The organism is Sphingobium sp. (assembly GCF_036170395.1).
In the GTDB taxonomy this organism is placed as follows: domain Bacteria; phylum Pseudomonadota; class Alphaproteobacteria; order Sphingomonadales; family Sphingomonadaceae; genus Sphingobium.
On record NZ_JAVHPD010000026.1, the window covers coordinates 1 to 56,753 of the forward strand.

General features: G+C 65.4%; 54 protein-coding genes, 1 tRNA gene and 1 other RNA gene (1 of these 56 running past the window's edge). 48 read left to right on the forward strand and 8 right to left on the reverse strand.

Annotated features, from left to right (window positions below):
* The first annotated feature begins 4 nt into the window (after positions 1-4).
* The 26 genes from efp to aac(6') all read left to right on the forward strand — a co-directional run bounded on the left by efp (position 5) and on the right by aac(6') (position 22,862).
* Positions 5-568: an elongation factor P gene (efp, locus tag V2B31_RS07555; protein ID WP_328277202.1), complete on the forward strand. Its 564-nt coding sequence runs from the start codon at positions 5-7 to the stop codon at positions 566-568.
* Entirely contained in the window at positions 568-936 is a 369-nt protein-coding gene (locus tag V2B31_RS07560) for a hypothetical protein (RefSeq protein WP_328277029.1), read from the forward strand. The genes efp and V2B31_RS07560 overlap by 1 nt, the downstream gene beginning before the upstream one ends.
* Positions 937-984: 48 nt before the next feature.
* On the forward strand, positions 985-1,800 hold the full coding sequence (locus V2B31_RS07565) for an inositol monophosphatase family protein (RefSeq protein ID WP_328277031.1): 816 nt from the start codon (positions 985-987) through the stop codon (positions 1,798-1,800).
* Positions 1,801-1,927: 127 nt separating this feature from the next.
* Positions 1,928-2,302 carry an NADH-quinone oxidoreductase subunit A gene (locus V2B31_RS07570; RefSeq protein ID WP_328277032.1) on the forward strand — a complete coding sequence of 125 codons (375 nt, stop codon included), beginning with the start codon at positions 1,928-1,930 and terminating at the stop codon, positions 2,300-2,302.
* Positions 2,293-2,847, forward strand: a complete 555-nt coding sequence (locus V2B31_RS07575) for a NuoB/complex I 20 kDa subunit family protein (RefSeq protein ID WP_328277034.1) — start codon at positions 2,293-2,295, stop codon at positions 2,845-2,847. Before V2B31_RS07570 ends, V2B31_RS07575 begins: the two co-directional genes overlap by 10 nt.
* Before the next feature lie 151 nt (positions 2,848-2,998).
* A complete protein-coding gene (locus V2B31_RS07580; protein WP_328277036.1) occupies positions 2,999-3,835 on the forward strand; it encodes an NADH-quinone oxidoreductase subunit C in 837 nt (278 codons plus the stop codon).
* On the forward strand, positions 3,835-5,070 hold the full coding sequence (locus V2B31_RS07585; RefSeq protein ID WP_328277038.1) for an NADH-quinone oxidoreductase subunit D: 1,236 nt from the start codon (positions 3,835-3,837) through the stop codon (positions 5,068-5,070). Before V2B31_RS07580 ends, V2B31_RS07585 begins: the two co-directional genes overlap by 1 nt.
* A gap of 478 nt (positions 5,071-5,548) precedes the next feature.
* Positions 5,549-6,217 (forward strand): complex I 24 kDa subunit family protein, encoded by a 669-nt coding sequence (locus V2B31_RS07590; RefSeq protein WP_328277040.1) that lies wholly within the window; start codon positions 5,549-5,551, stop codon positions 6,215-6,217.
* Positions 6,214-6,363: a hypothetical protein gene (locus tag V2B31_RS07595; protein ID WP_328277210.1), complete on the forward strand. Its 150-nt coding sequence runs from the start codon at positions 6,214-6,216 to the stop codon at positions 6,361-6,363. The genes V2B31_RS07590 and V2B31_RS07595 overlap by 4 nt, the downstream gene beginning before the upstream one ends.
* Positions 6,364-6,591, forward strand: coding sequence for a hypothetical protein (locus V2B31_RS07600; RefSeq protein ID WP_328277042.1), 228 nt, complete (start codon positions 6,364-6,366; stop codon positions 6,589-6,591).
* The gene (nuoF, locus tag V2B31_RS07605; protein ID WP_328277204.1) at positions 6,591-7,922 is read left to right on the forward strand and encodes an NADH-quinone oxidoreductase subunit NuoF; all 1,332 of its coding nucleotides are present in this window, start codon (positions 6,591-6,593) and stop codon (positions 7,920-7,922) included. Before V2B31_RS07600 ends, nuoF begins: the two co-directional genes overlap by 1 nt.
* Positions 7,922-8,338 (forward strand): clan AA aspartic protease, encoded by a 417-nt coding sequence (locus V2B31_RS07610; RefSeq protein ID WP_328277044.1) that lies wholly within the window; start codon positions 7,922-7,924, stop codon positions 8,336-8,338. The genes nuoF and V2B31_RS07610 overlap by 1 nt, the downstream gene beginning before the upstream one ends.
* Entirely contained in the window at positions 8,331-10,337 is a 2,007-nt protein-coding gene (gene nuoG, locus V2B31_RS07615; RefSeq protein WP_328277046.1) for an NADH-quinone oxidoreductase subunit NuoG, read from the forward strand. Before V2B31_RS07610 ends, nuoG begins: the two co-directional genes overlap by 8 nt.
* A gap of 148 nt (positions 10,338-10,485) precedes the next feature.
* Entirely contained in the window at positions 10,486-11,529 is a 1,044-nt protein-coding gene (gene nuoH, locus V2B31_RS07620) for an NADH-quinone oxidoreductase subunit NuoH (RefSeq protein ID WP_328277048.1), read from the forward strand.
* Positions 11,530-11,654: 125 nt separating this feature from the next.
* Positions 11,655-12,017 carry a hypothetical protein gene (locus V2B31_RS07625; protein ID WP_328277050.1) on the forward strand — a complete coding sequence of 121 codons (363 nt, stop codon included), beginning with the start codon at positions 11,655-11,657 and terminating at the stop codon, positions 12,015-12,017.
* Positions 12,014-12,499, forward strand: a complete 486-nt coding sequence (gene nuoI, locus V2B31_RS07630) for an NADH-quinone oxidoreductase subunit NuoI (RefSeq protein WP_328277052.1) — start codon at positions 12,014-12,016, stop codon at positions 12,497-12,499. The genes V2B31_RS07625 and nuoI overlap by 4 nt, the downstream gene beginning before the upstream one ends.
* Positions 12,500-12,641: 142 nt before the next feature.
* On the forward strand, positions 12,642-13,253 hold the full coding sequence (locus tag V2B31_RS07635) for an NADH-quinone oxidoreductase subunit J (RefSeq protein WP_328277054.1): 612 nt from the start codon (positions 12,642-12,644) through the stop codon (positions 13,251-13,253).
* Between the two features lie 139 nt (positions 13,254-13,392).
* Positions 13,393-13,698, forward strand: a complete 306-nt coding sequence (gene nuoK, locus V2B31_RS07640) for an NADH-quinone oxidoreductase subunit NuoK (RefSeq protein ID WP_328277056.1) — start codon at positions 13,393-13,395, stop codon at positions 13,696-13,698.
* Positions 13,699-13,813: 115 nt separating this feature from the next.
* The gene (nuoL, locus tag V2B31_RS07645; protein ID WP_328277058.1) at positions 13,814-15,907 is read left to right on the forward strand and encodes an NADH-quinone oxidoreductase subunit L; all 2,094 of its coding nucleotides are present in this window, start codon (positions 13,814-13,816) and stop codon (positions 15,905-15,907) included.
* Positions 15,907-17,454, forward strand: coding sequence for an NADH-quinone oxidoreductase subunit M (locus V2B31_RS07650; RefSeq protein WP_328277060.1), 1,548 nt, complete (start codon positions 15,907-15,909; stop codon positions 17,452-17,454). Before nuoL ends, V2B31_RS07650 begins: the two co-directional genes overlap by 1 nt.
* Positions 17,454-18,890 (forward strand): NADH-quinone oxidoreductase subunit NuoN, encoded by a 1,437-nt coding sequence (nuoN, locus tag V2B31_RS07655; protein ID WP_328277062.1) that lies wholly within the window; start codon positions 17,454-17,456, stop codon positions 18,888-18,890. The genes V2B31_RS07650 and nuoN overlap by 1 nt, the downstream gene beginning before the upstream one ends.
* 44 nt (positions 18,891-18,934) lie before the next feature.
* Positions 18,935-19,693, forward strand: coding sequence for a biotin--[acetyl-CoA-carboxylase] ligase (locus V2B31_RS07660; RefSeq protein ID WP_328277206.1), 759 nt, complete (start codon positions 18,935-18,937; stop codon positions 19,691-19,693).
* Between the two features lie 10 nt (positions 19,694-19,703).
* Positions 19,704-20,486, forward strand: a complete 783-nt coding sequence (locus tag V2B31_RS07665; RefSeq protein WP_328277064.1) for a type III pantothenate kinase — start codon at positions 19,704-19,706, stop codon at positions 20,484-20,486.
* Positions 20,483-22,120, forward strand: coding sequence for a ribonuclease J (locus tag V2B31_RS07670; protein WP_328277066.1), 1,638 nt, complete (start codon positions 20,483-20,485; stop codon positions 22,118-22,120). Before V2B31_RS07665 ends, V2B31_RS07670 begins: the two co-directional genes overlap by 4 nt.
* A gap of 11 nt (positions 22,121-22,131) precedes the next feature.
* Positions 22,132-22,401: a DUF1467 family protein gene (locus V2B31_RS07675; RefSeq protein WP_328277068.1), complete on the forward strand. Its 270-nt coding sequence runs from the start codon at positions 22,132-22,134 to the stop codon at positions 22,399-22,401.
* Positions 22,398-22,862, forward strand: a complete 465-nt coding sequence (gene aac(6') / locus V2B31_RS07680; RefSeq protein WP_328277070.1) for an aminoglycoside 6'-N-acetyltransferase — start codon at positions 22,398-22,400, stop codon at positions 22,860-22,862. The genes V2B31_RS07675 and aac(6') overlap by 4 nt, the downstream gene beginning before the upstream one ends.
* Before the next feature lie 7 nt (positions 22,863-22,869).
* Here the strand turns inward: aac(6') and V2B31_RS07685 are convergent, their stop codons facing one another.
* Positions 22,870-25,545: a hypothetical protein gene (locus tag V2B31_RS07685; RefSeq protein WP_328277075.1), complete on the reverse strand. Its 2,676-nt coding sequence runs from the start codon at positions 25,543-25,545 to the stop codon at positions 22,870-22,872.
* A gap of 79 nt (positions 25,546-25,624) precedes the next feature.
* Here V2B31_RS07685 and V2B31_RS07690 point away from each other — a divergent pair, with 79 nt between their 5' ends.
* The 4 genes from V2B31_RS07690 to V2B31_RS07705 all read left to right on the forward strand — a co-directional run bounded on the left by V2B31_RS07690 (position 25,625) and on the right by V2B31_RS07705 (position 29,698).
* A complete protein-coding gene (locus V2B31_RS07690) occupies positions 25,625-25,927 on the forward strand; it encodes an Hpt domain-containing protein (RefSeq protein WP_328277078.1) in 303 nt (100 codons plus the stop codon).
* An 87-nt stretch (positions 25,928-26,014) separates the two neighbouring features.
* Entirely contained in the window at positions 26,015-27,181 is a 1,167-nt protein-coding gene (locus tag V2B31_RS07695; RefSeq protein WP_328277082.1) for a hypothetical protein, read from the forward strand.
* 55 nt (positions 27,182-27,236) lie between these two features.
* The gene (locus V2B31_RS07700; RefSeq protein ID WP_328277084.1) at positions 27,237-28,325 is read left to right on the forward strand and encodes a hypothetical protein; all 1,089 of its coding nucleotides are present in this window, start codon (positions 27,237-27,239) and stop codon (positions 28,323-28,325) included.
* Positions 28,322-29,698: a sensor histidine kinase gene (locus tag V2B31_RS07705; RefSeq protein ID WP_328277088.1), complete on the forward strand. Its 1,377-nt coding sequence runs from the start codon at positions 28,322-28,324 to the stop codon at positions 29,696-29,698. Before V2B31_RS07700 ends, V2B31_RS07705 begins: the two co-directional genes overlap by 4 nt.
* Before the next feature lie 83 nt (positions 29,699-29,781).
* Here V2B31_RS07705 and V2B31_RS07710 read toward each other — a convergent pair whose 3' ends face one another.
* Positions 29,782-30,438: an alpha/beta hydrolase gene (locus V2B31_RS07710; RefSeq protein WP_021246639.1), complete on the reverse strand. Its 657-nt coding sequence runs from the start codon at positions 30,436-30,438 to the stop codon at positions 29,782-29,784.
* A 152-nt stretch (positions 30,439-30,590) separates the two neighbouring features.
* Between V2B31_RS07710 and V2B31_RS07715 the strand changes: the two genes are divergently transcribed.
* The 4 genes from V2B31_RS07715 to blaSGM all read left to right on the forward strand — a co-directional run bounded on the left by V2B31_RS07715 (position 30,591) and on the right by blaSGM (position 34,240).
* Complete coding sequence (locus tag V2B31_RS07715) at positions 30,591-31,712, forward strand: cysteine desulfurase family protein (RefSeq protein WP_328277207.1); 1,122 nt, start codon at positions 30,591-30,593, stop codon at positions 31,710-31,712.
* A gap of 112 nt (positions 31,713-31,824) precedes the next feature.
* On the forward strand, positions 31,825-32,919 hold the full coding sequence (locus V2B31_RS07720; protein WP_328277096.1) for a cysteine desulfurase family protein: 1,095 nt from the start codon (positions 31,825-31,827) through the stop codon (positions 32,917-32,919).
* A gap of 17 nt (positions 32,920-32,936) precedes the next feature.
* Entirely contained in the window at positions 32,937-33,272 is a 336-nt protein-coding gene (locus V2B31_RS07725) for a 2Fe-2S iron-sulfur cluster-binding protein (protein WP_328277098.1), read from the forward strand.
* 8 nt (positions 33,273-33,280) lie between these two features.
* A complete protein-coding gene (gene blaSGM / locus V2B31_RS07730) occupies positions 33,281-34,240 on the forward strand; it encodes an SGM family class A beta-lactamase (protein ID WP_328277100.1) in 960 nt (319 codons plus the stop codon).
* A gap of 37 nt (positions 34,241-34,277) precedes the next feature.
* On the opposite strand, the gene V2B31_RS07735 is transcribed toward blaSGM, so the two are convergent.
* Positions 34,278-35,237, reverse strand: coding sequence for a class I SAM-dependent methyltransferase (locus tag V2B31_RS07735; protein ID WP_328277102.1), 960 nt, complete (start codon positions 35,235-35,237; stop codon positions 34,278-34,280).
* 234 nt (positions 35,238-35,471) lie between these two features.
* Here V2B31_RS07735 and ffs point away from each other — a divergent pair.
* From ffs to V2B31_RS07780, 9 genes are all read left to right on the forward strand, one after another.
* Positions 35,472-35,567, forward strand: an RNA gene (gene ffs, locus V2B31_RS07740) — signal recognition particle sRNA small type.
* A gap of 66 nt (positions 35,568-35,633) precedes the next feature.
* Positions 35,634-37,247 (forward strand): DNA polymerase III subunit gamma/tau, encoded by a 1,614-nt coding sequence (locus V2B31_RS07745; protein WP_328277104.1) that lies wholly within the window; start codon positions 35,634-35,636, stop codon positions 37,245-37,247.
* Positions 37,244-37,567, forward strand: a complete 324-nt coding sequence (locus V2B31_RS07750) for a YbaB/EbfC family nucleoid-associated protein (RefSeq protein ID WP_328277106.1) — start codon at positions 37,244-37,246, stop codon at positions 37,565-37,567. The genes V2B31_RS07745 and V2B31_RS07750 overlap by 4 nt, the downstream gene beginning before the upstream one ends.
* Before the next feature lie 129 nt (positions 37,568-37,696).
* Positions 37,697-40,093 carry an endopeptidase La gene (gene lon, locus V2B31_RS07755; RefSeq protein WP_328277108.1) on the forward strand — a complete coding sequence of 799 codons (2,397 nt, stop codon included), beginning with the start codon at positions 37,697-37,699 and terminating at the stop codon, positions 40,091-40,093.
* 180 nt (positions 40,094-40,273) lie between these two features.
* Positions 40,274-40,546 carry an HU family DNA-binding protein gene (locus tag V2B31_RS07760; protein WP_009821372.1) on the forward strand — a complete coding sequence of 91 codons (273 nt, stop codon included), beginning with the start codon at positions 40,274-40,276 and terminating at the stop codon, positions 40,544-40,546.
* Positions 40,547-40,950: 404 nt separating this feature from the next.
* Positions 40,951-41,505 carry a septal ring lytic transglycosylase RlpA family protein gene (locus V2B31_RS07765; RefSeq protein ID WP_328277111.1) on the forward strand — a complete coding sequence of 185 codons (555 nt, stop codon included), beginning with the start codon at positions 40,951-40,953 and terminating at the stop codon, positions 41,503-41,505.
* An 88-nt stretch (positions 41,506-41,593) separates the two neighbouring features.
* Positions 41,594-41,670, forward strand: a tRNA-His gene (locus V2B31_RS07770).
* A gap of 55 nt (positions 41,671-41,725) precedes the next feature.
* On the forward strand, positions 41,726-42,097 hold the full coding sequence (gene hisI, locus V2B31_RS07775; RefSeq protein ID WP_328277113.1) for a phosphoribosyl-AMP cyclohydrolase: 372 nt from the start codon (positions 41,726-41,728) through the stop codon (positions 42,095-42,097).
* A complete protein-coding gene (locus V2B31_RS07780) occupies positions 42,084-42,608 on the forward strand; it encodes a hypothetical protein (protein WP_328277116.1) in 525 nt (174 codons plus the stop codon). Before hisI ends, V2B31_RS07780 begins: the two co-directional genes overlap by 14 nt.
* Before the next feature lie 3 nt (positions 42,609-42,611).
* On the opposite strand, the gene V2B31_RS07785 is transcribed toward V2B31_RS07780, so the two are convergent.
* From V2B31_RS07785 to V2B31_RS07800, 4 genes are all read right to left on the reverse strand, one after another.
* On the reverse strand, positions 42,612-43,808 hold the full coding sequence (locus tag V2B31_RS07785; protein WP_328277118.1) for an MFS transporter: 1,197 nt from the start codon (positions 43,806-43,808) through the stop codon (positions 42,612-42,614).
* A gap of 127 nt (positions 43,809-43,935) precedes the next feature.
* Positions 43,936-44,613 carry a L,D-transpeptidase family protein gene (locus V2B31_RS07790; protein ID WP_328277119.1) on the reverse strand — a complete coding sequence of 226 codons (678 nt, stop codon included), beginning with the start codon at positions 44,611-44,613 and terminating at the stop codon, positions 43,936-43,938.
* Between the two features lie 42 nt (positions 44,614-44,655).
* On the reverse strand, positions 44,656-46,929 hold the full coding sequence (locus V2B31_RS07795; RefSeq protein ID WP_328277121.1) for an NADP-dependent malic enzyme: 2,274 nt from the start codon (positions 46,927-46,929) through the stop codon (positions 44,656-44,658).
* Between the two features lie 27 nt (positions 46,930-46,956).
* Positions 46,957-47,862 carry a LysR family transcriptional regulator gene (locus V2B31_RS07800; protein WP_328277123.1) on the reverse strand — a complete coding sequence of 302 codons (906 nt, stop codon included), beginning with the start codon at positions 47,860-47,862 and terminating at the stop codon, positions 46,957-46,959.
* A gap of 193 nt (positions 47,863-48,055) precedes the next feature.
* Between V2B31_RS07800 and V2B31_RS07805 the strand changes: the two genes are divergently transcribed.
* The 5 genes from V2B31_RS07805 (at position 48,056) to V2B31_RS07825 (ending at position 55,953) form a co-directional block, all read left to right on the forward strand.
* Positions 48,056-50,170: a malate synthase G gene (locus V2B31_RS07805; protein ID WP_328277125.1), complete on the forward strand. Its 2,115-nt coding sequence runs from the start codon at positions 48,056-48,058 to the stop codon at positions 50,168-50,170.
* Positions 50,171-50,244: 74 nt separating this feature from the next.
* Positions 50,245-50,874, forward strand: coding sequence for a glutathione S-transferase family protein (locus V2B31_RS07810; RefSeq protein WP_328277128.1), 630 nt, complete (start codon positions 50,245-50,247; stop codon positions 50,872-50,874).
* Positions 50,861-52,120, forward strand: coding sequence for a M24 family metallopeptidase (locus tag V2B31_RS07815; protein WP_328277130.1), 1,260 nt, complete (start codon positions 50,861-50,863; stop codon positions 52,118-52,120). The genes V2B31_RS07810 and V2B31_RS07815 overlap by 14 nt, the downstream gene beginning before the upstream one ends.
* Before the next feature lie 211 nt (positions 52,121-52,331).
* The gene (gene alaS / locus V2B31_RS07820) at positions 52,332-54,998 is read left to right on the forward strand and encodes an alanine--tRNA ligase (protein ID WP_328277133.1); all 2,667 of its coding nucleotides are present in this window, start codon (positions 52,332-52,334) and stop codon (positions 54,996-54,998) included.
* A 10-nt stretch (positions 54,999-55,008) separates the two neighbouring features.
* A complete protein-coding gene (locus V2B31_RS07825; protein ID WP_328277135.1) occupies positions 55,009-55,953 on the forward strand; it encodes a glutaminase in 945 nt (314 codons plus the stop codon).
* On the opposite strand, the gene V2B31_RS07830 is transcribed toward V2B31_RS07825, so the two are convergent.
* Positions 55,950-56,753: the final stretch of a cation:proton antiporter domain-containing protein gene (locus V2B31_RS07830; RefSeq protein ID WP_328277137.1), read on the reverse strand. 981 nt of this gene lie beyond the right edge of the window; only the last 804 of its 1,785 coding nucleotides appear in the window; its start codon lies off the right edge, out of view — the gene reads right to left on this strand; it ends in the stop codon at positions 55,950-55,952. The genes V2B31_RS07825 and V2B31_RS07830 overlap by 4 nt on opposite strands.

A 56,753-nucleotide genomic window follows, 5' to 3' on the forward strand; every position in this document is an offset into this window, starting at 1 on the left:
TCCCATGAAGATCAGCGGCGTGGACATTCGTCCCGGCAACAATATCGAATATGAGGGCGGCCTGTGGCGCGCCGTCAAGATCCAGCACACCCAGCCCGGCAAGGGCGGCGCTTACATGCAGGTGGAGCTGAAGAACCTGATCGACGGGCGCAAGAATAATGTCCGCTTCCGCTCGGCCGAGACGGTCGAGCGCATCCGCCTGGACACCAAGGATTTCCAGTATCTCTACGCCGAAGGCGATATGCTGGTGTTCATGGACACCGAAACCTACGAGCAGATCAATCTGGCGGCCGACCTGATCGGCGATGCCGCCGCCTTCCTTCAGGACGGCATGATGGTGGTGCTCGAAATGTATGACGAGCGCCCGATCAGCGTGCAGCTGCCCGAAACCATCGAGGCGACGGTCGTGGAGGCCGACGCGGTGGTGAAGGGCCAGACCGCTTCGGCGAGCTACAAGCCTGCCATCCTCGACAATGGCGTGCGCGTGATGGTTCCGCCGCACATCGTCACCGGCACGCGCATCGTCGTCGATGTCTATGAACGCGAATATGTGAAGCGGGCCGACTGATGCGGCTGGCGCGCGGCAGGGCAGGGGCGGCGATCCTGGCGGTCGCGTTCATGCCGGCTGCGCTGCCCGCGCAGACCGCCGCGCCGGCCCGGCCGAGCCGCGCCCAGATCGACAATGCGGCGCAGGTGCTGCGCATCATCATGACCGCGCTGCAATCGAGCGAGGTCGGTCAGCCGGTCAAGAATGCGCTTTTCGACTGCGTCTATTCCAATTCGATCAGCATGGTGAGCGCCGAGACCGACAAGGTGATCGCCGCCAATGGGGGCAAGGTCGATCGCAAGGACGCATCGCAGATGCTGGCGGTGATCGCGGGCGTATGCGGCTATCGTCCCGCGGCGCCGGCGGCCAAGCCCGCCCCCAAGAGATAGCAAGCAGGCCGCTCGCGCGCGTGACGCCGAGCGGTGGAGATAGAGACAATGGTATCGCACTCCGGCCTTCTGACCGTCATGGAACGCGCCGCGCGCAAGGCGGGCGCACGGCTGCGCCGCGACTTCGGCGAGGTCGAGCATTTGCAGGTCAGCCGCAAGGGGCCGGCCGACTTCGTGTCGAAGGCCGACCAGCAGGCCGAGCGCACGCTCGTCGAGGAATTGCAGAAGGCGCGGCCCAATTGGGGTTTCCTGCTGGAAGAGGGCGGCGTGATCGAGGGCGATCCGACCAAGCCCCGCTGGATCATCGATCCATTGGACGGCACCACCAATTTCCTGCACGGCATCCCGCACTTCGCCATTTCGATCGCGGTCGAGGAGCCGCTTTATGGCGGCAACAAGCGCGAGATCACGACGGGGCTGATCTATCAGCCGGTGACCGACGAAAGCTATTGGGCGGAGAAGAGCCGGGGGGCGTGGCGGCACGACCAGCGCCTGCGCGTTTCGGCGCGGCGCGACCTGGCCGATTGCGTGATCGCGACCGGCATCCCGTTCCTGGGCCATGGCGACATGGCGCAATGGACCCGCATCTTCGGCGCGGTCGCGCCGTCGGTCGCGGGCATCCGCCGCTTCGGCGCGGCGGCGCTCGACCTCGCCCATGTCGCGTCGGGGCGGTATGACGGTTATTGGGAGAGTGGCCTCAAGCCCTGGGACGTTGCCGCCGGGCTGCTGCTCGTGCGCGAGGCGGGCGGCTTCACCAGCGATTTTCGCGGCGGCGAGCAGATGATCGACCGGCAGGAAGTGATCGCCGGAAACGACGCCATTCATTCCAAATTACATAAGTTGGTGGCCGGCGCGTTGCGCTGATGTAACAGAGGGCAAGCGCTTCGGGTGACTGGCCTTTTTGCGAGTCATTCTCACGGCGCCCGCCCCTTGCTTCGCATGTGCAGCGGGCCTAAAGCGCGCCCACAACCTTTTCGCCCAGGGGATACCGTTGGTCGATCTAAGCCAATATCTGCCGATCCTGATCTTTCTCGGGGTCGCGCTGCTGCTCTCCGGCACGTTCGTTTTCCTGCCGATGCTGGTCGGCCGCCTGACCGGGGCGCATAGCCCAGACCCGGCCAAACTCAGCGAATATGAATGCGGATTTCCGGCCTTTGAGGAGCCGCGCAGCCAGTTCGACGTGCGCTTCTACCTGGTCGCGATCCTCTTCATCATTTTCGACCTGGAAGCGGCGTTCCTGTTTCCGTGGGCGGTGAGCCTCGACCAGATCGGCTGGGCCGGCTGGACGACGATGATGATCTTCATAGCGGAGCTGGTGCTCGGCCTCGTCTATGCGTGGAAGAAGGGAGCACTCGATTGGGAGTAGAACTCACAACGCCAGCGCCCGGCACCCTGCCGCCGCTCGGCACCCAGCCCGATCAGGCCTTCTTTGATTCGCTGAACGGCGAAGTCGGCGACAAGGGCTTCCTCGTCACCTCGACCGAAGAGCTGTTCCAGTGGGCGCGCACCGGTTCTTTGTGGTGGATGACCTTCGGCCTCGCCTGCTGCGCGGTGGAGATGATCCACGTCAACATGCCGCGCTATGACATGGAGCGGTTCGGCGCCGCGCCTCGTGCTTCGCCGAGGCAATCGGACGTGATGATCGTGGCGGGCACGCTGTGCAACAAGATGGCCCCGGCGCTGCGCAAGGTCTATGACCAGATGTCCAACCCGAAATATGTGATTTCGATGGGCAGCTGCGCCAATGGCGGCGGCTATTATCACTACAGCTATTCGGTGGTGCGCGGGTGCGACCGCATCGTGCCGGTGGATATCTATGTCCCCGGCTGCCCGCCGACCGCCGAGGCTTTGCTCTACGGCGTGATGCAGTTGCAGCGGAAGATCCGCCGCATCGGAACGATCGAGCGGTGAGCGTGGTGATGGTTAATACTTGCAAATCCTCCCCTGAAAGGGGAGGTGGCAGGCGAAGCCTGACGGAGGGGTGTCCCCTTCTCGATAGGGCGACACCCCTCCACCACCGCTTCGCGGCGGTCCCCCTCCCCTTGCAGGGGAGGATTTGATCATGGGCCATTCCGCACCGAGGATCGCGACCATCGACGGCATCGCCGAGGAAATCGGCGGCCTGCTGGGGTCGATGCTGATCGAGACCGTCCACCATGCCGACGAATATAGCTTCACCGTCGTGCGCGAGGCGCTGGCCGACGCGCTGACTTTGCTGCGCGACCGGGCCGGCTATCAGCAGTTGATGGAGATCGCTGGGGTCGACTATCCCGACCGGCCTGAGCGGTTCGAGGTCTGCTACCATCTGCTGAGCGTCACGCGGAACCATCGCGTGCGCGTCAAGGTGACGACCGACGAGGGCACGCCTGTCCCCACCGTCACGCACATCTGGCCGGTCGCCGGCTGGCTGGAGCGCGAGGTGTTCGACATGTATGGCGTGGTGTTCGACGGCAATACCGACCTGCGCCGCATCCTCACTGACTATGGGTTCAAGGGGCATCCGTTCCGCAAGGACTTCCCGCTCACCGGCTATGTCGAGATGTGGTATAGCGAGGAGGACAAGCGGGTTGTCTACAAGCCGGTCAAGCTGGCCCAGGATTTCCGCCAGTTCGACTTCATGAGTCCCTGGGAAGGGGCGGAATATATATTGCCGGGCGATGAAAAGGCGCCGCAGGCTCCGGGCGCGCCGTCGCCTGTCGCCGCGCCGCCTCCGCCGCCGGCCGCGCCCAAGGGCGAGCCGGCCGGCGCGACTCCCAAGGTGACGGAGAAGAAGGACGATACCGGCGCTGGCGAGCCCGCCAATGCGAAGGCGGCGGAGAAATCCGCCGACGCGCCGGTCAAGCCGGAACACCATACCGACGAGGGCAAAGGCGTCGCCAAGCCCGAGGACAAGGGCTGATGGCAGACTATCTCGACGAACTGGACCATCGCACCGACGCCAGCGACCCGACGCTGGGCGATACGGACATCCAGAATTACACGATCAACTTCGGCCCGCAGCACCCGGCCGCGCATGGCGTGCTGCGCCTCGTCATGGAACTGGACGGCGAGATCGTGGAGCGCTGCGACCCCCACGTAGGCCTGCTGCATCGCGGCACCGAGAAGCTGATCGAGTACAAGACCTATCTGCAGGCGCTGCCCTATTTCGACCGGCTCGACTATTGCTCGCCGCTCGGCATGGAGCATAGCTATGTGCTGGCGATCGAGAAGCTGCTGAACCTGGAAGTGCCGCTGCGCGCGCAATATCTGCGCGTGTTCTTCGCGGAGCTGACGCGCATCTGCAATCATATGCTGAACTTGGGGTCGCATGTGATGGACGTGGGCGCGATGACGCCGAACCTGTGGCTGTTCGAGATTCGCGAGGATTGCCTCAATTTCTTCGAGCGGGCGTCGGGCGCGCGGATGCACAGCGCCTATTTCCGGCCGGGCGGCGTGCATCAGGATGTGCCGCTAAAGTTGCTGACCGACATTGCCGACTGGCTGGACACGCGCCTGCCGCGCCTGTTCGAGGACGCGATGAGCCTGGTGATTGACAACCGCATCTTCAAGCAGCGCAATGTCGACATCGCCGTCGTCTCCAAGGAAGACGCGCTGAAATGGGGCTTTTCCGGCCCGATGATCCGGGGCAGCGGCATCCCGTGGGATATCCGCAAGTCGCAGCCCTATGACGTCTATGACCGGATGGAGTTCGACGTGCCCGTCGGCACCGCGTTCGACTGCTACGATCGTTTCATGGTGCGCGTCGAGGAGGTCCGCCAGTCCGCGCGGATCATGAAGCAGTGCCTCAACGAAATGCCCGAGGGGCCGATCGCCAGCTTCGACCGCAAGGTGGTGCCGCCCAAGCGCGGCGAGATGAAGCGGTCGATGGAGGCGCTGATCCACCACTTCAAACTCTACACCGAGGGCTTCCATGTGCCCGCGGGCGAAGTCTATGTCGCGACGGAAAGCCCCAAGGGCGAATTCGGCGTCTATCTGGTCGCGGACGGGAGCAACAAGCCCTATCGCTGCAAGATCCGCCCGACCGCCTTCTCGCACCTTCAGGCGATGGACTTCATGATGAAGGGCCATATGCTCGCCGACACCACCGCCGTTCTGGGCGCGATGGACATCGTGTTCGGGGAGTGTGACCGGTGAGAACCCTTCTCATCGCTTCTGTCACTACGGCTCTTGCGTTCGGAATGGCGAATGCAAGCGTGTCGACTACTGACCCCGTCGATGAATTTGTCCGCGCTTTGGCCGAAGCTAAGTGGGACGTGGCGACGAAAATGGTCCGGGGTTCGATTTCGCAGCTGAATGGTACAGGGCCGGAGGTGGTCGGTGGTCCGCACCAAGGTGTGTGGCACGAGAGAATAGTGCAAGGACGAACCGCCGTATCTGCGAGCGATTTGGTTTCTTCCATTGGATCGTGTTCGTTCGGTGAAGCGCGGCTGTTGGACGGGTCTAAGGCGGAATCGTCTGATAAGGTGGTTCGCGTGTCTTACGCCTGCAATCCAGCATATGTGGTTCATTTCGTTGTTCGGCGGACCGAGGATTTCAAAGGAGTTTCCGTGTCGGATCTTGGTAAGAGCCTCTCGGTGGTTCGATCGGATGTATCAGCCGGAGGTAATCAGTAATGGCTGACGCACCCCATATCCCCGACGAAGCCGAAACCCGCGCGCGCTGGGGCGCGTTTGCGTGGACGGCGGAGAATGCCGCGCAGGCCGAGAAGGTCATCGCCCGCTATCCAGCCGGCCGCCAGCAGTCCGCCGTGATGCCGCTGCTCGACCTGGCGCAACGGCAGGTCGGCGCGGAAACGCAGACGCAGGGCTGGCTGCCCGTGCCGGTGATGGAATATATCGGGCGTCAACTCGATATGCCGTACATGCGCGTCTATGAGGTTGCGACCTTCTATACCATGTATAATCTGGCCCCGGTGGGCCGCTATCATGTGCAGGTGTGCGGCACGACGCCCTGCATGTTGCGCGGCTCCGACGACGTGTTCGCGGCCTGCAAGAACAAGGGGCTGGTCAAGGGCGCGACCACGCCCGACGGCCTCTTCACCCTGACCGAAGTCGAATGCCTGGGCGCCTGCGCCAATGCGCCGATGGTCCAGATCAACGACGATAATTACGAAGACCTGACCTATGACAGCATGAGCGCGGTGCTGGACACGCTCGCGGCCGGCGGTCAGCCCAAGATCGGGCCGCAGACCGAGCGCCAGACGAGCTGCCCCGAGGGCGGGCCGACCAGCCTTACCGCGATGGTCGGCGAAAATCACGATTATCGGGGGGAATGGGCGTGAACGCGCTGGTCGCCATCGTCCTCGGAATCATTGTCTTCGTGATCGCGCTCAAGATCATCGGCGCGGTGCTGGGCTTGGTCATCAGCCTTGGCCTCGCGCTGGCAGCCTATTTCGTCGCTGAAAAGCTGATCGGGAAGGGGCGCTAGATGACGGATAAGATCGAGCACCTTATCCTTGAACAGCTTCGCCGCCTCGATCAGAGGCTCGACAATATGGAATCCGATATGTCGGACATAAAACTGCGTATGACCGCAACCGAAGAGCATCTGGCGTCCATCATGATGTCAGTGGCAGGCATCAACGCCCGTATGGACAAGCTCGACAACCGGGTCGGGCGGATCGAGCGTCGGCTCGACCTGACGGAGACCAAATGATGGCGGAAGAAACGCCCGCTCCCGCGCCATTCGTCGGCCCGCTGGAGGACAAGGACCGCATCTTCACCAACGTCTATGGCTTCCAGGACTGGGGCATCGACGCTGCATGCAAGCGCGGCGATTGGGACAATACCAAGGCGCTGCTGGCGATCGGCCAGGACGAGATCATCAACCGCATCAAGGCGAGCGGCCTGCGCGGCCGTGGCGGCGCGGGCTTCCCGACCGGCATGAAGTGGAGCTTCATGCCCAAGGAAAGCAAGGATGGCCGTCCGAGCTTCCTGGTGATCAACGCCGACGAATCCGAGCCGGGTTCGTGCAAGGATCGCGAGATCATCCGCCACGATCCGCACAAGCTGATCGAGGGCGCGCTGGTCGCCGGCTTCGCGATGCGCGCGCGCGCGGCCTATATCTATATTCGCGGCGAGTTCATCTACGAGGCGAAGGTTCTCTTCGCCGCCGTTGAGCAAGCCTATGCCAAGGGCTTCCTCGGCAAGAATGCCTGCGGGTCGGGCTATGATTTCGATGTGTTCGTCCATCGCGGCGCGGGCGCTTATATCTGCGGCGAGGAAACCGCGCAGATCGAGAGCCTGGAAGGCAAGAAGGGCCAGCCGCGCCTGAAGCCGCCTTTCCCGGCGGGGGCCGGCCTCTATGGCTGCCCGACGACGGTCAACAATGTGGAATCGATCGCGGTCGCGCCGACCATCCTGCGGCGCGGGCCGGAATGGTTCACGCGCTTCGGGCGGGAGAATAACAAGGGTACCAAGCTATTCCAGATCAGCGGCCATGTGAACAAGCCGTGCGTGGTCGAGGAGAGCATGTCGATCCCGTTCCGCGAACTGATCGACCGGCATTGCGGCGGCATTCGGGGCGGCTGGGACAATCTGCTTGCCGTGATCCCCGGCGGCTCCTCGGTGCCTTTGGTGCCGGCCAAGGAGATCATGGACGCGCCGATGGATTTCGACGGTCTGCGCGCGCTCGGCTCGGGCCTTGGCACCGCCGCCGTCATCGTCATGGACAAGTCCACCGACATCATCCGCGCGATCAGCCGGTTGAGCTACTTCTACAAGCATGAAAGCTGCGGCCAGTGCACGCCCTGCCGCGAAGGCACCGGCTGGATGTGGCGCGTGATGGAGCGGCTGCGCACCGGCGACGCCGACCAGAGCGAGATCGACATGCTGTTCCAGGTGACCAAGCAGGTCGAGGGACACACCATCTGCGCGCTGGGCGACGCGGCGGCCTGGCCGATCCAGGGCCTGATCCGTCACTTCCGCCCGGAGATCGAGCGCCGGATCGCCGAACGCGGCGCGCCCGTGATGGAGGCGGCGGAATAATGGGCCTCGTCTATCAGCATATTCGTCTCTCCAATGCGGCCAGGCCCGAACTGGAAGAGATCGATGCGAATGCGCTGGTGGATTCAGGCGCGATCGATCTGTGCATCACTCCCCTGATCGCCAAGCAGTTGCGGCTGACCAAGCTCGAAGATCGCATGATAACAATGGCTGACGGTCGGTCCGAGATTGTCGAATATGTCGGCCCGGTGCTAGTCGAGGTCTTCGGACGGCGCACGTTCACCGGCGCTCTGGTAACTGGCAATCAGGTTCTGCTAGGCGCTATCCCGATGGAATCGATGGACGTGCTTATCGATCCGCGTCGTCAGCAACTGATTCCGAATCCGGCTCACCCGAACATCCCCGGCGCCATGGCCGTTGGCGTGCTCCCGGCGCGCAAGGAAGACGACAATGCCTAAAGTCAAAGTAGATGGCGTAGAAATAGACGTCCCGGCGGGCGCGACCGTGCTCCAGGCGTGCGAGCTAGCGGGCAAGGAAATCCCGCGCTTCTGCTATCATGAGCGCCTCAGCATCGCCGGCAATTGCCGCATGTGCCTGGTCGAGGTGAAGCCTGGGCCGCCCAAGCCGCAGGCGAGCTGTGCGCTGCCCGCCGCGGACAATCAGGAAATCTTCACGCAGACCGAAATGGTCAAGAAGGCGCGCGAAGGAGTGATGGAGTTTCTGCTCATCAACCACCCGCTCGATTGCCCGATCTGCGACCAGGGCGGCGAGTGCGATCTGCAGGATCAGTCCATGGCCTATGGCCGGGGCGGCAGCCGCTTCGACGAGAATAAGCGCGCCGTCACCGAGAAATATATGGGGCCGATCGTCAAGACGGTGATGACCCGCTGCATCCAGTGCACCCGCTGCGTGCGCTTTGCCGAGGAAGTCGCGGGCGTGCCGGAGATCGGCGCGATCTATCGCGGCGAGAATATGCAGATCACCACCTATCTGGAACATGCCGCCAAGAGCGAGCTGTCGGGCAATGTGGTGGACCTGTGCCCGGTGGGCGCGCTGACCAGCAAGCCCTATGCGTTCGAGGCGCGGCCGTGGGAACTGAAAAAGACCCATGCGATCGACGTGATGGACGCGGTGGGGACCAACATCCGCCTCGACAGCCGGGGCCGTCAGGTGCTGCGCGCCGTGCCGCGCATCAATGACGATGTGAACGAGGAGTGGGCGTCGGACAAGACCCGGCACAATGTCGATGGTCTGGTCCGCAAGCGGCTCGACAAGCCCTATGTCCGGCGCGACGGCAAGCTGGTTCCCGCGACCTGGGACGAGGCGTTCAAGGCGATCGCCGCCGTGCAGCATGGCGGCAGCGTCGCGGCGATCGCTGGCGATCTGCTCGATTGCGAGACGATGTTTGCGGGCAAGCTGCTGGTTCAAAAGCTGGGCGGCACGATGCTGGAAGGGCGGCAGACCGGGCTTGCCTATGACGTGTCGAGCCTGTCGGCGGTCGTGTTCAACACGCCACTCGCCGATCTGGAGACGGCGGACGTCATCCTGCTCATTGGCACCAATTTGCGCTGGGAAGCGCCGCTGGTGAACACGCGGATGCGCAAGGCGATCAAGCGCGGGGCCAAGGTGTTCGGGATCGGGCCGGAGTTCGACCTCACATATAAGGTCGAGTGGCTGGGCAATGACGCTTCGCTGCTCGGCAAGCTGCCGCAGGCGGTGCTGGACGCTTTCGGTGGCGCGGCGCGGCCTGTGGTGATCGTGGGCGGCGGCGTGCTGGCGAAGGATGGCGCGCATGGCGACACGCTGGGGCTGGTCGAGACGCTGGGCCTCATCAAGGACAGTTGGAACGGCTACAACCTGCTGCATTTCGCGGCGGCGCGCATGGGCGGGCTGATGCTCGGCTGGGCAATGGATGGCGGCGTCAAGGCGATGGCGGCGGCCAAGCCGAAGCTGCTCTTCTCGCTGGGTGCGGACGAGGTCGATTATTCGGCGTTTGGCGAGAGTTTCAAAGTCTATATCGGCCATCATGGCGACAAGGGCGCCCACGCCGCCGACGTGATCCTGCCGGGGGCGAGCTATGCCGAGAAGGCGGGCACTTACGTCAATCTGGAAGGCCGGGTGCAGCGCGGCGACAAGGCCGTGTTTGCGCCCGGCGACGCGCGCGAGGACTGGTCGATCCTGCGGGCGCTATCCGATGTGCTGGGCGCGCGGCTGCCGTTCGATAGCTTCGACCAGCTGCGCGCGCAGATGGCGGAAGCGGTTCCGGCGCTGGGCGTCGAGGGGCTGGCGGGCTATGGCTGGTCGATCCCGTCGTTGCCCACTGGCGCGACTGGCGAATTCGCCTCGCCGATCAAGGATTTCTACCTCACCAACGCGATCTGCCGCGCCAGCCCGACGATGCAGCAATGTTCGGCGGAACTGATCCACGGCGAGACGTTTGCGGAGGCCGCGGAGTGATGCTGTCGTCGATCAAAGCTCCCTCTCCCCGATGGGGAGAGGGCTGGGGTGAGGGGGCTCGACGCCAATGTCGGCCTCTGCCTTCGACCTCAGCACACCCTCACCCAACCCTCTCCCTTGAGGGAGAGGGCTTTAAGGGGCTGCTTAAGTGACCGCTTTCTTCCAAAATCTGGGCCTGCCGTTCGAGGGCGCGTGGTTCGTGTCCACCATCATCGGCATATTGCTGATCGCGCTGCCGGTCATGCTGGCGGTCGCGATGATTATCTATGCCGACCGGAAGATCTGGGCGGCCATGGCGTTGCGGCGCGGCCCCAACGTGGTCGGGCCGTTCGGCCTGCTCCAGTCCTTCGCGGACGGACTGAAGGTTTTCCTTCAGGAAACCATTATCCCGTCGGCGGCGAACAAGACCCTGTTCCTGATCGCGCCGATCATCACCTTCACCGTCGCGCTGATGGCCTGGGCGGTGGTGCCGTTTCAGGTGGGCGTGGTGCTGGCCAACATCAATGTCGGGCTGCTCTACATCCTCGCCATCTCGTCGCTCGGCGTCTATGGCGTGGTGCTGGCCGGCTGGGCGTCCAACTCCAAATATCCCTTCTATTCGGCGATCCGCGCGTCGGCGCAGATGATTTCCTATGAAGTCTCGATCGGCTTCATCCTGATCTGCGTCGTGCTGTGGGCGGGCAGCTTCAACCTGACCGCGATCGTGGAAAGCCAGAGGGGCTATTATGGCTTTCTGAACGGCAACGGCTTCAACCCGCTGCTCTTCCCGATGGCGATCATGTTCCTGATTTCCGCCATGGCCGAAACGGCGCGGGCGCCCTTCGACCTAACCGAAGCGGAAAGCGAGCTGGTCGCGGGCTATCAGACCGAATATTCGTCGATGGCCTTCGCGCTTTACTGGCTGGGCGAATATGCCAACGTGATCCTGATGTGCGCGCTCAACGCCATCCTGTTCTGGGGCGGATACCTGCCGCCGGTGGACTGGGCGCCGCTCTATTGGGTGCCCGGCATCCTTTGGCTGTTCGCCAAGATATTGTTCTTCTTCTTCGTCTTCTCCTGGGTGAAGGCGACGGTGCCCCGCTACCGCTATGACCAGCTGATGCGGCTGGGCTGGAAAATCTTCCTGCCGACCTCGCTGCTGTTCGTGTTCCTGGTGTCGGGCTTCCTCATGCTGACGAGGTATGGGGGATGAGAATAGTTACAGCCTGCGTTGGTAGCTGCCTTGTTGCGTTTGCGGCGGCAAGCATTGCGCAGACGCCGGATGACCCAACAAGGCGATCGGCCTATCTGTGCCAGATTTGGCCTCGTGGAGGACCAATGCCGGGTAACGATCCACCAAGGTTCAACTTTGGTTTTCTTCTACCGGCGGGACCGGAAGCCGGCGTGATGCAGGTCGATGAAACAATCGACAATGTCGGCGCGCTTGAGGGTGCAAAGCTCGTTAATGTGCGTTCAACGGCACCCGGCACGCTTGCTGCTTTGACCGGACCGATCAGAGATAAAAAGACGGTTCTTGTAAGCTTGACCGGCAGTAAACGTGGCCCTTGGCTGGATGCTGGAATTGGTCGAACAGATGGAACGAATAACGTGAAGTTTGTAGGTGCCTGCTTCGGCTTGCGTACTGCGACTACGGCTGACGATTTTCATTCAGCATTCGCTGAAGGGCGGAAAGCACAATGAGCCTCGGATACTACATCAAATCCTTCACCCTCTGGGAGTTCGTGAAGGCGCATTGGCTGACCTTGAAATATTTCTTCAAGCCCAAGGCGACGATCAACTATCCCTATGAGAAGAACCCGATAAGCCCGCGCTTCCGGGGTGAACATGCGCTGCGCCGCTACCCCAATGGCGAGGAGCGCTGCATCGCGTGCAAGCTGTGCGAGGCGATCTGTCCGGCGCAGGCGATCACCATCGAGGCGCAGCCGCGCGAGGATGGCAGCCGCCGCACCACGCGCTACGACATCGACATGACCAAGTGCATCTATTGCGGATTCTGCCAGGAAGCCTGCCCGGTGGACGCGGTCGTGGAAGGGCCGAATTTCGAGTTTTCGACCGAAACCCGCGAGGAGCTGATCTACGACAAGGCCAAGCTCCTCGAGAATGGCGACAAGTGGGAGCGCGCGATCGCCGCGAACCTTGCCGCCGATGCGCCCTATCGGTAATGCGCCCGATGTCTGATTCAAAGCCGTTCGGGCTGAGCCTGTCGAAGCCCTCCACTGAGCATGGCGAAGTGCCTTCGCTTCGCTCAGGTGAGCCCTTCGACTTCGCTCAGGGCGAACGGATGATGGGGGGTCGTCAGGACCAATGATCCATGTAATCGCCTTCTACCTGTTCGCGACGCTCGTCGTGTGCAGCGGCGCGCTGACGATCCTGTCGCGCAACCCGGTCCATTCGGTGCTGTGGCTGATCCTCGCTTTCTTCAACGCGGCGGGGCTGATGGTGCTGCTGGGGGCCGAGTTCATCGCGATGCTGCTGGTCATCGTCTATGTCGGCGCGGTCGCGGTGCTGTTCCTGTTCGTGGTCATGATGCTCGACATCGACTTTGCCGAACTGCGCGCGGGCTTCGTCGACTATCTGCCGTTCGGCCTGCTGCTCTCGCTGGTGCTGCTGGGGGAGATCGTGCTGGGCATTGGCCTCTGGAGCGCAGGCCCGATCGAACTGGCGCAGCGGGCGGCCCCGGCCAACCCTGAACTGAGCAATATCCAGGCGATCGGCGGGCTGCTCTATACGCGCTACATCTTCCTGTTTGAGGCGGCAGGCATCGTGCTTCTGGTGGCGATGATCGGCGCGATCGTGCTGACCCACCGCGCGCGCGGCGGGGTGAAGGGCCAGAATATCGCCCGACAGAACCGCCGCCGGCCGCAGGATGCGGTTCGCAATATCAATCAGCCCGTGGGGGAGGGGGTGGAGCTGTGATGCAGTCCATTCACTTGATCCCGTTCGGGCTGAGCCTGTCGAAGCCCTTCACTGAGCGGAGCGAAGTGCCTTCACTTCGTTCAGTTGGGCCCTTCGACTTCGCTCAGGGCGAACGGATGTTTTTCATGGGGGCAAAGGCATGATCGGCCTTCAGCACTATCTGGTCGTCAGCGCGATCCTGTTCGTGATGGGGGTGCTGGGCATCTTCATCAACCGCAAGAATGTCATCATCATCCTGATGGCGATCGAGCTGATCCTGCTGAGCGTCAACATCAACCTTGTCGCGTTCAGCGCCTTCCTGGGCGATCTGGTCGGGCAGGTGTTCAGCATGTTCGTGCTGACCGTCGCGGCGGGTGAGGCGGCCATCGGGCTTGCCATCCTCGTCATCTACTTCCGCGGTCGCGGCACGATCGCCGTCGATGACATCAACCGGATGAAGGGCTGATGCGGGCAATTAACATCCGTCATGCCAGCGGATGCTGGCATCTCTCTTCTTCGGGCGCTGCTGAAGAAAAGCGAGATCCCGGCCTCCGCCGGGATGACGAAGGGGGTGCGTTTCTGTGATCCAGCTTATCGTCCTTCTTCCGCTGCTGGCGGCCGCCATTGCGGGGCTTGGCAATAAGGCGCTGGGCAAGCTGCCGGCCAAGATCGTCACTACGGGCGCGCTGTTCGCCAGCTGCGCCATGAGCTGGCCGATCTTCATCGGTTTTCTGACCGGCCATAGCGAAGCCTATGTGCAGCCGCTGTTCACCTGGATCGAAAGCGGCAGCTTCGACGCGCAATGGGCGCTGCGCGTCGACACGATGACGGCGGTCATGCTGGTGGTCATCACTAGCGTCTCCAGCCTCGTCCACCTCTACAGCTGGGGCTATATGGAGGAGGAGCCGGATCAGCCGCGCTTCTTCGCCTATCTCTCGCTCTTCACTTTCGCGATGCTGATGCTGGTGACGTCGAACAATCTGCTCCAGATGTTCTTCGGCTGGGAAGGCGTCGGCCTCGCCTCCTATCTCCTCATCGGCTTCTGGTTCCGCAAGCCGAGCGCCAACGCCGCCGCGATCAAGGCGTTCGTGGTCAACCGCGTCGGCGATCTCGGCTTCATGATGGGGATTTTCGGCACCTATCTGGTGTTCAACACCATATCCATCCCCGAAATTCTGGAAGCCGCGCCATCGATGGCAGGATCGACCATCGGGTTCCTGGGTTACCGCTTCGACACGATGACCGTGCTCTGCCTGCTGCTGTTCATCGGCGCGATGGGCAAATCGGCGCAGCTTGGGCTGCACACCTGGTTGCCGGACGCGATGGAAGGCCCGACGCCGGTGTCGGCGCTGATCCACGCCGCGACCATGGTGACGGCGGGCGTGTTCATGGTGTGCCGCCTGTCGCCGATGTTCGAGACGTCGCCGACGGCGCTCGGTTTCGTGACCTTCATTGGCGCTGCGACCTGCCTGTTCGCGGCAACGGTCGGCACGGTGCAGAACGACATCAAGCGCGTTATCGCCTATTCGACCTGTTCGCAGCTCGGCTATATGTTCTTCGCGGCGGGCGTCGGCGCTTATGGCGCGGCGATGTTCCACCTCTTCACCCACGCTTTCTTCAAGGCTTTGCTATTCCTGGGCGCCGGCTCGGTCATCCATGCGATGCACCATGAGCAGGACATGCGCTATTATGGCGGCCTGCGGAAGGAGATTCCGATCACCTTCTGGACGATGACGCTGGGTACGCTCGCTATTACTGGCGTGGGTCTCCCGCTCATCGGCTATGGCTTTGCGGGCTTCTATTCCAAGGACGGCATTCTGGAGGCGGCGTTCGCGTCAGGCGGGTCGGGCGTGGGCGCTTATTATGTCGGCGTGTTCGCGGCGTTGCTGACCAGCTTCTACAGCTGGCGGCTGGTGTTCCTCACCTTCTTCGGCAAGCCGCGCTGGGCCGCGTCGGAGCATATCCAGCATGCGATCCATGACGCGCACGGGCATGACGATCATGCGACCCACGGCCATGGATCGGAGCACGACGATGCGCCGGCGCAGGAAAATGCCGGTCATGATCCTCACGGTCATGAGGCCGACGCGCACGCTCTGCCTAGCGGCACCGGCGGCTATCATCCGCACGAAAGCCCCTGGGTCATGCTGGTTCCGCTGATCGTGTTGAGCCTGGGCGCGGTGTTTGCCGGGTTCGTCTTCCACGATCAGTTCATTGGAGCCGAAGGCGGCGTCGAGTTCTGGAAGGGTTCGCTCGCCTTCGACAGCCACCTGATGCATGCGGCGCATGAAGTGCCGACCTGGGTCAAGTTCGGGCCGTTCACGGTGATGGCGCTGGGCTTCATCATCGCCTGGCTGAGCTACATCAAGAACACCGACTGGCCGCAGCGCTTCGTTTCGCAGTTCGGCGCGCTCTACCAGTTCCTGCTCAACAAATGGTATTTCGACGAGCTGTACAATGTCCTGTTCGTGAAGCCCGCCTTCGCCATCGGTCGCTTCTTCTGGAAGTTCGGTGACATCGGCTTCATCGACCGCTTCGGCCCCAACGGGCTCGCCGCGCTGGTGGTGCAGGGCAACAAGATCACCCGTCGGATCCAGTCCGGCTACCTCTACACCTACGCGCTGGTGATGCTGATCGGGCTCGCCGCGGCCGCAACCTGGGCGATGACACGATAATGGACGGCTTCCCCATCCTTTCCCTGATGATGGCAGTGCCGATGGCGGGGGCCATCGCCTGTCTCTTCGCGGGCGCCAATGCCGCGCGGTGGATCGCGCTGATCGCGACGTTGGTCGATCTGGTGCTGGGCATCCTGCTCTGGGCGAATTTCGACCAGGGCGGGCTCCAGTGGCAGTTCCAGGAATATTCGCCGATCTTCGGCCGCTTCGCCTGGGCGCTGGGGATAGACGGCATCGCGCTGATGCTCATCATCCTCACGGTCTTCCTGATGCCCATCTGCATCGGCGCGAGCTGGGAAGCGATCAACAAGCGCGTCGGCGAATATATGGCGGCCTTCCTGTTCATGGAGGTGCTGATGATCGGCGTCTTCGCGGCGCAGGACATCTATCTCTTCTACGTGATGTTCGAGGCCGGCCTGATCCCGATGTACCTCATCATCGGCATCTGGGGCGGCGCGGACCGCATCTACGCCAGCTACAAATTCTTCCTCTACACGCTGCTCGGCTCCGTGCTGATGCTGATCGCGATGATGTGGATGGTACATGAGGCGGGCACGACCGAAATTCCGGCGCTCATGGCCTATGATTTCGACCCGCATGTCCAGACCTGGCTGTTCCTGGCCTTCTTCGCGAGCTTCGCGGTCAAGATGCCGATGTGGCCGGTGCACACCTGGCTGCCCGACGCGCACGTTCAGGCGCCGACAGCGGGTTCGGTCATTCTGGCGGGCGTGCTGCTGAAGATGGGCGGATATGGCTTCATCCGCTTCTCGCTGCCGATGTTCCCCGAAGCCTCTTCGCAACTCGCATGGCTGGTGTGGGGCCTGTCGATGGTGGCGGTGGTTTACACGTCGCTGGTCGCGCTGGTGCAGTCTGACATGAAGAAGCTGATCGCCTATTCGTCGGTCGCGCACATGGCGATCGTGACGGTCGGCCTGTTCGCCTTCAACCAGGCGGGTATCGAGGGCGCGATGATGGTTATGCTGGGCCATGGCCTGGTGTCGGGCGCGCTCTTCCTGTGCGTCGGCGTCATCTACGACCGGCTGCATACGCGCGAGATCAGCCGTTATGGCGGGCTCAGCATCAACATGCCCAAATATGCGGTGCTGTTCCTGCTGTTCACCATGGCCTCGGTGGGCCTGCCGGGCACGTCCAACTTCGTGGGCGAATTTCTGGCGCTGATGGGCATCTACCAGGCGTCGAGCTGGGTGGCTTTGGTTTGCACCACCGGCATCATCCTCGGTGCCGCCTATATGCTCTATCTCTATCGCCGCATCGCCTATGGCGAGCAGGTCAATGCCGACGCGGCGGCCATGCCCGACCTGTCGGCGCGTGAGATCGCGCTGCTCGCGCCGATCGCGGCGGCGGTGCTGTGGATGGGCGTCTATCCCGAAAGCTTCCTGGCGCCGATGCGGTCCGACATCCGCGCGCTCGAAGCGCGCCTCGCTCCTGCGGCGCCCGCAGGCGATTCTCATATCAAGATGGGCGCGGCCAAGCCGGCCGGCGAGGCCCATCATGAAGAAGTATCCGCGCACGGGGAGGCGCACTGATGATCGATTCCGCTTCCCTTCTGGCGGTCCTGCCGGAACTTATCCTGACCGCCGGCGGCCTGGTGCTGATGCTGGTCGCGGCGTTCGGCGGCGACGGGACCGCGCGCGTCGTCAACTGGCTGGCGGTGCTGACGCTGGCGATTGCCGGCGTGTCGATCTCGACCTCGGTCGCCAACGGGCCTGATGCCTTTGACGGGCTCGTGCGCGCCGACGCTTTCTCCGCTTTCGCCAAGGCGCTGATTTATGGCGCGGCGGCGGCGGCGATCCTGCTCGCGCCGCGCTTTTTCCTGACCGACGGCAAGGAGCGGCCCGAATATCCGGTGCTGATCCTGTTCAGCAGCATCGGCATGGGCATGATGGTGTCTGCGGGCGACCTGTTGACGCTTTATGTGGGCCTCGAAATGCAGAGCCTTGCCGCCTATGTGCTGGCGAGTTTCATGCGGCAGGATGGGCGCTCGTCCGAAGCGGGCCTCAAATATTTCGTGCTGGGATCGCTGGCGAGCGGCATCCTGCTCTACGGATCGGCCTTGCTCTATGGCTTTACCGGCACGACCGCGTTTGACGGCATCGCTGTTGCGATGGGCGATGGCGTGTCGAACGGCGAACTGTTCGGCATGGTGTTCCTGCTCGCGGGCCTTGCTTTCAAGATGAGCGCCGTGCCCTTCCATATGTGGACGCCCGACGTTTACGAAGGCGCGCCTACGCCCGTCACCACCTTCTTCGGCAGCGCGCCCAAGGTCGCGGCCATGGGCCTTGCCGTCCGGGTCGCGATCGAAGCGCTGGGTCCGGCAGGGCTGGACTGGCAGCAGATCGTGATTTTCGTGGCGCTGGCCTCGATCATCCTGGGCGCGGTCGCGGCGATCGGCCAGACCAACATCAAGCGGCTGATGGCCTATTCGTCGATCAACAATGTCGGCTTTGCACTGATCGGTCTAGCCTGCGGCACGCCCGCCGGTGTGGCTGCGACGATGAGCTATATGGCGATCTATGTCGTCATGACGATCGGCGCCTTCGCCTGCATTCTCCAGATGCGCGACGCCGAAGGCCGCCCGGTCGAAAGCATCGCCAGCCTGTCCGGCCTGTCGCAGTCGCGCAAGGGCCTCGCGGCGGCCTTCGCCATCTTCATGTTCTCGATGGCCGGCATCCCGCCGCTGTTCGGCTTTTGGGCGAAGTTCCTGGTGTTCGATGCCGCCGTCGCCGCCAACCTGACTGCGCTTGCCGCCTTCGGCATCGCGGCGTCGGTGATCGGTGCTTTCTATTATCTCAAGATCATCAAGACGATCTATTTCGACGAACCGGCCGCCGCCTATGAGGCGAAGGGCGGCGCGGTCGAGAATGTGATCCTGACCGCCTGCGCCGTGGTGATCGTGTTCGGTTATCTGCTGAACCCGGCGCTCGACGCGGTGAGCGCGGCGGCGGCGGCGGCGCTCTTCTGAGCTTGCGGCGTTTCGTCGAGGAGACCGGCTCCACCAACGCCGACATGCTGGCGCTGGCGGAGCAGGGCGCGCCCGAAGGCACATGGCTGCGCGCCGGGCGGCAGACCGGGGGGCGGGGGCGGAGGGGGCGATCGTGGGAGAGCCCGGACGGCAATCTCTATTGTTCGACGCTGGTCCAGCTAGGCCCAAATGATCCGGCGGCGCATACGCTGGCGCTGGTTGCCGCCAATGCTGTCCATGCCTTGGTTGCGCCCTTATGTTGCAGAACCAGTGCTCCTGCGGAAGCAGGAGCCCAGGGTGGAGGGCGCGCCGGTCAACCCTGGACTCCGGCTTTCGCCGGAGTACGAGGCGGGGACGGGCCAGGCCAGACCAAAATCAAATGGCCTAACGATGTGCTTGTCGATGGCGCGAAGATAGCGGGCATCCTGCTGGAGCGACTGGGCGACGCGATCGTAGTCGGCATCGGGGTTAATGTGACCGGGCATCCGACTGGCCTAGATCGCCCAGCCACAAGTCTTGCCGCGCAGGGCGCTACCGACGCGGAAGCGGGCGCTCTGCTCGAGCGGCTGGCGCAGCTTTTCGGCCATTGGCTCGGCATTTGGCGCGCGCAGGGGCTGGAGCCGGTGCGGACGCACTGGCTGCTCAACGCCCATCCGGCCGGAACGCCGATGCGAGTCGCGCTGCCAGACGGCGCGGTGGTGGAAGGCGCGTTCGATACGCTCGACCGGGACGGGATGCTGATCCTGCGCTTGGCGAATGGGGATAGCCGTGCCATTCACGCCGGCGACATCATTCTGACCTGAGGAACGGTCCATGCTTCTCGCGATCGACGCGGGCAACACCAATGTGGTTTTCGCGCTGCTCGACGGGCGGGAGATTCGCGCGCGCTGGCGGATCGCCACCGATCCTCGGCGCACGGCGGACGAATATGCGGTATGGCTGAACCAGCTGCTGATTCTGGAAGGCTATGCCATTGCGGACGTGGACGCTGTTATCATCGCCACCGTCGTGCCGCGCGCGCTCCACAATCTTCAGGTGCTGGCGGACAAATATTTCAAGACCAGCGCGCTGATCGCCGGACAGGCGCCGGTCGAATGGGGCATCGAACTCGACGTGGCGGAGCCGTCGTCGGTCGGAGCGGACCGGGTTGTAAACGCCATCGCCGCCCACCATCTTTACGAGGGCGATTTGATCGTCATCGATTTCGGCACGGCGACGACCTTCGACGTGGTCGACTATACCGGCGCCTATAAGGGCGGGATCATCGCGCCGGGCATCAACCTGTCGCTGGATGCGCTGGTCGCGGCGGCGGCGAAGCTGCCCAAGATTGCGATCGCGCCGCCCGAGAGCAAATCGGTGATCGGCCGCACGACCGAAGCGCAGATGCATATCGGCGTATTCTGGGGCTATGTGGCGATGATGGAAGGATTGGTGGCGCGGATGCGCGCCGAAATAGGCCGCCCGGCTCGGGTGGTCTCCACCGGGGGCCTTGCGGTCCTCTTCAACGACAACAGCGATATTTTCGATGCGATTGCGCCGGACCTTACCATTCAGGGCCTCGCGCTATTGCACGAACGGAGTTTGAAAACAGAATGACACCTGGAAATGAGCTGCTCTTCCTGGCCCTTGGCGGGTCGGGGGAGATCGGCATGAACGTCAATCTTTACGGCTGTCAGGGCAAGTGGGTCATGGTCGACCTCGGCCTGACCTTCGCCGACCCGGCCTATCCCGGCGTGGAGCTGGTGCTGCCCGATCTCGGCTTCATCGAGGAGCGCGCCGACGATCTGCTCGGTATCGTGCTGACCCACGGCCATGAGGATCATATCGGGGCGATCCCCTATCTTGCCGCCGACCTTGGCGTGCCGCTCTATGCCACGCCCTTCACCGCCGGTCTCATCCGCCAGAAGCTGGACGAGGAAGGGCTGACCGATGACGTAGACCTGAATGTCATCGACAATGAAGGCAGCTTCGCGCTTGGCCCGTTCGGTTTCCGCTATGTCCCGCTGGCGCACTCGATCCCCGAAGGCAATGCCGTCCTGATCGACACACCATACGGCCGCATATTCCATACCGGCGACTGGAAACTGGACGAGCAGCCTTTGCTCGGCCAGCCGTCCACGCCGCAGGAATTGACCGCGATCGGCGACGAAGGGGTGCTGGCGCTGGTGTGCGACAGCACCAACGTCTTCAATCCCGAAGCGAGCGGCTCCGAAAGTGATGTGCGCGAGGGGCTGATGCAGACCATCGCCGGCGCGAAGGGGCGGGTGCTCGTCACCACCTTCGCCTCCAACGCCGCGCGGGTGCAGACTTTGGGCGAGGTCGCTCTCGCTACCGGGCGCAAGCTCTGCGTCGCGGGGCGTTCGCTCGACCGGATCATCGGCACAGCCAAGGCGGCCGGCTATCTCAAGAATTTCCCGCCAATGATCGACTGGGATGACGCCATGGCGCTACCCCGCGACGAGGTGATGATCGTGGCGACCGGTGGGCAGGGGGAAGCGCGGGCGGCGCTTGCCCGCATCGCCTTCGACAGCCATCCGATCAAGCTGAGCGAAGGCGATATGGTCGTCTTTTCCTCCAAGCAGATCCCCGGCAACGAGATCGCCATTGGCCGCATCCAGAATGCGCTGGCGCAGAAGAATATCCTGATGGTCACCGATCGGCAGGCGGAGGTTCATGTGTCGGGCCACCCCGGTCGCCCCGAACTGGAGGCGATGTATCGCTGGGTCAGGCCGCAGATATTGCTGCCCGTCCATGGCGAGCGCCGCCATATGGCGGAACAGGCGCGGCTCGGCATCAGCAGCGGCATTCCCCATGCTGTCGTCCAGTCCAATGGCGACCTGCTGCGCCTGGCGCCGGGCGCGCCGCAGATCATCGGGCATGAGGAGACCGGCCGGCTGGTGCTGGACGGCGACGTCATCCTGCCCGCGGACGGATCGACCATGAACGAGCGGCGCAAGGTTGCGCTGCACGGGCAGATCAGTGTCGCGGTGGCGCTCGATCGGAAGGGCAAGTTGATCGGCGATCCGGCGCTGCGCACCCAGGGCGTGCCGGTGGAGGAGGACAAGGACGCCTTCCTTGCCGAAGCCGCCGATGAAGCCGCCGCCGTCATCGGCAAGGGATCGTCGGAAGAAGAAGCGCTCCGCGAGCGCGTCCGCCTGGCCGTGCGCCGCACCGCGACCCGATGGACGGGGAAGAAGCCGGTGGTGGACGTGCTGCTGATCCGCGCCTAAAATCGCCGACGATGAACTGGTACGCGATCTTTGCGATCTATTTCCTGATGTGGGTCGTCAGCGCCTTCATCATGCTCCCCTTCGGCATCCGCACGCCCGACGAGACGGGCGAGGTGCTGCTGAAGGGGCAGGCGGACAGCGCGCCGAGCAATTTCCGGCCGGGGCTGGTGGTTGCCCGCGCGACCATATTGTCTGCGGTGCTGTTCGGCCTCTACTACGCCAATTATGTGCAGGGCTGGGTGACTATCGACATGCTGCCGGGATATCCCGCCCCGCGATGAGCGAAGGCGCGCCGAATATCATCGTTGCCGATGCGCACCATGTGGAGCGCTGGGCGCTGATGCGCGCGGCGCTCTGGCCCGAAGAGAGCATCGCCGAGCATCGCGAGGACATATTGGCCCTGCTGCGGCAGGGCGACGGCAAGGGCATCACCCTGCTGGCGCTCGACGCGCGCGAAGAAGCGATCGGCTTTGCGGAAGTCGCGCTGCGCCACGATTATGTGAATGGCTGCGAGACCAGCCCGGTCGTGTTTCTGGAAGGCATCTATGTCGATCCCAATGCGCGGCGACGCGGCGTGGCGGCGGCGCTGACCCGCGCGGCGGCGGATTGGGGGCGGGCGAAGGGCTGCACCGAAATGGCGTCGGACGCTGACATAGCCAATGCAGCCAGCCACGGCTTTCACGCCGCCATCGGGTTCGCCGAGACCGAACGGGTCGTCTATTTCCGCCGGCCGATCGGCTGATCGCTCTTCACTGCCGCAGCCGCTCGATCGCCTGGGCGAGCGCGACATAGAGCTTGCCCATGTCCGACGAGAGGATGGCGACGCCGAGCGCGTTGCCGTCGCGCGCCGACAGGATGATCCGCAGCATCGCTTCGAAGTCGTGAATGTAGCGGTTCACATGATCGCGGAATTCGGCGTCCTCATCATAATGAAGCGCGATCTCACGGGATTCGCCGGCGTCCAGCAGCTTGACCGCGCGGCGGGTGAACACGCCGCGATCGCCCTTCAGATAGGCGGACCAGGCCGAATCGGTCACATCGTTCGACAGAATTTTCGCGACGTCGATCGCGGTGCTGTTGAGCGATTCGATCAGGAGCGCGGAGCGACGGGCGAAATGGTCGCGGTCGCGATCCTCGGAAGCCTGGGCAGCGTCGCTGATCCGCTGTTCGACGCTGGCGCTGGTGTCGGCGATGGTGAGAAGCTGGCGGGTGAGCCGCTCCGACGCCTGGTGCGCGGCCTTGACCGCTTCTTCGGCGACGCGCGAAAGCTGGGCGATCTGCGCCGTCACCTTGGCGTCGATGATGCCGGTCAGCGCCTCGTCGCTGGCGGCGGCGAGTTGCTGCGCGGCCTCGGGGATGGCGCGGCCCAGTGCCTGGCGCGCGCGCTCGGCGGCCTGATCGGCGGTGTCCTTGACGCGGAGCAGGGCGGTGACGAGCAGCGGACCGGCCCCTTCGGTGATGCGGCGCGCGTCCTGATCCGCCGCGTCGAGCGCGGACCGCAGCCGGTCGACCAGCTCGCGATTGGCCTTGAGGCCGCCTGCCGTGCTTTCCAGCCATTCGGTAAGCCGGCTGCCCTGGCCGCGCAGCATCGATTCGGCTTCTTCGGCGCGGCCGACGAGCGCTTCGGAAATCGCCTCCAGCCGTTCCATCTCGGGCGTCGCCGCGCCCAGCAGCGCGCGGCTCTGCTCGACCCGCGCATCAAAGCGGGCGAGCGCGCCGGGATAGGTTTCGTCCAGCTCGCGTACGCTCGAATCGAGCGCAACCAGCAGCGTTTCCGCGCTGCCGACCAGCTTTTCGGCGGTAAGGCCGCCCGCGCCGAGCGCAGCGTCGATCCGCTGCGTCTCCTGGGTCATGCGGCCGAGCGCGGCGATCAGCCGGTCGGTGCGGGCGAGCGCGCTTTCTTCCAGCGCGGCGAAACGGGTCTCGGTCGCGCCGATCGCTTCGCCCAGCGTGTCGTGCAGCCCCGCCATCAGGCTGCGCTGCCCGTCCATCAGCGCGTCGAACTGGTGCAGGCGGCTTTCGATGTCGCTGATCGTTTCGCTAAGACCGGCGACCGTCTCCTGGCTGATGCCGTCGAGCGTGTCGCGCGCGCGATTGACGAGCGTGTCGAGGGCCGCTGCCTGGGCGGACAGACCCTGGTCGGTCGCCATCAGCGTGTCGCGTACCCGGCCGAGCACCGTGTCGAGGCGGCGGCGCAACTCGCCATCGATCGCATCGGCGTCGCGCTCCAGCGCGGCGAGCGCATCCTCGCCCGCAGCGGCGATCGACTCGCCGGCGGCCGCGACCAGCGTTTCCAGCGCCGTGCTGCGCCTGGCGAGATCGGTGTCGGCAGCCGCTAGGGCGGCACGAACCCGATCCGATGCCGCGTCGAGCCGCTGGCTAAGCGCGTCGCCCATCGCCGCGAGATCGGCGTCGAGCCGGCCGCGCACCGCATTGCCCGTGTCCGCGACACCGGCCTGGGCGGCGTCGATCAGGGCGGTAAGAGCGGCGGCCTGCGCCTCCATATCCTGCCGGCTGCGGTCCATCGCCGCGCGCGCGCCCTGCGCGGTTGCGTCGATGCGGCCGGAGACGATTTCGGCCATGCCAGTGACTTCCTCGGTCGCGGCGCGGCTTGCCTCGCGGACCTGCGAAAGCTGGGCGGTCAGGCTCTTGGTCGCGGCGAGGGTGCGGCCGCGCGCCTCGTCCGACAATTCGGTCAGGGCATGGAGGCGGGCTTCGAGCGTGTCGATCCGCTCGGCGAGCGCATGGCCATTGTCCATGATCGTCGCCGCCATGCGGCCGCTGCGATCCTCAAGCTCCGGCATCGCGCCGATCAGCGCTTCCATCTGGCGGACCAGCGCCTGTCCCGCCTGCTCGGCGGCTTCGGCGCGCTGGGCGGTCGATTGGGCACGCGCGGCGATGAGTTCGGCTGACGCCTCCATATTGCTGCTGGCGGCGGCGCCATAGCTGTCGAGCAGTTCGGCCTGATCCTGCATCGTCTGGCGCGCGGATTCGAGTTGCGCGCTGATCCGGCCGAGCCGCAGTTCCAAGAGGTCGGCCTCGGTCCGTAAGGCGCGGGCGGTGTCGAGATAGCGGCGCGATTCGGTGCGGCCGTTCCGCGCGACGATCAGATAGACGAGGCCGAGCAGGATCAGCGGCGCGGTGAGCGTCACTACTGCGTTGGCCCAGGCCGAGGGGCCGGCGGCGAGATCGCCCGAGACGATGATCGCCCAGCCGGCGAACGCCACCCAGGCGAACGCGACCAGCGCCAGCGCGATGCGAACCTGCGCCAGGAGCGCGTCGGTCGCGCCGGGCACGGCATCATCCGGCTCGTCTATGTCGAGAACCGCCTGTTTCAATAGCAAAATATCTTCCGCCCGCGATTCGTTGCCGATCGCCTCTTGGTCGTCGGGCCAGAACTCGACGATGGTGCTGCCCCCTGTCATGGCCCCATCCTATCATCTTTTCGGGCCACGAAAATGCCTTGTTACCAAAACTTAACCCGCTGGCCCTAGCATTCGGCCCATGTCCTATGATCCTGGCGCCCTTCATGCTGCTCTCGCGGCCGCCGTCGGCGAAGACAGCGCGCTGATCGCGGACCTGCGCGTCGCCTTCATGGAAAGCGCGGCGCGGCAGATCGACCTGCTTTCGCGGGCGCGCTGCGACGCCAATTGGGAGCTGGCCGCGTGGCGGCTGAAAGGGCTGGCGGCGAGCTTCGGTCTGACCGCGCTTATGGCGCTGGCCGACGAAGCCGCGCAGGCAGCGCCGGGCGATCCGACTGTCATCCGCCGCCTGCGGGCGGCGCTGGCGGGGCTGGAGCAGGGCTGAGCGCTCGCACCAAAGCGCGACTTGCGCTTGTGGGCCGGCCTTGCGAAAAGGTCGCCACAATCACAATCGGGTCACCTGCGTAACGATATGAGTTTCGCCGCCATCTTGAGCGCCAGCCGCACGACGGCCGATTCGCCGGCGGGGCTGCGGGCGAGCCTGCATTTCGCCGGCCAGACGCTGGTCGAATATCAGGCGCGGCAGGCGGTGCGTGCGGGGGCGGACCGGATCATGATCCTGGTGAGCGTCATCACCCCTGCTATCTCGCAAGCGGTCGATCGGCTGAGCGCCGACGGGATCGCGGTCGCGCTGGTGCGCGACATGGTCTCGATGGTGCGCGATGCGCCGCGGGACAGCGACGTGCTGCTGGTCGCGGACGGCGCGATCGTGTCGCAGGCGCATATGGATGGCATCGGCGGGGCGGAGGGCGACGCGCTGCTTGTCACCGATGACAGCCGAGCCGCCGCGCCCTTCGAGCGGATCGACGCCGGGCAGCGCTGGGCGGGGCTGGCGCGGATCAGCCCGGCCTTGCTGTTCGGCACGCTCGACATGATCGGCGACTGGGATCTGGCGCTGACTCTGGTGCGGGCGGCGGTGCAGAAAGGAGCACGGCGGCTGACCGTGCCGCAGGACGATCTGCTCGAAGGGCGGGTCGCGATCGTCGATACGCAGCAGCAGGCCGACCTCGTCGCGCAGGCGGTGACGGCGGCCGGGTCGGGCCGGGGGGCGGCGCGGGGCGGGATCGATCATTATCTGCTCGCGCCGCTTGCCCGGATGGCCAGCCCGCCGCTGATGCGGATGCAGGTGCCGGCGTTCCAGTTGCGGATCGCCGCCATCGCGCTCGGGGTCGTGGCGCTGGTGCCGATCGCCTTGCAATGGCCGCTGACGGGATTCGTGCTGCTGCTGGTGGCGTTGCTGCTGTCGGAGATCAGCGATCGGCTGGATGAACTCGCCCTGCGGTCGCCGCCGAGCGGGTGGATCGCCTTCTGCGCGCCGGCCGCCGCGCTGATTGGCATCGTCATCGCTGCGGCGACGCCGATGGCGGCGGACCTGGCGATCCTGCTCGGGATATTGGCGGTGGCGGAGCGCTGGCGGCGGACGGGTCAGGCGCGACCGTGGATGATATTCACGCCCGCTACGGCCCTGTTGCTTTTGATCGGGGCGGGCCTGTTCGGGCTGCTGGCGGAGGGGTTGCGGCTCGCGACCTTGCTCGCGATCCTCTCGGCCGGCGCGATCATCCTGCGGCGCGCGGCCTGAAATTTCGGCTTCAGGGTTTAGTGCATTTTAAGGACGTGCCCCTATTCTTGCCGGCATGAGCGCCACTTCGACCCTTACCGGCACGGGCATGGCGGGCAGCTGGCCGATGGCGCGGGTCATGGCTGGCGCGTCCGCCGTGCCTGTCGGTCATGCCATCGACCTGGCGTTTTTCCTGTCGGAAGAAGGCGTTGCGCCGCATGATGCGCTGGTCGCGGAGACGCGCCGGCATCTGGGGGGATGCGCGCAGGCGATCGAGATGGCGCTACGCCTGTCGCTGGCCCATCCGCCCGAAATCGCCGCTGCGCTCGATCATGCGTCGGGCGCGATCGCCTGGCCGATGATCCGGGCGCGGCCGACTTTGCTCAGCCCCGCTTTGCTCGGCCATATGAAGATGCGCGCGGCGTTGACGCTGATGCTGCGCCAGCATGGGCAGGCCGATGTCGAGCAGGCGACCGAGGCGGCTGGATCGCGCCTGCCCGCAACCGACGATCCGGTGCTGGGGGACGCCGCCGCCGCGCTCGCCATTGCCGAGGGACGCTGGCTGATGCCCGGCGGCGAGGACCAGCCGATGCGGCCCGACCTGCCGGCCGAGCATGTCGCCGAGCTGGTGTGGACCGTCGCCGCCTGTCTCGCGCTGCGGCTGGAGCCGGCCTTTCCGCACGCGCGCGACCGGCTCTACGCCGCGATCGAGCGGGCGGGCTGGGCGCTGCTCGCCGATCATGACGAGAGTGCGAGTCCCATAGTGCTGGCGCAGCAGCTGGTGCGGCGGATGGGGGAGGCGGCGGACGATGCCGCCCTGCTGGGCATGGCGCTCGACCGGAGGCGATTCCTGCTGTTCGCCGCGCTCGCCGCGCGCCATCTGCGGCTTGAATGCGCGCAACTCATCGACATGCTGCTGCTGGGGCCGGTTGCTGAGGTGGGCCTGCTGTGCAGGGCGCTGGGCGGCTCCGATGCCGATTATCGCTACATGCTGCTGGCGCTGCGTCCGGCGCGGCCGTCGCTGTCGGATGCGGCGGTGCTGGCGGAGGCGGAGCGCTATGGCACGCTGGGCGAAGCGGAGGCGGACGCGGTACTCGGCACGTTGCGGACGCCCGAGCCGTTTCGCGCCAAGATCGGCCATTTGCGGGCGCTGGCCGGCGCATGACGATGGCGGTGCATCCCGCTATCGTCCGCGCCACCCTGTCGAGCGACGGGCGGTTGCTAAGCGCCGACGCGCCCTTGCTCGCGCTCCAGCAGGAGGCCGGGGCGGACCTGGGCGTCGCGCTGGCAGTGCCGCAACTGGCGGCGATCGCGCGGCTGGCGGGGCGGCTGGGGGTGATGGTGTCGCGCCCGGTGGTCGCGGCGGCCGAGCGCGGCGATATCGACATGTGGGTGCGCGCCCGGCCGGAGGGGGATGGCGTCAGCCTGTCGATCATCGACTGGCGCGAGCGGCCGGCGTCGGCCTTTCCCGCCGATGCAGGCGGGCGCGACGCCGATCTCGCGGCGCTGGGCGAGGGCTGGGCGTGGCAGATCGACACGCAATTATGCTTTCAGCTCGTGCTGCCGGGGCAGGGAGCCGACGGAGCGCTGCCGCCCGATCCGCCAGTGCCGGGCAGCCGCTTTTCGACTTACTTCCAGCTTCAGCCCGACGAGGACGGCGACATGGCGATGCTGCGCGGCTTCGCGCAGCGCCGCGCCTTTCGCGACCAGCAGGCGGTGCGCGCGGGTGATCCGGGGAGGGCCTTTCTGCTTTCCGCCTATCCGACCTTCGATCTGGGCGGGCAACTGACGGGCTATCGGGGCACCGCTTTCCCGCAAGAGCGGGCGGTGGTCGCCCCGCTGGTCGATGATGCGCCGCTGACTCTTTATCCCGGCGATTTCAGCCGCCGATTGGATCGTTCGCTGCGCCAGCCGCTGGGGCGGATCATCGCGAACGCGGATACGATCAGCGCACAACTGGAAGGGCCCCTGCGCCCCGATTATGCGGGCTATGCCAGCGATATCGCGGCGGCGGGACGGCATCTGCTGGCGCTGGTCGATGATTTGGCCGATCTCCAGGCGATCGACCGGCCCGACTTCAGCGTCGTGGCGGAGGATATCGACCTTGCCGATCTCGGGCGGCGGGCGGCCGGGCTGTTGTCTGTCAAGGCGCTCGACAAGCAGATTGCGCTGATGCCGCCGCCCGCCGACGTATCGCTGATGGCGACGGGCGAGTTCCGGCGGGTGCTGCAGATATTGGTCAACCTGATCGGCAATGCCGTGCGATACTCGCCCGAGGGGACGCAGGTGCGGATCGCGACCGAATGGGAAAATGGGCAGGCGCGGATCGCGGTCATCGACCAGGGGCCGGGCGTGGCGCTGGCGGATCGCGAGCGCATCTTCGAGAAGTTCGAGCGATTGGGCCGCGACGATGCCGGAGGCAGCGGCCTTGGCCTCTACATCTCGCGGCGGCTGGCGCGGGCGATGGGCGGCGACATCATCATCGGCGGCGCGCCGGGCGAGGGCGCGCGGTTTATTTTGACGCTGCCGGCGGCCTGACCCGCACACCCGTTCGGTTCGAGCTTGTCGAGAACGGCGCGCGGGGTTCTCGACAAGCTCGAACTGAACGGAGAACGGAGGATTCAGCGGATAGGCGAATCCGGGGACAGACGCATGTCGAGATAATTGTCGACCGACTTCATCAGCTGATCCAGCTCATGCTCGAAGAAATGGTTGGCGCCGCGAATCTCGTCATGATGGATGGTAATGCCCTTCTGGGTGCGCAGCTTGTCGACCAGCTTCTGCACGGCGCTGGCCGTCACCACCTCGTCCGCCGTGCCCTGCACGATGATGCCGCTCGAAGGACAGGGGGCGAGGAAGGAGAAATCATACATGTTGGCCGGCGGCGCGACCGAGATGAAGCCGCGGATTTCCGGGCGGCGCATCAGGAGCTGCATCCCGATCCACGCGCCAAAGGAGAAGCCCGCGATCCAGGTGGTCTGCGCTTCGGGATGGAAGCTCTGCACCCAGTCGAGCGCGGCGGCGGCGTCGGACAGTTCGCCGATGCCATTGTCGAACGTCCCCTGGCTGCGGCCCACGCCCCGGAAATTGAAGCGCAGCGTCGCGAAACCGCGCTTCACGAAGGTCTTGTAGAGCGCCTGGGTGATGCGGTCGTTCATCGTGCCGCCGCCCTGCGGATGCGGGTGGAGGATCATGGCGACCGGCGCGCGGGGACGGGGCGGGGGACTGAAGCGGCCTTCGAGGCGACCTTCGGGACCGGGGAAAATGACGTCGGGCATAACACCTGTTATCGTTCTGGGCCGCTGGGACGCGGCGGGACATGGATCGGCGCGCCTGGCTGTAAGCCGCTTGGGCCTTCGCGCTGGCGCGGCGCGGCAAGTCGCCTATATAGAAGTCGCCGCCATTTCCGCAATCAATGAGTAGCCTGCCCTTGGCCGCCGCCCGCCTTTATCTCGATCATGCCGCGACGACGCCGATGCTGCCGGCAGCGCAGGCAGCGATGGTGGAGGCGATGGCTGCCTGGGCGAACCCGTCCAGCCCCCATGCCGACGGCCGGGCGGCGCGCGCGGCGCTGGAGGCGGCGCGGGCGCGGATCGGGGCGGCGCTGGGGTGGGACGGGCATGTGATCTTCACGTCGGGGGCGAGCGAGGCGATCGCCATTGCGCTCATGCGGGCGAAGGCGGGGCGGGTGGTGACATCGCCGGTCGAGCATGACGCGGTGTTGCGGGTGACGGGGGGTGCGCAGCGGCTGGCGGTGGATGGGGAGGGGATTGTCCTCTTCCCCCGTCATCCCGGCGAAGGCCGGGATCTCACTTCTTTTTCGGTTGCGCTCAAAGAAAAGAGAGATGCCAGCCTTCGCTGGCATGACGGAGATGGCATTGTCCTCGCCGTCCAGTATGTGAACAACGAGACCGGCGTGATCCAGCCGCTCGACCGGATCGAGCGCGGCGGCGCGATCCTGTTCGCCGACTGCGCGCAGAGCGCGGGCAAGCTGCCGTTGCCGGATGCGGATATGATCGCGATCAGCGCGCATAAGTTCGGTGGGCCGCCGGGGATCGGGGCGCTGCTGATCCGCGACCTCGCGCTCATTGAGCCGAGCGGTGGGCAGGAACAGGGCTATCGCGCGGGGACCGAGAACCTCCCCGCGATCCTCGGCATGGCGGCGGCGCTGGAGGCGCGGGAGGACTGGATGGGGCGCGCGGCCGACCTGCGGGCGCGGCTCGATGCGGCGATCGAGGCGGCGGGGGGCCTTGTCGTCGCACGGAACGCGCCGCGCATTCCGACCATCGCCAGCTACCGGATGCCGGGCCTGTCGGCGCGGGCGCAGCTGATCCAGTTCGATTTGGCCGGCATATCGGTGTCGGCGGGCAGCGCCTGTTCTTCGGGGTCGCTCAAGACCAGTCATGTGCTGGGGGCGATGGGATGGGACGAGGTCGCAGCGTCGGAAGTGGTGCGGGTGAGCTTCGGGCCGCAGACTTTGGACAGCGACTTGGACAGCTATATCGCGGTTTGGCGCCGCATGGCTGAGCGAGTGAGTGCCAAGGTGGATTGATAGAAACTATGGCGTCTTGTTCCCCGGCGAAAGCCGGGGTCCAGTCCCACGCTCTGAACTGGACCCCGGCTTTCGCCGGGGAACAAGGTAACAAGGTATTTTAATTAACCTTATGATATATTTGGATTATCAGGCGACCACGCCGCTCGCTCCCGAAGCGTATGAGGCGATGGCCCCGCTGTTGCGCGACCAGTTCGCCAACCCCCACAGCGCCCATCGCTTGGGCCGCGCCGCCGCCGCGCAGGTCGAGGTGGCGCGCGAAGAGATTGGCCGGCTTCTGCCCGGCGGTGGGCGGCTGGTCTTTACCTCCGGGGCGACCGAGGCGCTCAACATCGCCATCCAGGGCGCCCCGCTTGGCGGCATCGTCACCGTCGCCACCGAACATGCCGCCGTGCTCGACACGGTGGAGGCGTTGCGGCGGCGGGGGCGGGCGGTGACGCTGCTGCCGGTCGGGACGGACGGGCTTGTCGATATGGAGGCCGCCGCGCGGCATATCGATTCAACTGTCTCACTCGTTGTTACCATGCTGATAAATAACGAGATCGGCGTGGTCCAGCCCGTCGCCGCGCTAGCCGATCTGGCCCATCGCGCCGGCGCGCTGTTCCTGTGCGACGCGGTGCAGGGTTATGGCCGGGAGCCGATCCCGGAAAGCTGCGACATGGTGGCGATCAGCGCGCACAAAATCCATGGACCCAAGGGCGTGGGCGCGCTGTGGGTCCGCGATGGCGTGGCGATCGAACCGTTGATCCATGGCGGCGGGCAGGAACAGGGGCTGCGATCGGGCACGCTGTCACCGGCCTTGTGCGCTGGCTTCGGCGTCGCCGCGCGGCTGATGCGCGAAAGAGCGGAGGAAGATCGCGTCCATGTGGCAGCGCTGGGCGCGCTCGCCCGCCATCTGTTCGCCGGCTGGACGCTGAACGGCAGCGCGACGCAGCGCTACCCCGGCAACCTCAATCTGCGGAAGGAGGGGTTGGACGGCGCGCGACTGTTGTCATATTGCCGCAATATCGCCTTTTCGCTCGGCAGCGCTTGCGCGAGCGGGTCCGGGCGGCCTAGCCATGTGCTGCGCGCGCTTGGCCTGTCGGACTCGCAAGCGCGCGGATCGGTGCGGGTCGGCTTTGGCCGATACACGCAGCGCGAGGAGTTGGAGAGGGCAGCCGAGGCGTTGAACGAGGCGGCGGCCGCGCAAGGCGGCGTCGCAGGATAAGGGAGCGTCGCACGTCCATGACCAGGATCACCTTCATCAGCGCCGACGGGGAGCGCCGGCAGGAGGTCGATGCGCCGGCGGGATCGGTATTGCTGGAGATAGCGCAGGCCGCTGGCCAGCCGCTCGAAGGGACGTGCGAGGGGCAGATGGCCTGTTCGACCTGCCATGTCATCGTCGATGCCGACGATTTTCCCCGCCTGCCCCGCGCGACCGAGGATGAGGAGGATATGCTCGACCTAGCCGCCGCCGCCACCCGCACCAGCCGCCTGTCCTGCCAGATCGTCCTCGACGGCAAGATCGATCGGCTGACGGTCCGCATCCCGAGCCAGTCCTATAATATGCAGGGCATGTGACGATTCCGATGAAACCGCTGTCTGCCTTTTGCATGTTGGCGCTGTTGGCCGCCCCGGCGCCGGCTGCCGAGAAGAAGCAGACGAAAGAACCGGTTCCCACGGGGCGACTCGACACGTTGATGCCGGCTGCACCGCGCTATCTGGTGCCGCAATCGGCCTTGGCGCAGGTCCGCAACCCCAAGGAGATCGAGGCGGAGACCGGCGGGCGGCTCGGCGTCGCGCTGGTCGACAGCAAGGGGGCGCTGCTGCTGGGCTTCAACCGCGACGAGCGCTTCGCCCTGTGTTCGACGTTCAAGGCGCCGCTGGCGGCCGCGGTGCTGATCGGCGCGGACGGCGGCAAGTTCGGGCTGGAGGGCACTATCCCGTTCGGCAAGGCGGATGTCCTGGATTATGCGCCGGTGGTGAAGAAGAATCTGAAGCGCGGGCGCATGGGCATGGGCGAACTGGCGCAGGCGGCGGTGGAGGTGAGCGACAACAGCGCCGCCAACCTGCTGCTGCCGATGCTGGGCGGGCCGGAGGGGCTGACTGCGTTCATGCGCGCGCATGGCGACACGGTGTCTCGACTCGATCGCAACGAACCCGACCTCAACGAGAATCGCGAGGGCGATCCGCGCGATACGACGTCGCCTGCCGCAATGGCGGGCCTGATGGGACGGCTGATCTTCCGCGACATGCGGCCCGAAAGCGCCGGCACCTTGCGCGCCTGGCTTAACGCCAGCAGCACCGGCGACAAGCGGATCAAGGCTGGCCTGCCCGAAGGCTGGACATCGGGCGGCAAGACCGGAACGTGCGGCACCGCCTATAATGACGTGGCGCTAGTCAAGTCGCCGGCCGGAGACGAGTATATCCTTGCCGTCTATCTCGACCGCCCGAGCATAGACGCGAAGAAGGCGGAAGCGGCGATCGCCGAGACGGCGCGCGCGGCGCTGAGCCTCGTCGCGAAGGCGCAGAAGAGCGGACTGGAGTAAGCGGGCGGCGACTGGGCCGCCCGGAGACCGAAGCCTGTCAGGGCCGGCGCACCGCGAAGGTGTGCGACAGGCCGCCGATCGGGCCAACATCGTCGGTCTCGCGCACCTCGATCACCTCACAGCCGGTTTCACGGATGATGCGGAAAATCTCGTGCTGCGGGATCGCGTTCATCTCCATCGCCGGCGCGGTGCTGGCCAGATAGTCGGCGACGCGGAATTTCTGGCCCTTCATATAGGTCGGGATCTGGATGATCGCAGCGCCACCGGGGCGCAGCGTGTTGAGCAGCCGGCGGTAGATGGCGGCGATGATCGGCGGCGGATTGTGCTGGAGAACGATGCGGCTGACGATCAGGTCGAAGGTGCCAAGCTTTTCCACGTCATCGACCGTATGAATCTGCTTGAATTCGCAATTGTCGAGCAGCTTGTCTCTGACGGTGATTTCCGCCTCGCGCAGGTGGCTTGGCGAGATATCGACGCCCACGACGGTGCGCGCATGGGGGGCCAGCGCGACCGTCAGGCGGCCGACGCCGCAGCCAAAGTCCATTACACGATCGAAGCCGGTGGCGGGCAGATCGGCGCGGCTTAGGAAATTGAGCGCATTCTGAACGTCGGCCTTGCCGTGCAGGAAGAAGGCGTCGAGATGCTCGGCCAGCGTTTCCTGGCGAAATACCGGATTGGTCAGGACCGACCAGTGCGGCTCCGTCTCGCCGAATTTCTTCCAGTTGCGGGCGATGCCGTCGAACATCTGCTGGAGCTGTTCGGCCGTGCAATCGACCTCCACATCGTTGGTGCGCACGTCCATGAACTGGCCGATGGGCTGCCGGTTGGACATGCCCACGCCGGTTTGACGCTTGAACTCGCTGCTCGACAGGAATGCCCGGCGCAGCTCGCGCCAGTCCGTCGCCTTGGCGTTGGCTTCCAGAACTTGCTCATTTTCGGGCTCGCGCCCCAATATCAACCGATAGGCTTGAACAACCAGTTCTTTACTGACAGGCATTGATCACCTCTTTAGGTCAAGCGCCTCGATTTCAGACATTATGTCTGCGCTCGGTTTGATGAAAGGGAATGCGTCGCGAGCAGGTCACGGAAAATCTTGTATCTTTCCTGATCTATTCCTGCCTTTTTCGACCGACGCCGCGCTGTCCTATTAAGTCGAGACGCGGCGGCAGACAAGCGATAGTGCAAAAAAGCACGCTCTTGCCATGCCGGCGGAGCGCTGCCATATGCCCCACCGGGAGTCGGGCGGACGTGATCGTCGCGAACCTGGTCAGGTCCTGACGGAAGCAGCCACAGTGATTTCGTCACGGGTCGTTCCGGCTCCTACTTTCCCCGCCGCCCTGTCCGCCGCATCCTTCTTCGACAAGGACCGCCCGAGCGGTTAGAAGTTCTCCCCATGTCCGATTCCCCGCAGCCCTATCGCGTTCTCGCGCGCAAATATCGTCCGCGCAATTTCCGCGAACTGATCGGGCAGGATGCGATGGTCCAGACGCTGGGCAACGCGATCCGGCGGGGGCGGCTGGCCCATGCCTTCCTGATGACCGGGGTGCGCGGGGTGGGCAAGACATCGACCGCGCGGCTGATCGCCAAGGCGCTGAATTGCATCGGCCCGGACGGGCAGGGCGGGCCGACCATAGATCCCTGCGGCCTGTGCGAGCCGTGTCAGGCAATCGCGGAAGGCCGGCATATCGACGTGGTGGAGATGGACGCCGCGAGTCATACCGGCGTCGACGACGTGCGCGAGATCATCGAGGCGGTGCGCTATTCCGCCGTGTCGGCGCGTTACAAAATCTACATCATCGACGAAGTGCATATGCTCTCGAAGAACGCCTTCAACGCGCTGTTGAAGACGCTGGAGGAGCCGCCCGCGCATGTGAAATTCCTGTTCGCCACGACCGAGGTGAACAAGGTGCCGGTGACCGTGCTGTCGCGCTGCCAGCGCTTCGACCTGCGCCGTATTCCGGCGGACCTGCTCGCCGGCCATTTCGCGCATGTGGTGGAGGCGGAGAATGTCGCGGCCGAAGCCGATGCGCTGGCGCTGATCGCGCAGGCGGCCGAAGGGTCGGCGCGCGATGGCCTCTCGATTCTCGATCAGGCGATTGCTCATGCCGAGATGGGCGAGGGCGAGCCGCGAGTCACTGCGGACCAGGTGCGCGACATGCTGGGCCTGTCGGATCGCGGATCGACCCGGCGGCTGCTGGGATTGCTGCTGGAGGGCGACACTGCCGCTTTGCTGGGCGCGGTGCGCGATCAATATGCGCTGGGGGTGGAGCCGCTGGCGCTGATGCGCGGGCTCATGGAACTGGTCCATGCCGTGACTTTGGTAAAGGCGGGGCGGGACATCGCCAGCCCCGGCCAGTCGGCGGAGGAACGCGAGGCGCTTGCGGACTGGGCGGCGCAGCTGGGCTTCGCGCCGCTGCATCGGCTGTGGCAATTGCTGGTCAAGGGCCATGACGAAGTGGCGAGCGCGGTGCTGCCGATCGAAAGCTGCGAAATGGCGCTGCTGCGCGTGATGCACGCAGCGACCATGCCCGATCCGGGCGAGCTGGCGCGGCTGCTGCGCGAGGGCGGCGGCGTTGCGCCCGGCGCGGCGGTGCAGGAAGGCGCGCAGCGCCCCGCCGCGCCGACCGCGCGACTCCCCCGGACGATGCAGGACATTGTCGCCCTGCTCCATTCGACCAAGCCCCTGATCGCCGGTCATCTGCATGATTGCGCTGCTGTCATTGACCTCGATCCGCCCAGCCTCGTCCTGCGGCTGACCGAGAAATGGCATTATGGCGATTTCAAAAAGGATCTGGAGCAGGCGCTCAATGCCGCTACGCCGGGGGTTCGCTGGGCGGTGCGGCTGGAGGAGAGCGGCGGCGCGCCAACATTGTTGGAGCAGGAGCAGGCGGCGCAGGCGGCCGAGCGCGAGAAGATTTTGGAGACCCCGGTGGTCAAGGCGGCGATGGCGGCTTTCCCCGACGCCGAGCTGGACGACCGGCTCGAACAATGGAGTGCAGGCGTATGAAGGATCTGAACGAAATATTGGGCATGGCGAGCCGTGTTCAGGAGGAATTGCAGCGGGCGCAGGAGAATCTGGACCGGCTGGAGGTCGAGGGCGCGGCCGGTGGCGGGCTGGTCAAGGTGCGGGCATCGGCAAAGGGGCGGATCATCGGCGTCAGCATCGACGAAAGCCTGCTCGCGCCTTCCGAGAAGCAGATGCTGGAGGATTTGGTCGCCGCCGCCTTCAACGATGCGCGGACCAAGGCGGACGAGGTCAGCAATGCCGAAATGGGCAAGATGACCGCTGGCCTGCCGCTGCCGCCCGGCTTTAAGCTGCCTTTCTGAGGCGCGATAAGGCCGCGTTCATCATGACGGACCTATGACAAGGCGCGATTGATTGCCGCGACGGGCATCCCCATAATGGCGGTGAACCGTAGAAGAAGAGAGCCGCTTCCGATCGGCCCCGGAGATTGAATGACTGTGCAATATCCCCTGCTGCCGCTGCGCGACATCGTCGTCTTTCCGCAGATGATTGTCCCGCTGTTCGTCGGCCGCGACAAGAGCGTCGCCGCGCTGGAAGCGGCGATGGAGGGCAATAAGGAAATCTTCCTGGTGTCGCAGCTCGACCCGGCGGAGGACGATCCGGGCCGGGACTCGCTCTATGACACCGGCGTAGTGGCCGTGGTGCTGCAATTGCTGAAGCTGCCGGACGGCACGGTTCGTGTGCTGGTGGAGGGCAAGCATCGCGCGCAGCTCGACGATATGGAGGCGCGCGACACCTATCTGGTCGCTAGCGTTTCGACCGTCGAGGAGATCGAGGCCGAAGGGCCGGAAGCCGCCGCGCTGATGCGGTCGGTCGCCGAGCAGTTCGAGAATTACGCCAAGCTCAACAAGAAGCTGCCCGCCGAAACCCCGGTGCAGCTGCGCGAGATCGAGGATGCCGGGAAGCTGGCGGACGCGATCGCCGCGAATATCAACGTCAAGGTCTCGGACAAGCAGACGCTGCTGGTTGAGGTCGATCCGGTCAAGCGGCTGGAGATGGTCTTCGCCTTCATGGAGGGCGAACTGGGCGTGCTCCAGGTCGAGAAGAAGATTCGCGGGCGAGTGAAGCGCCAGATGGAAAAGACCCAGCGCGAATATTATCTGAACGAGCAGCTGAAGGCGATTCAGCGCGAACTGGGCAATGGCGACGGGGAAGAGGGCGACGAGCTTGCCGAACTGACCGAGAAGATCGCCAAGGCGAAGCTGAGCAAGGAAGCGCGCGCCAAGGCAACGGCGGAGTTGAAGAAGCTCAAAGCCATGCAGCCCATGTCGGCCGAGGCTACGGTCGTTCGCAACTATCTGGACGTGCTGCTCGGGTTGCCCTGGGGCAAGAAGGGCAAGGTCAAGACCGACCTCAAAAAGGCGCAGGCGATCCTGGACGAGGATCATTTCGCGCTGGAGAAGGTCAAGGACCGGATCATCGAATATCTCGCCGTGCAGGCGCGCACCAACAAGCTTAAGGGCCCGATCCTGTGCCTCGTCGGCCCGCCGGGCGTGGGCAAGACCTCGCTCGGCCGTAGCATCGCGAAAGCGACCGGGCGAGAGTTCGTGCGCCAGTCGCTGGGCGGGGTGCGCGACGAGGCGGAGATTCGCGGGCACCGGCGGACCTATATAGGGTCGCTGCCGGGCAAGATCGTCACCAACCTCAAGAAAGCGGGGACGATGAACCCGCTGTTCCTGCTGGATGAAATCGACAAGCTGGGCCAGGATTTCCGTGGCGATCCCGCATCGGCACTGCTGGAGGTGCTGGACCCGGAGCAGAACAGCAAGTTCCAGGACCATTATCTGGAGATCGACGTCGATCTTTCCGACGTCATGTTCGTGACGACCGCCAACTCCTTGAATTTGCCGCAGCCTCTGCTCGACCGCATGGAGATCATCCGGCTGGAGGGCTATACGGAGGATGAGAAGGTCGAGATCGCGCAGCGCCATCTGGTGCCCAAGCAGATCGACGCCCATGGCCTCAAGACGGGCGAGTTCGAAGTCACCGAAGCGGCGATCCGCGATCTCATCCGCTACTATACCCGCGAGGCTGGGGTCCGCACGCTGGAGCGCGAGGTGGCGCGTCTCGCGCGCAAAGCGCTGCGGAAAATTCTGGAAGGCTCGGCCGACAGCATCGTCATCACGCCCGAGACACTCGCGGACTTCGCCGGCGTGCGGAAGTTCCGCCATGGCGTGGGCGAGGAGGAGCATCAGATCGGCGCGGTAACGGGCCTGGCCTGGACCGAAGTGGGCGGCGAGTTGCTGACGATCGAGGCGGTGACGGTGCCCGGCAAAGGGCAGATCAAGACCACCGGCAAGCTGGGCGAGGTCATGACCGAGTCGGTGCAGGCGGCCTTCTCCTATGTGAAGGCGCGCTCGCCCGGCTATGGGATCAAGCCGAGCCTGTTCAACCGCAAGGACATCCATATCCACCTGCCCGAAGGCGCGGTGCCCAAGGATGGCCCTTCGGCGGGGATCGGCATGGTCACCAGCATCGTGTCGACGCTGACCGGCATCCCCGTTCACAAGGATGTGGCGATGACCGGCGAAGTGACTCTCCGAGGGCGCGTGCTGCCGATCGGCGGCCTCAAGGAGAAATTGCTGGCGGCGCTGCGCGGCGGCATCAAGACGGTGCTGATTCCGCAGGAAAATGAAAAGGATCTGGCGGAAATCCCGGCCAATATCCGCGAAGGACTGGAGATCGTGCCAGTCGCCCATGTCGACGAAGTGCTGGCGCGCGCGCTGCTTTCGGCGCCGGTGGCGATCGACTGGACCGAGGAGGATGATCTCGCCGCCCAGCCGCCCGGCACGACGGCGCGTGATAGCGATCCCACACTTCGTCACTGAAGTGTCACAATCGGCGCAACTCCTCGACTTTGGTCCAAAATGCCCGGCGCGGGGCAAATTTCGATCAAAGCGGGGGGCTTCGTCGCTTTCCCTTTGACAGGCGCGGGAAACCGCGCCTTATTGCCGGCCCTACGCCGCGATTCCTAGACAAACCAAACAGCACAAGGGGGTTCCCAAGGCATGAACAAGCAGGATCTTATCAGCACGGTTGCTGAAAGCAGCGGCCTCAGCAAGAATGACGCGACCAAAGCGGTCGAAGGGGTGTTCGACGCGATCACCGGCGCGCTCAAGAAGGGCGACGAAGTCCGCCTGGTCGGGTTCGGCACCTTCTCTGTCTCGCAGCGCAAGGCGTCCACCGGCCGCAACCCGCGCACGGGCGAAACCATGACCATCAAGGCTTCGGCCCAGCCCAAGTTCAAGGCCGGCAAGGGCCTGAAGGACTCGGTCAACTGACGGCTGGGGCGCCGGCTTTTCCGCTGGCGCCTACCGTTCGACCTGAAGCCGGCATCGCGGTCGGGAAAGTTTTTACGGAGAGTGGCGCGGCGGCGAGGGGACAATCCCCAGCGGCGGCGCATGTATGCCAAAGGCGGAAGGGACGAGGCTTTCGGGCCATCGTCCCTTTCTTTTTGGCGATGATGTGCTTTGCAAAGCTGGTGTCGGGTGCGGAGCAGGGCATCCTCCCCTGGAAGGGGAGGTGTCGCGCGCGAAGCGCGTGACGGAGGGGTGTCCCGCCATCGAGAGGGCGACACCCCTCCGTCTGGCCTGCGGCCATCCACCTCCCCTACAAGGGGAGGATTTTCGTTCTGGGTCTTTGAACCACATCATTGCCTAACTTTTGTGTGGGATGGGGGAGGGGCATGAAGAGGACATGGCCTGTAGTATCGGTGGCACTCGCTCTCGCCGCCTGCGCTGGGGGCGATTATCGACCGGTCAGCGATACGCCGGTGCGGATCGGGCCACCCTATGTGGTGCGCGGCACCACCTATATTCCAGCCGTCGATCCGACCTATGACATGCTGGGCTACGCAAGCTGGTACGGATCGGAATCAGGCAACCGCACCGCCAATGGCGAGCGGTTTCGCGCCAAATGGATCACCGCCGCGCATGTCAGCCTGCCGCTGCCAAGCTATGTCGAGGTGACCGCGCTCGATACCGGCCGGGCGATCCTGGTGCGGGTGAATGATCGTGGGCCGTTTGCCGGCAAGGGCCGGATCATCGACCTGTCGCGCGGCGCGGCCGAGGAGCTGGGCGTGCGGGCGCAGGGGCATGTGCCCGTGCGGGTGCGGATCGTCGCGGCTTCGGAGAAAGATCGGGCGCGGCTGCGCAAGGGCAAGCCCGCGCGGGCGCGTCCGCGCTTGTCGGACGCTGCGCTTGCAAATCTGCGCGCGCAGCTTGGCGCGGCGGGTATGTGAGAAATATCGCGGCTGCTTCGTTGCGCGCTTGACGGCTGGGGTGGGGGCGCATATGTCGCGCTTCTCTCGGGGCCGGACGGCCTCTGTGGCGATCGTAGCTCAGTTGGTTAGAGCGCCGGTTTGTGGTACCGGAGGTCGTGGGTTCGGATCCCATCGGTCGCCCCATTTTCGCTGATATTCGGGGCTTCGCAGCCGCCCTGTTCCCCTTTATAGCGCGCCCATGGACGATGCGCGCGACAAGGGGCTGGCCCTCAATCCCAAATATGACCGGGACGGCCTCATCACCGCCGTCGTCACCGACGATGCGACCGGCGAGCTGCTGATGGTCGCGCATATGAACGATGCGGCGCTGAACCTCACGATCACCACCGGCTTTGCCCATTTCTGGTCGCGCAGCCGCCAGGCGCTGTGGAAGAAGGGCGAGACATCGGGGCATATGCTGGCGGTGCGCGACCTGCGGATCGATTGCGATCAGGATGCGATCTGGGTGAAGGCGGTGCCGGCCGGGCCGACATGCCACACCGGCGCGCGCTCCTGCTTCTACCGCCGCGTCGGGCCGGACGGCCTTAGCAGCGTCGATGCGGCGGACTAGCCTTTCGCTCCTCCTCCTTCTGGCGGCCTGCCAGCGTGCGCCGTCGGGCGAGCGAGGCGGCGTGGCGGCCGTGCCGGCGTCGGGCCTCGAACGCGCGGCGATCGAGAGCGGGGCGATCACCGACGTTTCCAGCGTCTCGCCGGTCGGGCTGTATCAGCGCAGCCATGAGGCCGGGCGTGACGCATTGTGCGTGACGCCAGCGAGGGACGGGCAGTTGCGCTTCGGGCTGGAGGCGGTGTTCGGTGAGGAGCCGAGTTGTCGCGGGCATGGCACAGCGCGGCGGACGGGCGACAAGCTGGTGCTGAGCTTCAAGAGCGGCGACCGCTGCATCATCGTCGCGCAATATGATGGCGATCAGGTGGCGCTGCCGGGGGTGGTCGACCTGGCGTGCGCCGATCTGTGCGAGGGGCGCGGTTCGCTGGAGGGAGTGAGTTTCCCTCGCATCTCGGGCGACGCGGCGAGCGCGTTGCGAGCGCGGGACCGGGACGGCGAACCGTTATGCGGTAGCTGAAACCTATTCGGCGGGGGCGGGGACGAAGCCGGCGGGCCTTCGATTCAGCATGATCGCCAACAGGAATATGGCAAGGCCGCCCAGCGCCAGCGCCGCGCCGATCCAGCCTGTCGAAACGAGGCCGTAGCCGGCCGCGATCGACAGGCCGCCGAGCCATGGGCCAAGCGCATTGGCGACGTTGAAGGCGCTGTGATGGAGCGCGGCGGCGAGCGTCTGCGCGTCGCCCGCCACGTCCATCAGCCGCGCCTGCAAGGGCGTGCCGAGCCCGCCGCCCACGCCGATCAGGAAGACGATGAGGCCGAGCGTCCAGATATTGCCGGCCATCAGCGGGAAGAGCGCGAGCGCCGCCGCGCTCCAAAGCAGCACTCCGATGACGGTGCGGTTGCGGTTGCGGTCCGCCAGCCAGGCCACGGCGAGATTGCCGAGCGTCATGCCGATGCCGAAGATCATAAGCACCAGCGGCACATATTTTTCGGACACATGCGTCACCTCGATCATCGTCGATGCGACATAAGTATAGACCGCGAACAGGCCGCCGAAGCCGATCGCGCCGGTCAGCAATGTCAGCCACACCTGTCCTTTGCCTAGCGCGGTCAGTTCGCGCATCGGGCTGGCGTGCGGATCGCCTGCATCGCGCGGGGCATAGAGCGCCACCAGCGTCACCGTCGCCAGCGCAAGAGCGGCGACGACGAAGAAGCCCGATCGCCAGCCCAGCGCCTGACCCATCCAGTTCGCGACCGGGACACCCAAGACAGTGGCGATGGTGAGGCCCGACATCACCTTCGCGATGGCGAGCGTGCGTTTCTCGATCGGGACGAGGCTGGCCGCCACCAGTGCGGCGACGCCGAAATAGGCGCCGTGCGGCACGCCGGAGAGGAAGCGGAAGACCAGCATCCAGCCATAGCTTGGCGACAAGGCGGAAAGGCCGTTCGCCAGCGCGAACATCGCCATCAGGCCGATCAGCAAAGTCCGGCGTGGCAAGCGCGCGCCGAACGCTGCAATAACCGGCGCGCCGGCGACGACGCCGAGCGCATAGGCGCTGATCGCGTGGCCGGCGGTCGGCGCATCGATGCCAAGATCGCGCGCGAAGAAGGGCACGAGGCTCATCGCTGCAAATTCGGTCGTGCCGATGGCGAATGCGCCCACCGACAAAGCGAACAGGACGAGCGCGGGATGGACGGGACGGGGCTGGTCGCGCATTGGGCGGCCTCCATGGTGCGGTGCAATATCGGACAAGCGCCGCAAATGGGCCGGGTGACAACGCTGGTCAAGGCCGCATATGTATGCGTTTATTGCATGTGCGCGTGCCCGCAGCGCAACCGGGCGATCAGCCCACCTGCGCCTTGCTGACGTCGAGCATCTTGCCGTCGGTGATAATCACCATATCGCCGACCTTGGTGACGCCGAACAGTTTCTGCGCGAACGCCTTGGGCACGCCGATGCAGCCATGGGTGGCGCGGCCCCATTGCACGTCGCTGCCATGGATGAACACACCGTCGCTGGTCAGTCGCTGGGCGTAAGGCATGGGCGCATTGTCGTAGGTGCGCGAATAATAGTCGGCGATCTTCTGGCTGATCGGGAAAGCGCCCTTCGGGCTCGGCTTGTCGGTTGCGCCGTAGAGGATGACGGCAGCGCCGATTTCGTATCCGGCGCGGAAGACCGAGAGCGTCTGCGCGCGGAGATCGACGGTGACGATCACGGGGCCGGCTTTCGGCGCGCCATTTTCGTCCCAGGCATAGTCGCCATGGCGGAACGGGCCGTCGATCTTCAGCACGCGCTTGACCCGCAGCGCGGCGGGATCGATCTCCATCGGCTGGTCGCTGCGGCGTTCGACCGGGGCGACGGGCTTGGGGGCCGGCGTAGGGGCGGCTTCGGCCACGGGGGCGGCGTCTGAGCCGGCGGGGCGGTCGATCCATTGCGACGCGATCAGCGCGCCGCCGCCCAGCAGGCCGCCGATCAGCAGCTTGGGGACGACACTCCGCAGAATCGCCTTCAATCCACGCATGGCTTTCCTCGTGATGGACGCCGATGCCTTATACCGAAAAGGTTAAGCCGAGCCTTCGCGCGCGACTTCCGCCGCCGCGATGGCGGTGAGGTTCAATATGCCGCGCGAGGTGACGCCAGGGGTCAGCACATGAATGGGCTTGGTGAGGCCCATCAGCATCGGCCCGACCGTGGGCGAACTGGACGAGGCCGATAGCGCGGTCAGGGTTATGTTGGCGGCGTCGAGATTGGGCATGACGAGCAGGTTCGCCGGTCCCTCGAACCGCGAATCCGGGACGAGCCGCTCGCGCAGGGCTTGGCTGAGCGCGGCGTCGGCGTGCATTTCGCCGTCCACCGCCAAATCGGGCGCGGCGTCGCGCACGATCTTGAACGCCTTGCGCATCTTGCGCGCGCTGTCGCTGTGCGACGCCCCGAAATTGGAGTGGGAGAGCAGGGCAGCACGGGGCACGAGGCCGAAATGGCGCAGTTCGGCACAGGCCGCCAAGGTCATTTCCGCCACCTGCTCGGGCGTGGGATCGGGCACCATATGGGTGTCGGTGATGAACAGCGCGCCCGCGTCCAGGATCAGCCCGGATAGCGCATAGACGCGGCTATGATCGCAGGTGCGGTCGATGATCCGCAGTACATGCTCGACCTGGCCCCAATATTCCGAACGCCCGCCGACCAGCGCTGCATCGACCCGCTCGGTTCGCAGCAGCATCGCGGCGGTGATGGTCGGGCGGCGGTAGACGTGGCGCAGCACTTCGTCGGCCGGCACGCCTTTGCGCCCAGCGATGGCGCGATACGCCTCGACCAGTTCGCCCATGACCAGGTGGTCGGTCTCCGGGTCGATCACCTCAACATCGCGCTCGAAGTCGAAGGAGAGGCCGAGTTCGGGCAGCTTCTTTTCAAGGATGCGACGGCGCGCGATGAGGGTCGGGCGGACGATCCCTTCGTCCAGCGCGTCGCGGATGGCGCGCAGGACGCGCTCATCCTCGCCCTCGCCATAGGCGATGCGGCAATGATTGCCGCGCGCGGCCTCGAACACCGGCAGCATCAGCTGACCCGACCGGGTTGCCTGGCGGGTGAGGCGGCGCTTGTAATCGTCAAGGTCGAGCGCGCGGCGCGCGACGCCGCTGTCCATCGCAGCCTTCGCGACCGCGACCGCGATCTCGCCGATCAGGCGTGGGTCGAAGGGGGTGGGGATGATATAGTCCGGCCCGAAGGCGAGCTTGCGCCCGCCATAGGCTTGCGCGACGCTGTCATGCGCCGGCATCCGAGCGAGCGCGGCGATGGCGTCGGCGGCGGCGACCTTCATCGCCTCGTTGATCTGGGTCGCGCCCACATCCAGCGCGCCGCGGAAGATGTAGGGGAAGCACAGGACATTGTTGACCTGGTTGGGATAGTCCGACCGGCCGGTGGCGATGATCGCATCAGGGCGGACTTCCCGCGCGGCCTCAGGCCGGATTTCCGGCTCCGGATTGGCAAGCGCGAAGATCAGCGGGTTGGGGGCCATCAGCGGCAGCCATTCGGGTTTCAGCACGCCCGGCGCGGACAGGCCCAGAAACAGGTTCGCGCCCGGCAGCACGTCGGGCAAAGTGCGCGCATTGGTATTGCGGGCATAGCGCGCCATGTTGGGGAGCATCCCCTCCCGGCCGGCATGGATCACGCCGTCCTTGTCGGTCATGGTGACATTCTCGACCGGCAGGCCCATCGACACGAGCAGATCGACGCAGGCGAGCGCCGCCGCGCCCGCGCCCGACGTCACCAGTTTGGCGTCGGCCAGCGTCTTGCCCTGGATCACCAGCGCGTTGCGGACGGCGGCGGCGACGACGATGGCGGTGCCATGCTGATCGTCGTGGAAAACCGGGATGTTCATCCGCTCCTTGAGCCGCGCCTCAATGGCGAAACATTCGGGGGCCTTGATGTCCTCCAGGTTTATGCCGCCGAAGGTCGGTTCCAGCAGCGCGACCGCGTCCACGAACTTGTCGGGATCGGTCGTGTCCACTTCGATGTCGAACACGTCGATATCGGCGAATTTCTTGAAGAGCACCGCCTTGCCCTCCATCACCGGCTTGGAGGCCAGCGCGCCGATCGCGCCGAGGCCAAGGACCGCCGTGCCGTTGGAGATGACAGCAACAAGGTTGCCGCGCGCGGTGTAGTCGAGCGCCTTGTCGGGATCGGCGGCGATTTCGACGCAGGGGGCGGCGACGCCGGGGGAGTAGGCGAGCGCCAGATCGCGCTGGTTCACCATCCGCTTGGTCGGCTCGATCCGCAGCTTTCCGGGTTGCGGATAGCGATGATAGTCGAGGGCGGCGCGGCGGGTGTTGTCGTCCATGCGCTGGGCCTTAAAGCCTGCGTTCCGCTAGGGCAAGACAGCGCGCTCCCAGGGCGGCGCGGGGCAATATAGTGTAACGAGAAATTCGATGAAGGCGGTGAGAGCGCGGGGCGGATTGGCCTGCGGCAGGTGGACGGCATAGAGGCCGACATCAAACGAGCCTTCATGATCGGGCAAAATCTGGCGCACCTGTCCACGTTCCAGCGCTTCGGCGATATCCCAGAGCGAGCGCAGCGCGATGCCGCCGCCGGCGAGGCTGAGTTCACGCACCAGCTCGCTGCTGTTGGTGCGGACATGGCTTTGCCCGTCGACCGTAACTGGACCTTTGGGCCCGACGAGCCGCCAGGGCATCTGCCCCCGCGCGGCGAGCAGGCGATGGGCCTTGAGGTCGGCGATCCGGCGGGGCGTGCCGTGCGCGTCCAGATAGGCGGGCGCGGCGCAGAGGATGCGGCGGTTGGTCGCCAGCCGCCGCGCCGCCAGCGCCGGGCCGAGATCGGCCGAGATGCGGAGCGCAAGGTCGAAGCGGCCATCGAGCAGGTCGCTATAGTCGTCGGAGAGATCGATGCTGAGATCGACGGCCGGGTGATCGTCCAGAAAGCGCTGGAGATAAGGCGCGAGGTGCATCCGGCCGAAGGATGTCGGCGCGCTGATCCGCAGCGGCCCGGCCGCCATTGCCGATGCGCCCGAGACGCGGCGTTCCGCCTCGTCCAGCGCCGCAAGGATCGCGCGGAGATCGGCGTGAAGCCGCTCGCCAGCGGGTGTCAGCGACAGCCGGCGCGTCGTGCGATGGACGAGCTTCGCGCCGAGCCGTTGCTCCAGCCGCGCCAGCCTTTTGGACATCATCGCAGGCGAGATGTGCAACCGCCGTCCCGCCGCCGCGAGGCCGCCTTCGTCCGCTACCGTCACGAACAGTTCATGGTCGGGGTCCATCATATTCGTTCACCAGAAGAATGGCTGTCTTTGTATAATAGCGGATATACGGTATAATTTGAAAAGGCTACTATAGGCCAAACATCGTCATCCCCGCGAATGCGGGGATCCATCTCCCGAGCTTGCGCCTGGTGAGATGACAGGAGATGGATTCCCGCCTCCGCGGGGATGACGAAGCTGTTCAAGGAGAAGAGCCATGACTGATGCGATGATCGACAAGGCCGGCCTTCAAGTCGCTGTCTCACTCGCCGACTTCATCGAGCAGCGCGCGCTTCCAGGCACCGGCATTGCGCCTGACGCCTTCTGGGCCGGCCTGGCGGACATATTCGCGCGGTTCGCGCCGGAAAATGCCGCTCTGTTGCGCAAGCGCGATACGCTCCAGGCGCAGATCGACAGCTGGCACGAACAGCGCCGGGGGCAGCCGCATGACGCCGATGCCTATGAAGCCTATCTGCACGAGATCGGCTATCTGGTGCCGGAGCCGGCGCCCTTCGCCATCGGCAGCGAGAATGTCGATGCGGAGGTCGCTACGACCGCCGGACCGCAGCTGGTCGTGCCGATCCTCAACGCCCGCTTCCTGCTGAACGCCGCCAACGCGCGCTGGGGCAGCCTCTATGACGCGCTGTACGGCACCGACGCCATACCGGGTGCGGCGGCGGGGCAGGGCTATGACGCCGCGCGCGGCGCGCAGGTCATCGCCTGGGCCAAGGCGTTTCTGGATTATGCGATCCCGCTGGCGAACGGCAGTTGGGCCGACTTGAGCGGCGAAGAGATTGTGCTGGCCGATCCTTCGCAGTTCGTCGGCACGAGCGCGAAGGGCAAGCTGTTCCGCCACAACGGCCTGCATATAGAGGTCGTCTTCGACTCCAGCCATCCGATCGGGGCGACCGACCCAGCGGGGATCGCCGACGTGATCCTGGAATCGGCGCTCACCACCATCTGCGATCTGGAGGACTCGATCGCGGCGGTGGACGCGGCGGACAAGGTTGCAGCCTATGCCAACTGGCTGGGGCTGATGCAGGGCGACCTGACCGACACGTTCGAGAAGGGCGGCCGACAAATGAACCGGGCGCTCAATCCCGATCGCGCCTATGTCGCGCCGGATGGCAGCGCTTTCACCCTACCGGGCCGCAGCCTGCTCTTCGTCCGCAATGTCGGCCATCTGATGACGACGCCGGCGATCCGCCTGCCCAATGGCGGCGAAGCGCCCGAAGGCATATTGGACGGCATCGTCACCAGCCTGATCGCGCTGCACGACCTGAACGGCCGCAAGGCGAACAGCCGGGCGGGCAGCGTCTATATCGTCAAGCCCAAGATGCATGGGCCGGAAGAAGTCGGCTTCACCAACCGGTTGTTCGACGCGATCGAGGATATGCTGGGCATCGCGCGCCATACGCTGAAGGTCGGCGTCATGGACGAGGAGCGCCGCACCTCCGCCAACCTTGCCGCCTGCATTCATGCGGTGAAGGACCGGATCGTCTTCATCAACACCGGCTTCCTCGACCGCACCGGGGATGAGATGCACACGTCGATGCAGGCCGGCCCGATGATCCGCAAGGGCGAGATGAAGACGAGCGACTGGATCGCCGCCTATGAGGATCGCAACGTTCAGATCGGGCTCGCCTGTGGGCTTGATGGTCGCGCGCAGATCGGCAAGGGCATGTGGGCGGCGCCCGACCGGATGGGCGACATGCTGGAGCAGAAGGTCGGCCATCCGCTGAGCGGGGCGAACACCGCCTGGGTGCCGTCCCCCACCGCTGCGACTCTGCACGCGACCCATTATCATCGCATCGATGTGTTCGCGCGGAGGAAGGAACGCGCGGCGGAAGGGATTGCGCCGCTGGGCAAGCTGCTGACGATCCCGGTCGCGGTCGGCCGCAATTTCTCCGAGGAGGAGATCGCGCAGGAACTGGACAATAATGCGCAGGGCATCCTTGGCTATGTCGTCCGGTGGATCGACCAGGGGGTCGGCTGTTCCAAGGTGCCCGACATCCACGACATCGGCCTGATGGAGGATCGCGCGACGCTGCGTATCTCGTCGCAGCATATGGCGAACTGGCTGCTGCACGGCGTCTGCACGGCGGCGCAGATCGACGCCGCCTTCGCCCGCATGGCGGCGAAGGTGGACGCGCAGAATGCCGGCGATCCGCTGTACGAGCCGATGAGCGGGCGGGAGGCGGAGAGCCTGGCGTATCAGGCGGCGCGCGCGCTGGTGTTCGAGGGGGTCGAGCAGCCGAGCGGCTATACCGAGCCGCTGCTTCACGCCTTCCGAGCGCGGAAGAAGGCGCAGGCGGCGCTGGAGATCGCCTGACAACGGGCGAAGGGATGTTGTGACCGGACCGGTCTGGCGTTAGCCCTTGGCTTTGCATCGCCACGGGAGCCGTCATGCCGGTCATCGTCCATCACCTCAACAACAGCCGGTCGCAACGCATCCTCTGGCTGCTGGAGGAATTGGGTGAGCCCTATGATGTGCGGCGCTACAAGCGCGACCGCAAGACGATGCGCGCGCCTGCCTCGCTGCGCGCGGTGCATCCGCTCGGCCGCTCGCCGGTTGTGGAGGTGGACGGGCATAAGCTGATCGAGACCGGCGCGATCATGGAGCATCTGGTTGCGCGGGCAGGGGGGCGGTTCGGGGCGCCCGCCGATGCGGAGGGCGCGATCCGCTACCGCCAGTTCATGCACTATGCCGAGGGGTCGATGATGCCGCCGCTGCTCGCGCTGCTGGTGGTGAACCGGCTCGGGCTGCTTGGGCGTCCTGCACGGCCTACGGTGCAGAAGATGCTGGACGATCATCTCGACTGGCTGGAGACGGAACTGGCGAGCCGGCCCTATTTCGCGGGCGAGACGTTCACAGCGGCGGACATGATGATGATGAGCTTCCCGCTGGAAGCCTCCCGCGCGCGCGGCGGGTTGGACGGATCACGCCCCCATCTGATCCGCTGGCTGGAGGACATGCACGCGCGCCCGGCCTATCAGACCGCGCTCAAGGCGGGAGGCCCCTATGCTTATGCCTGACCGACGGACATTGCTGCGCCGCGCCGCCGCCGGGCTGGCTGCCGCAGCAATCAGTCCACGCCTGTTCGCGCAGGAACGCGCCTCCGAAGCGCTAAGGCCGATGACTGGCGGTGTCGTGCCGATCGGCAGGGTGGAACGCGCCGACCGCCTGGCCCGCGCACAGCGCATGATGCAGGCCGCAGGGATCGACGCGCTGTTGATCGAGCCGGGCGCTAGCCTCATCTACTATACCGGCATAGGCTGGCACCGCTCCGAACGGCTGACCGCCGCCGTTCTTCCCGCGAGCGGTGCGCCGCTGATCGTCTGCCCCTTTTTCGAGAAACCCTCGATCGACGAGAGTCTCGCCATTCCGGCTGAGGTGCGGGTGTGGCAGGAAGATGAGAATCCTTATGCGCTGATCGCCGGTTTTCTGTCGGAGAAGCGACTGACGAAGGGGCGGATCGGGATCGAGGAGACGGTGCGCTATTTCGCGGTCGATGGGCTGAAGGCGGCATTGCCCGAAGCGACACTGGTGCGCGATCCTGTCACCCGCGCCCTGCGTATGCGCAAGACCGCTGCCGAAATCGCGCTGATGCAGGTGGCGGCGGACGTGACGATGGCGGCCTATCGCTGGACCTATCCGCAGGTCAGGGCCGGCATGACTCCTGCCGATATCGGCGCGCTGATGTCCGCCGCGACCAAGCAACTGGGCGGAAAGGTGGAGTTCAACCTGGTCCTACTGGGGCAAGCCGCTGCCTACCCGCACGGCTCGGGCAAGCCGCAGGCGGTGCGTGCGGGGGAGGTGGTGCTGATGGACTGCGGCTGCACTGTCGCGGATTATCAGTCCGACATCAGCCGCAGCTGGGTTCATGGCGCGACGGCGACGGCAGAGCAGCGCAAGGTCTGGAACGATGTGGCGCAGGGGCAGAAGATCGCGTTTTCGGCGGCGAGGCTGGGCGCGGCGGCAGGGTCGGTGGATGATGCGGTGCGGCAGCATTATGAGGCGCTCGGCTATGGTCCGCGCTATGCGCTCCCCGGCCTGTCGCACCGAACCGGCCACGGCATCGGCATGGAGGGGCATGAGGCGGTCAACCTTGTCCATGGCGAAACGACGAAGCTGGATGTGGGCATGTGCTTCTCTAACGAGCCGGGGCTGTATCTACCCGGCGTCATGGGCATTCGGCTGGAGGACTGCTTCCACATGACCGCGCAGGGGCCGGAGTGGTTTTCGAAGCCGCCGGGGTTGATGGCAGAGCCGATCGGCTAAATTGTGGTCACAAGGATATAGGTTGGACCATGATCGCGGCGGTAATCATCATGTTGATCTTAGCTGCCATCATCCCAGCGAAGGCTGGGATCCCACTTTTCTTGCGAATGCCCATAGGAAGGGAGATGCCAGCCTGCGCTAGCATGACGATGTTGGATAGCGACCGAAACCCCCGCTTGTGCGCCGCCGCGCTTCCCACTAAATCGCGGCCATGACATCGACCAACGACATTCGCCGCTCCTTCCTCGACTATTTCGGGGCCAACGGCCACACCATCGTGCCATCCGCGCCGCTGGTGCCGCACAACGATCCGACGTTGATGTTCGTCAACGCCGGGATGGTGCCGTTCAAGAATGTCTTCACCGGGTTGGAGACGCGCCCTTACAAGACGGCGACCTCCAGCCAGAAGTCGGTGCGCGCGGGCGGCAAGCATAATGATCTCGACAATGTCGGCTATACCGCGCGGCACCATACTTTCTTTGAAATGCTGGGGAATTTCAGCTTCGGCGACTATTTCAAGGAGCAGGCGATCACCCATGCGTGGACGCTCCTCACCAAAGAATGGGGTCTGCCGGCGGAGAAGCTCACCGCGACCGTCTATCATACGGACGACGAAGCGTTCGACCTGTGGAAGAAGATCGCCGGCCTGCCCGAGAGCCGCATCATCCGCATCCCGACCAAGGATAATTTCTGGGCGATGGGCGACAGCGGGCCGTGCGGTCCCTGCTCGGAAATCTTCTACGACCATGGCGATCATATCTGGGGCGGCCCTCCGGGATCGCCGGAGGAGGATGGCGACCGTTTCGTCGAGATCTGGAACCTCGTCTTCATGCAATATGAGCAGGAAGCTAACGAGATCGTTTCCGAGCTTCCCAAGCCCAGCATCGACACCGGCATGGGGCTGGAGCGGATCGCCGCCGTTCTCCAGGGGGTGCATGATAATTATGACACGGACACGTTCAAGGCGCTGATCGCCGAGAGCGGCGCGCTGTCGAGGACCGCGACGGACGGCGAGCATAAGGCCAGCCATCGCGTCATCGCCGACCATCTGCGCTCGACCAGCTTCCTGATCGCCGACGGCGTGCTGCCGGCGAACGAGGGGCGCGGCTATGTGCTGCGCCGGATCATGCGCCGGGCGATGCGCCACGCGCATATCATCGGCGCCAAGGAGCCTTTGATGTACCGGCTGGTGTCGTCGCTCGTCTCCGAGATGGGCGGGGCCTATCCCGAACTGGTCCGCGCGCAGCCGCTGATCGAAGAGACGCTGCTGCGGGAGGAGACCCGCTTCCGCAAGACGCTGGAAAATGGCCTTCGGTTGCTCGACGAAGCGACCGGCGACTTAGGCGAGGGCGGCACGCTGCCCGGCGAAACCGCGTTCAAACTCTACGATACCTTTGGCTTCCCTTATGACCTGACCGAAGATGCGCTCCGTTCGCGAGGCCTGACGGTCGATCGCGCCGGCTTCGACAGCGCCATGGCCGAGCAGAAGGCGGCTGCCCGTGCTGCGTGGAAGGGTTCGGGCGAGAAGGCGTCGGATGAAATCTGGTTCGACATCGCCGAAAAGGCCGGCAACACCGAATTTATCGGCTACGCCCATACGCATGGCGAGGGCGAAGTGCTGGCCATCGTCAAGGACGGTGTGAACTTCGACAGCGCGGCCGTTGGCGAGACGGTGACGATCGTCACCAACCAGACGCCCTTCTACGGCGAAAGCGGCGGCCAGATGGGCGACGCGGGGACGATCACGTCGCTTGGCGGCCTGTCGGCAAAGGTCGAGGACACGGCCAAACCGCTTGGCCGCCTGCACGCGCACCGCGCTTTGATCGAGGCAGGCAGCGTCAAGGTAGGCGATACGGTGCAGCTCGCGATCGACGTGGACCGCCGCGACCGCATTCGCGCCAACCATAGCGCCACTCACCTGCTGCACGCCGCGCTGCGCAAGGAACTGGGCGCGCATGTGACGCAGAAGGGGAGCCTCGTTGCACCCGACCGGCTGCGTTTCGACTTCTCGCATCCCGAGGCGCTTAGCCACAAGCAGATCGCGGCGGTCGAGGCCGATGTGAACGGGCAGATACGCTATAATGAGGCGGTCAATACGCGCCTCATGACCCCGGACGACGCCATCGCGGCCGGTGCCATGGCGCTGTTCGGCGAGAAATATGGCGACGAGGTGCGCGTTCTTTCCATGGGGCGGGGCGGGCCGCTCGCCGAGGAACTCCATTATTCGGTCGAACTGTGCGGCGGCACCCATGTCAATGCGACCGGCGATATCGCTTTGTTCAAGATCGTGTCGGAAAGCGCCGTTTCGTCGGGCGTCCGCCGGATCGAGGCGCTGACCGGGGAGGCCGCGCGCCTGTGGCTGACCGAGCGCGACGACAAGCTGCGGCAGACCGCCGCTGCATTGAAGACCACGCCGGAGGAGGTGCCCGCGCGCATCGCCGCGCTGGTCGAGCAGAGCCGCCGGCTGGAGCGCGAACTGGCCGACGCCAAGAAGGCGCTGGCGCTGGGTGGCGGCGGCGCCGCCAAGGCGGCGGGGCCGGAGCAGGTCGGCGCAGTCAGCTTCATGGGCCAAGTGATCGAGGGGCTGGACCCCAAGGAATTGCGCGGCATCGTCGATCAGAACAAGGCGGCGCTGGGCAGCGGCGTGTCGGCGGTGCTGGCGGTGGTCGATGGCCGGGCGAGCATCGCGGTTGGCGTCACTGACGACCTGACCGCCAGCATCAGCGCGGTGGATCTGGTCCGCGCTGGTGTGGAAGCGCTGGGCGGCAAGGGCGGCGGCGGCCGTCCCGACATGGCGCAGGGCGGCGGCCCCGATGGCGACAAGGCGCAGGCGGCGATCGACGCGGTGAAAGCGGCGCTGGCAAGCGTGCCCGCCTGACGCAGCCGGGATGCGGCGCGACCTGCCAGCCCTGATCGCCGAGATCGTCGCCCTGGCGGCGGCTGCGGAGGATCGGGGGACGGTGGCAACCTATATCCCTGAACTGGCGAAGGTCGATCCGGCGCGGTTCGGCATTGCGGTCGCGACGGCGGACGGGCGCGTTCTGGTAGGTGGAGACGCCGACACCGGCTTTTCGATCCAGTCGATATCCAAGGTGTTCGCGCTGACCCTGGCGCTCGGCAAGGTCGGCGACCAGCTGTGGGAGCGGGTTGGGCGGGAGCCTTCGGGCAATGCGTTCAACTCGATCGTCCAGCTGGAGCAGGAACAGGGGATTCCGCGCAATCCCTTCATCAACGCAGGCGCGATCGTCGTGTCGGACGTCAATCTGGGCGGGCATCAGCCGCGTGTCGCGATCGGCGAGATCGTGCGCTTCATCCGCTATCTGAGCGGCGACGATGGCATCGCCATCAATGAGGATGTTGCCGCGTCGGAAAGCGCGACCGGTTTTCGCAATCTGGCGCTCGCCAACTATATGCGCGCCTTCGGCAATGTCCGGCATCCGGTCGATCTGGTGCTGGGGCTCTATGTCCATCAATGTGCGATCGAGATGAGCTGCCGGCAGTTGGCGCTGGCGGGCCGCTACCTGATGCTGGGTGGACGACATCCCGATGGCGGACGCGTGATCTCACCGGGGCGGGCGCGGCGCATCAATGCGCTGATGCTGACCTGCGGCCATTATGATGCGTCGGGCGATTTCGCCTTTCGCGTCGGCATTCCCGGCAAATCGGGGGTGGGCGGCGGCATATTGGCGATCGTGCCAGGCTGCGCCTCGATCGCGGTCTGGTCGCCGGGGCTGAATGCGAACGGCAACAGCCAGATCGGCACGCAGGCGCTGGAGCGGCTGGCGATCGACATGGGCTGGTCGGTGTTCAGCGCGCCTGGGAGCGACGCCTAACCCACCTCGTCGGGGCGCAGTCGGCGCAGCTTGGGTGCGGTCTCCATTTGCGCGGCTTCCTTGATGCCGATGCGCAAATCCTCGCGGGTCTGGTGGATGGAGGCGATCACCGGCCCCATCGCGACGCCAAGATCGACCAGCGCGGTTTCGGCCAGTTGCAGCGAGCTTTCCAGCGTTTCGGGGACAGCATCGCTCGCACCGGCCTGGTAGAGCTGTGCCGCATGGTCGGTGTCGCGCGCACGCGCGATGATCGGAAGGTCGGGCACCCAGCCGCGCACGCGCCGCGTCACCCGCACTGACAGTACCGGATCGTCCATCGTCAGGATGAGCGCGCGGGCATGGCCGAGGCGGAGCTTGTCGAGCATCTCCGCCCGCGCCACGTCGCCGAACAATATGGGGTAGCCCTGTCGCCGCGCCTCGGCGACGACATCCGGGTCGGATTCGACAACGATGAAGCGCTGACGGTGGGTCTTAAGCAGGTCGCACACCATGCGTCCGACCCGGCCGAAGCCGATGACGACCGCCGCCGCTTCGGTCTGGTCCTCCTCAGTCTCCACCCGCTCCTCGCCCAGCGCCATTTCGAGGCGGCGTGACACATCATGGCCTATCCTGGCCAGCAGCGGCGTGATGGTGAGGCCGATCGCGGTCACGATCTGCCAGAAGGCGGCGGTCGAGGGCAGGATGAGCTGCGCTGCCGCCGCCGCCGACAACACGATCAGCGTGGTTTCGGACGGGCTCGACATCAGCAGCCCGACTTCCAGCGCCACGCCCTTGCGCGCGCCCGAGATATAGAGGAGCGC

Bases quoted from the DNA above. Each gene is read 5' to 3' on its own strand.
- V2B31_RS07700 (WP_328277084.1), top strand. From the start codon at position 27,237: ATGAGCGCCACTTCGACCCTTACCGGCACGGGCATGGCGGGCAGCTGG.
- V2B31_RS07785 (WP_328277118.1), bottom strand. From the start codon at position 43,808: ATGCGCGACCAGCCCCGTCCCGTCCATCCCGCGCTCGTCCTGTTCGCT.
- V2B31_RS07720 (WP_328277096.1), top strand. From the start codon at position 31,825: ATGATATATTTGGATTATCAGGCGACCACGCCGCTCGCTCCCGAAGCG.
- V2B31_RS07765 (WP_328277111.1), top strand. From the start codon at position 40,951: ATGAAGAGGACATGGCCTGTAGTATCGGTGGCACTCGCTCTCGCCGCC.
- V2B31_RS07780 (WP_328277116.1), top strand. From the start codon at position 42,084: ATGCGGCGGACTAGCCTTTCGCTCCTCCTCCTTCTGGCGGCCTGCCAG.
- V2B31_RS07585 (WP_328277038.1), top strand. From the start codon at position 3,835: ATGGCAGACTATCTCGACGAACTGGACCATCGCACCGACGCCAGCGAC.
- V2B31_RS07565 (WP_328277031.1), top strand. From the start codon at position 985: ATGGTATCGCACTCCGGCCTTCTGACCGTCATGGAACGCGCCGCGCGC.
- nuoF (WP_328277204.1), top strand. From the start codon at position 6,591: ATGGCGGAAGAAACGCCCGCTCCCGCGCCATTCGTCGGCCCGCTGGAG.
- nuoG (WP_328277046.1), top strand. From the start codon at position 8,331: ATGCCTAAAGTCAAAGTAGATGGCGTAGAAATAGACGTCCCGGCGGGC.
- V2B31_RS07800 (WP_328277123.1), bottom strand. From the start codon at position 47,862: ATGATGGACCCCGACCATGAACTGTTCGTGACGGTAGCGGACGAAGGC.
- nuoK (WP_328277056.1), top strand. From the start codon at position 13,393: ATGATCGGCCTTCAGCACTATCTGGTCGTCAGCGCGATCCTGTTCGTG.
- V2B31_RS07685 (WP_328277075.1), bottom strand. From the start codon at position 25,545: ATGACAGGGGGCAGCACCATCGTCGAGTTCTGGCCCGACGACCAAGAG.
- alaS (WP_328277133.1), top strand. From the start codon at position 52,332: ATGACATCGACCAACGACATTCGCCGCTCCTTCCTCGACTATTTCGGG.
- hisI (WP_328277113.1), top strand. From the start codon at position 41,726: ATGGACGATGCGCGCGACAAGGGGCTGGCCCTCAATCCCAAATATGAC.
- V2B31_RS07625 (WP_328277050.1), top strand. From the start codon at position 11,655: ATGCCGGGTAACGATCCACCAAGGTTCAACTTTGGTTTTCTTCTACCG.
- V2B31_RS07665 (WP_328277064.1), top strand. From the start codon at position 19,704: ATGCTTCTCGCGATCGACGCGGGCAACACCAATGTGGTTTTCGCGCTG.
- blaSGM (WP_328277100.1), top strand. From the start codon at position 33,281: ATGAAACCGCTGTCTGCCTTTTGCATGTTGGCGCTGTTGGCCGCCCCG.
- V2B31_RS07810 (WP_328277128.1), top strand. From the start codon at position 50,245: ATGCCGGTCATCGTCCATCACCTCAACAACAGCCGGTCGCAACGCATC.
- V2B31_RS07560 (WP_328277029.1), top strand. From the start codon at position 568: ATGCGGCTGGCGCGCGGCAGGGCAGGGGCGGCGATCCTGGCGGTCGCG.
- V2B31_RS07825 (WP_328277135.1), top strand. From the start codon at position 55,009: ATGCGGCGCGACCTGCCAGCCCTGATCGCCGAGATCGTCGCCCTGGCG.
- V2B31_RS07580 (WP_328277036.1), top strand. From the start codon at position 2,999: ATGGGCCATTCCGCACCGAGGATCGCGACCATCGACGGCATCGCCGAG.
- V2B31_RS07690 (WP_328277078.1), top strand. From the start codon at position 25,625: ATGTCCTATGATCCTGGCGCCCTTCATGCTGCTCTCGCGGCCGCCGTC.
- V2B31_RS07790 (WP_328277119.1), bottom strand. From the start codon at position 44,613: ATGCGTGGATTGAAGGCGATTCTGCGGAGTGTCGTCCCCAAGCTGCTG.
- V2B31_RS07735 (WP_328277102.1), bottom strand. From the start codon at position 35,237: ATGCCTGTCAGTAAAGAACTGGTTGTTCAAGCCTATCGGTTGATATTG.
- V2B31_RS07725 (WP_328277098.1), top strand. From the start codon at position 32,937: ATGACCAGGATCACCTTCATCAGCGCCGACGGGGAGCGCCGGCAGGAG.
- V2B31_RS07650 (WP_328277060.1), top strand. From the start codon at position 15,907: ATGGACGGCTTCCCCATCCTTTCCCTGATGATGGCAGTGCCGATGGCG.
- V2B31_RS07600 (WP_328277042.1), top strand. From the start codon at position 6,364: ATGACGGATAAGATCGAGCACCTTATCCTTGAACAGCTTCGCCGCCTC.
- V2B31_RS07815 (WP_328277130.1), top strand. From the start codon at position 50,861: ATGCTTATGCCTGACCGACGGACATTGCTGCGCCGCGCCGCCGCCGGG.
- V2B31_RS07635 (WP_328277054.1), top strand. From the start codon at position 12,642: ATGATCCATGTAATCGCCTTCTACCTGTTCGCGACGCTCGTCGTGTGC.
- V2B31_RS07695 (WP_328277082.1), top strand. From the start codon at position 26,015: ATGAGTTTCGCCGCCATCTTGAGCGCCAGCCGCACGACGGCCGATTCG.
- V2B31_RS07660 (WP_328277206.1), top strand. From the start codon at position 18,935: ATGCTGGCGCTGGCGGAGCAGGGCGCGCCCGAAGGCACATGGCTGCGC.
- V2B31_RS07590 (WP_328277040.1), top strand. From the start codon at position 5,549: ATGGCTGACGCACCCCATATCCCCGACGAAGCCGAAACCCGCGCGCGC.
- nuoN (WP_328277062.1), top strand. From the start codon at position 17,454: ATGATCGATTCCGCTTCCCTTCTGGCGGTCCTGCCGGAACTTATCCTG.
- V2B31_RS07705 (WP_328277088.1), top strand. From the start codon at position 28,322: ATGACGATGGCGGTGCATCCCGCTATCGTCCGCGCCACCCTGTCGAGC.
- V2B31_RS07675 (WP_328277068.1), top strand. From the start codon at position 22,132: ATGAACTGGTACGCGATCTTTGCGATCTATTTCCTGATGTGGGTCGTC.
- V2B31_RS07760 (WP_009821372.1), top strand. From the start codon at position 40,274: ATGAACAAGCAGGATCTTATCAGCACGGTTGCTGAAAGCAGCGGCCTC.
- efp (WP_328277202.1), top strand. From the start codon at position 5: ATGAAGATCAGCGGCGTGGACATTCGTCCCGGCAACAATATCGAATAT.
- V2B31_RS07610 (WP_328277044.1), top strand. From the start codon at position 7,922: ATGGGCCTCGTCTATCAGCATATTCGTCTCTCCAATGCGGCCAGGCCC.
- V2B31_RS07750 (WP_328277106.1), top strand. From the start codon at position 37,244: ATGAAGGATCTGAACGAAATATTGGGCATGGCGAGCCGTGTTCAGGAG.
- nuoI (WP_328277052.1), top strand. From the start codon at position 12,014: ATGAGCCTCGGATACTACATCAAATCCTTCACCCTCTGGGAGTTCGTG.
- V2B31_RS07805 (WP_328277125.1), top strand. From the start codon at position 48,056: ATGACTGATGCGATGATCGACAAGGCCGGCCTTCAAGTCGCTGTCTCA.
- V2B31_RS07670 (WP_328277066.1), top strand. From the start codon at position 20,483: ATGACACCTGGAAATGAGCTGCTCTTCCTGGCCCTTGGCGGGTCGGGG.
- lon (WP_328277108.1), top strand. From the start codon at position 37,697: ATGACTGTGCAATATCCCCTGCTGCCGCTGCGCGACATCGTCGTCTTT.
- V2B31_RS07745 (WP_328277104.1), top strand. From the start codon at position 35,634: ATGTCCGATTCCCCGCAGCCCTATCGCGTTCTCGCGCGCAAATATCGT.
- V2B31_RS07795 (WP_328277121.1), bottom strand. From the start codon at position 46,929: ATGGACGACAACACCCGCCGCGCCGCCCTCGACTATCATCGCTATCCG.
- V2B31_RS07710 (WP_021246639.1), bottom strand. From the start codon at position 30,438: ATGCCCGACGTCATTTTCCCCGGTCCCGAAGGTCGCCTCGAAGGCCGC.